The sequence below is a fragment of the Yeosuana aromativorans genome (genome assembly GCF_014646655.1).
Lineage (GTDB): Bacteria > Bacteroidota > Bacteroidia > Flavobacteriales > Flavobacteriaceae > Yeosuana > Yeosuana aromativorans.
In genome coordinates, this window is the sequence record NZ_BMNR01000001.1 from 345,382 (window position 1) to 403,052 (window position 57,671).

The 57,671-nt window shown below is 36.2% G+C and carries 39 protein-coding genes (1 of these 39 running past the window's edge); 20 read left to right on the top strand and 19 right to left on the bottom strand.

Annotated elements, in window-relative coordinates; all coding sequences use genetic code 11:
• The first annotated feature begins 27 nt into the window (after positions 1 to 27).
• Positions 28 to 387 carry a PID-CTERM protein-sorting domain-containing protein gene (locus tag IEW94_RS01380; RefSeq protein ID WP_188649474.1) on the top strand — a complete coding sequence of 120 codons (360 nt, stop codon included), beginning with the start codon at positions 28 to 30 and terminating at the stop codon, positions 385 to 387.
• A 108-nt stretch (positions 388 to 495) separates the two neighbouring features.
• On the opposite strand, the gene IEW94_RS01385 is transcribed toward IEW94_RS01380, so the two are convergent.
• Positions 496 to 3,000: a DUF5686 and carboxypeptidase-like regulatory domain-containing protein gene (locus tag IEW94_RS01385; RefSeq protein ID WP_188649952.1), complete on the bottom strand. Its 2,505-nt coding sequence runs from the start codon at positions 2,998 to 3,000 to the stop codon at positions 496 to 498.
• 140 nt (positions 3,001 to 3,140) lie between these two features.
• The gene (locus IEW94_RS01390; RefSeq protein ID WP_188649475.1) at positions 3,141 to 4,118 is read right to left on the bottom strand and encodes a pyruvate dehydrogenase complex E1 component subunit beta; all 978 of its coding nucleotides are present in this window, start codon (positions 4,116 to 4,118) and stop codon (positions 3,141 to 3,143) included.
• 213 nt (positions 4,119 to 4,331) lie between these two features.
• Between IEW94_RS01390 and IEW94_RS01395 the strand changes: the two genes are divergently transcribed.
• From IEW94_RS01395 to IEW94_RS01415, 5 genes are all read left to right on the top strand, one after another.
• Entirely contained in the window at positions 4,332 to 5,078 is a 747-nt protein-coding gene (locus IEW94_RS01395; RefSeq protein ID WP_188649476.1) for an electron transfer flavoprotein subunit beta/FixA family protein, read from the top strand.
• A gap of 89 nt (positions 5,079 to 5,167) precedes the next feature.
• The gene (locus IEW94_RS01400; RefSeq protein WP_188649477.1) at positions 5,168 to 6,127 is read left to right on the top strand and encodes an electron transfer flavoprotein subunit alpha/FixB family protein; all 960 of its coding nucleotides are present in this window, start codon (positions 5,168 to 5,170) and stop codon (positions 6,125 to 6,127) included.
• 117 nt (positions 6,128 to 6,244) lie between these two features.
• Complete coding sequence (locus tag IEW94_RS01405; protein WP_188649478.1) at positions 6,245 to 6,859, top strand: bifunctional nuclease family protein; 615 nt, start codon at positions 6,245 to 6,247, stop codon at positions 6,857 to 6,859.
• A gap of 18 nt (positions 6,860 to 6,877) precedes the next feature.
• Entirely contained in the window at positions 6,878 to 8,134 is a 1,257-nt protein-coding gene (locus IEW94_RS01410; RefSeq protein WP_188649479.1) for a nucleoside permease, read from the top strand.
• 99 nt (positions 8,135 to 8,233) lie between these two features.
• On the top strand, positions 8,234 to 9,058 hold the full coding sequence (locus IEW94_RS01415) for a thymidylate synthase (RefSeq protein WP_188649480.1): 825 nt from the start codon (positions 8,234 to 8,236) through the stop codon (positions 9,056 to 9,058).
• 52 nt (positions 9,059 to 9,110) lie between these two features.
• Here the strand turns inward: IEW94_RS01415 and IEW94_RS01420 are convergent, their stop codons facing one another.
• Positions 9,111 to 9,407, bottom strand: a complete 297-nt coding sequence (locus IEW94_RS01420; RefSeq protein ID WP_188649481.1) for an isoamylase early set domain-containing protein — start codon at positions 9,405 to 9,407, stop codon at positions 9,111 to 9,113.
• A gap of 304 nt (positions 9,408 to 9,711) precedes the next feature.
• Here IEW94_RS01420 and IEW94_RS01425 point away from each other — a divergent pair, with 304 nt between their 5' ends.
• From IEW94_RS01425 to lspA, 5 genes are all read left to right on the top strand, one after another.
• The gene (locus tag IEW94_RS01425; RefSeq protein ID WP_188649482.1) at positions 9,712 to 10,626 is read left to right on the top strand and encodes a dihydrofolate reductase; all 915 of its coding nucleotides are present in this window, start codon (positions 9,712 to 9,714) and stop codon (positions 10,624 to 10,626) included.
• A gap of 143 nt (positions 10,627 to 10,769) precedes the next feature.
• Complete coding sequence (locus tag IEW94_RS01430; RefSeq protein ID WP_188649483.1) at positions 10,770 to 13,439, top strand: FIDD domain-containing protein; 2,670 nt, start codon at positions 10,770 to 10,772, stop codon at positions 13,437 to 13,439.
• Positions 13,440 to 13,482: 43 nt separating this feature from the next.
• Positions 13,483 to 15,039: an NAD(P)/FAD-dependent oxidoreductase gene (locus tag IEW94_RS01435; RefSeq protein ID WP_188649484.1), complete on the top strand. Its 1,557-nt coding sequence runs from the start codon at positions 13,483 to 13,485 to the stop codon at positions 15,037 to 15,039.
• A gap of 45 nt (positions 15,040 to 15,084) precedes the next feature.
• Complete coding sequence (gene fabD / locus IEW94_RS01440) at positions 15,085 to 15,972, top strand: ACP S-malonyltransferase (RefSeq protein WP_188649485.1); 888 nt, start codon at positions 15,085 to 15,087, stop codon at positions 15,970 to 15,972.
• A 3-nt stretch (positions 15,973 to 15,975) separates the two neighbouring features.
• A complete protein-coding gene (gene lspA, locus IEW94_RS01445; protein ID WP_188649486.1) occupies positions 15,976 to 16,473 on the top strand; it encodes a signal peptidase II in 498 nt (165 codons plus the stop codon).
• A gap of 75 nt (positions 16,474 to 16,548) precedes the next feature.
• On the opposite strand, the gene IEW94_RS01450 is transcribed toward lspA, so the two are convergent.
• The 7 genes from IEW94_RS01450 to IEW94_RS01480 all read right to left on the bottom strand — a co-directional run bounded on the left by IEW94_RS01450 (position 16,549) and on the right by IEW94_RS01480 (position 26,577).
• Entirely contained in the window at positions 16,549 to 17,058 is a 510-nt protein-coding gene (locus tag IEW94_RS01450; protein WP_188649487.1) for a lipid-binding protein, read from the bottom strand.
• Between the two features lie 23 nt (positions 17,059 to 17,081).
• Positions 17,082 to 17,717, bottom strand: a complete 636-nt coding sequence (locus IEW94_RS01455) for an immunoglobulin-like domain-containing protein (RefSeq protein ID WP_188649488.1) — start codon at positions 17,715 to 17,717, stop codon at positions 17,082 to 17,084.
• A 19-nt stretch (positions 17,718 to 17,736) separates the two neighbouring features.
• Entirely contained in the window at positions 17,737 to 19,182 is a 1,446-nt protein-coding gene (locus IEW94_RS01460) for a SusD/RagB family nutrient-binding outer membrane lipoprotein (RefSeq protein ID WP_188649489.1), read from the bottom strand.
• Positions 19,183 to 19,199: 17 nt separating this feature from the next.
• Positions 19,200 to 22,406 carry a SusC/RagA family TonB-linked outer membrane protein gene (locus tag IEW94_RS01465; RefSeq protein ID WP_188649490.1) on the bottom strand — a complete coding sequence of 1,069 codons (3,207 nt, stop codon included), beginning with the start codon at positions 22,404 to 22,406 and terminating at the stop codon, positions 19,200 to 19,202.
• Positions 22,407 to 22,646: 240 nt separating this feature from the next.
• Positions 22,647 to 24,143: a helix-turn-helix domain-containing protein gene (locus IEW94_RS01470; protein WP_188649491.1), complete on the bottom strand. Its 1,497-nt coding sequence runs from the start codon at positions 24,141 to 24,143 to the stop codon at positions 22,647 to 22,649.
• Between the two features lie 261 nt (positions 24,144 to 24,404).
• The gene (gene galE / locus IEW94_RS01475; RefSeq protein WP_188649492.1) at positions 24,405 to 25,430 is read right to left on the bottom strand and encodes a UDP-glucose 4-epimerase GalE; all 1,026 of its coding nucleotides are present in this window, start codon (positions 25,428 to 25,430) and stop codon (positions 24,405 to 24,407) included.
• A complete protein-coding gene (locus IEW94_RS01480; protein WP_188649493.1) occupies positions 25,423 to 26,577 on the bottom strand; it encodes a DegT/DnrJ/EryC1/StrS family aminotransferase in 1,155 nt (384 codons plus the stop codon). The genes galE and IEW94_RS01480 overlap by 8 nt, the downstream gene beginning before the upstream one ends.
• A 189-nt stretch (positions 26,578 to 26,766) precedes the next feature.
• On the opposite strand from IEW94_RS01480, the gene IEW94_RS01485 reads away from it, so the two are divergent.
• Positions 26,767 to 27,972, top strand: coding sequence for a 3-deoxy-D-manno-octulosonic acid transferase (locus IEW94_RS01485; RefSeq protein ID WP_188649494.1), 1,206 nt, complete (start codon positions 26,767 to 26,769; stop codon positions 27,970 to 27,972).
• 64 nt (positions 27,973 to 28,036) lie between these two features.
• Complete coding sequence (locus IEW94_RS01490) at positions 28,037 to 29,035, top strand: GntR family transcriptional regulator (protein ID WP_188649495.1); 999 nt, start codon at positions 28,037 to 28,039, stop codon at positions 29,033 to 29,035.
• A gap of 80 nt (positions 29,036 to 29,115) precedes the next feature.
• Here IEW94_RS01490 and IEW94_RS01495 read toward each other — a convergent pair whose 3' ends face one another.
• Positions 29,116 to 30,768: a sodium/sugar symporter gene (locus IEW94_RS01495; RefSeq protein ID WP_188649496.1), complete on the bottom strand. Its 1,653-nt coding sequence runs from the start codon at positions 30,766 to 30,768 to the stop codon at positions 29,116 to 29,118.
• A gap of 222 nt (positions 30,769 to 30,990) precedes the next feature.
• Here IEW94_RS01495 and IEW94_RS01500 point away from each other — a divergent pair, with 222 nt between their 5' ends.
• The 3 genes from IEW94_RS01500 to IEW94_RS01510 are packed head-to-tail and all read left to right on the top strand — an operon-like array spanning position 30,991 to position 34,100.
• Positions 30,991 to 31,887 (top strand): aldose 1-epimerase, encoded by an 897-nt coding sequence (locus IEW94_RS01500; RefSeq protein WP_188649497.1) that lies wholly within the window; start codon positions 30,991 to 30,993, stop codon positions 31,885 to 31,887.
• A gap of 21 nt (positions 31,888 to 31,908) precedes the next feature.
• On the top strand, positions 31,909 to 33,057 hold the full coding sequence (gene galK / locus IEW94_RS01505; RefSeq protein ID WP_188649498.1) for a galactokinase: 1,149 nt from the start codon (positions 31,909 to 31,911) through the stop codon (positions 33,055 to 33,057).
• 23 nt (positions 33,058 to 33,080) lie between these two features.
• Positions 33,081 to 34,100 carry a UDP-glucose--hexose-1-phosphate uridylyltransferase gene (locus IEW94_RS01510; protein ID WP_188649499.1) on the top strand — a complete coding sequence of 340 codons (1,020 nt, stop codon included), beginning with the start codon at positions 33,081 to 33,083 and terminating at the stop codon, positions 34,098 to 34,100.
• A 29-nt stretch (positions 34,101 to 34,129) separates the two neighbouring features.
• Here the strand turns inward: IEW94_RS01510 and IEW94_RS01515 are convergent, their stop codons facing one another.
• The 8 genes from IEW94_RS01515 to IEW94_RS01550 are packed head-to-tail and all read right to left on the bottom strand — an operon-like array spanning position 34,130 to position 47,663.
• Positions 34,130 to 35,257: a glycoside hydrolase family 43 protein gene (locus IEW94_RS01515; protein WP_188649500.1), complete on the bottom strand. Its 1,128-nt coding sequence runs from the start codon at positions 35,255 to 35,257 to the stop codon at positions 34,130 to 34,132.
• Positions 35,258 to 35,274: 17 nt separating this feature from the next.
• Positions 35,275 to 38,457 carry a beta-galactosidase, LacZ type gene (lacZ, locus tag IEW94_RS01520; protein WP_188649501.1) on the bottom strand — a complete coding sequence of 1,061 codons (3,183 nt, stop codon included), beginning with the start codon at positions 38,455 to 38,457 and terminating at the stop codon, positions 35,275 to 35,277.
• Between the two features lie 43 nt (positions 38,458 to 38,500).
• Positions 38,501 to 40,972 carry a beta-galactosidase GalB gene (gene galB / locus IEW94_RS01525; protein ID WP_188649502.1) on the bottom strand — a complete coding sequence of 824 codons (2,472 nt, stop codon included), beginning with the start codon at positions 40,970 to 40,972 and terminating at the stop codon, positions 38,501 to 38,503.
• Positions 40,973 to 40,983: 11 nt separating this feature from the next.
• Complete coding sequence (locus tag IEW94_RS01530; RefSeq protein WP_188649503.1) at positions 40,984 to 42,579, bottom strand: sulfatase; 1,596 nt, start codon at positions 42,577 to 42,579, stop codon at positions 40,984 to 40,986.
• Between the two features lie 6 nt (positions 42,580 to 42,585).
• A complete protein-coding gene (locus tag IEW94_RS01535; protein ID WP_188649504.1) occupies positions 42,586 to 44,013 on the bottom strand; it encodes an arylsulfatase in 1,428 nt (475 codons plus the stop codon).
• Positions 44,010 to 44,669: an SGNH/GDSL hydrolase family protein gene (locus IEW94_RS01540; protein ID WP_188649505.1), complete on the bottom strand. Its 660-nt coding sequence runs from the start codon at positions 44,667 to 44,669 to the stop codon at positions 44,010 to 44,012. Before IEW94_RS01540 ends, IEW94_RS01535 begins: the two co-directional genes overlap by 4 nt.
• Before the next feature lie 14 nt (positions 44,670 to 44,683).
• Positions 44,684 to 46,240: a sulfatase family protein gene (locus IEW94_RS01545; RefSeq protein ID WP_188649506.1), complete on the bottom strand. Its 1,557-nt coding sequence runs from the start codon at positions 46,238 to 46,240 to the stop codon at positions 44,684 to 44,686.
• Between the two features lie 10 nt (positions 46,241 to 46,250).
• Positions 46,251 to 47,663 carry a sulfatase-like hydrolase/transferase gene (locus IEW94_RS01550; protein ID WP_229669414.1) on the bottom strand — a complete coding sequence of 471 codons (1,413 nt, stop codon included), beginning with the start codon at positions 47,661 to 47,663 and terminating at the stop codon, positions 46,251 to 46,253.
• 318 nt (positions 47,664 to 47,981) lie between these two features.
• On the opposite strand from IEW94_RS01550, the gene IEW94_RS01555 reads away from it, so the two are divergent.
• The 4 genes from IEW94_RS01555 to IEW94_RS01570 form a co-directional block, all read left to right on the top strand.
• On the top strand, positions 47,982 to 51,986 hold the full coding sequence (locus IEW94_RS01555) for a hybrid sensor histidine kinase/response regulator transcription factor (protein ID WP_188649507.1): 4,005 nt from the start codon (positions 47,982 to 47,984) through the stop codon (positions 51,984 to 51,986).
• A 138-nt stretch (positions 51,987 to 52,124) separates the two neighbouring features.
• Positions 52,125 to 55,205, top strand: a complete 3,081-nt coding sequence (locus IEW94_RS01560) for a SusC/RagA family TonB-linked outer membrane protein (protein WP_188649508.1) — start codon at positions 52,125 to 52,127, stop codon at positions 55,203 to 55,205.
• Between the two features lie 4 nt (positions 55,206 to 55,209).
• Positions 55,210 to 56,757 (top strand): RagB/SusD family nutrient uptake outer membrane protein, encoded by a 1,548-nt coding sequence (locus IEW94_RS01565; RefSeq protein WP_188649509.1) that lies wholly within the window; start codon positions 55,210 to 55,212, stop codon positions 56,755 to 56,757.
• A 16-nt stretch (positions 56,758 to 56,773) separates the two neighbouring features.
• Positions 56,774 to 57,671, top strand: partial view of a glycosyl hydrolase gene (locus tag IEW94_RS01570; protein ID WP_188649510.1) — the 5' portion only. Its footprint extends 464 nt past the window's final position; 898 of the gene's 1,362 nt are visible here — the first part of the coding sequence; the start codon lies at positions 56,774 to 56,776; the stop codon falls past the right edge of the window.

A 57,671-nucleotide genomic window follows, 5' to 3' on the forward strand; every position in this document is an offset into this window, starting at 1 on the left:
ATTAGCTATCAATCTAACAATTAAAACATGAAAACACAAAGCTATACAATGAATAGAAAATTGAGTATCTTCTTGTCTATTTTACTTTTTACTTTTGCCACTCCCTCAAAAGCTTTCCAAAATAATGGCAAAGGCATTGGAGGTAATAATGGAGCTACTATTGAGCATTCGGCTTACGTAAATAATAATGGTAATAATGGTCATGCTGGTGAGGGCAACCATGGTAATGGAGTTGGAAATTTACCTTATGGAAATCAAGGAAGCAATAACAATCCTAACGGAAGAACTGGCACTAGAGATTCAATACCATTAGATGGTGGTTTAAGCATTCTATTGTTAGGCGCCGCTGCTTTTGGCGTTAAAAAATTACGTGACAAAAAGAATTAAATCATTTTTTAAACTATAAATTAAAAAGGAGAAACTTTAAAGTTTCTCCTTTTTTACTATTTAAAATCTATTAGAATTATTTAGTATCAACTACCCTTTCTTTAAACCTTAAAAATAAAACCCAAACGTTCCTGTAACACCAAATTTACGGGCATTTGGATTTTTTATCTTATCCAAATAATTACCTCTAAAGTTAAAGTCTATCCTAAAGACTTTAAAGATATTGCCAACACCAAAACCGTATTCATAATACACCTTATCATTTGGAGCCACTAACGGAATGGTATTAGGATTATTAGTTTTATTCAAGGTTATATTTGCCTCTGAAATATCTCCCCAAGCACCTCTTAAACTCACAATCTCTCGAAGGTTGAACTTCCTTAAAAAAGGAATTCTTGAAAATAAACGTCCGTTAAAATTATGTTCAAAATGAAATGATGCATAGGTGTCAGACACAAATTCATAGTAGTCCAGTTGTGAAAACGTATTGTAAATAGAGAAATAAGATTGGTTTCCAGGAATAACACTTAAAAGCCCTAGAGGCACTTCACCAAAGGTTTTACCCACTTCAATTGAAGTGTCTAACCTACCGAGCCCTCCTAATTGCCAAGGTTGTAAGTATGACAATTGAACTTTTGTATAGTCAAAATCACTGTTAAACAAACTTTTATCACCCCGACTTACTTGCGCAAAAAGTTTTGCATAATTATCATTGGCTTCTAAACGCTCTACTCCAAAACCGGTCATTTTTCGCTTGGGAAAATACGATACTGAAAAAGTCGATTCAAATTGTTTAATTTCTGATTCTACACCAGTTGGCGTATTATAATCAAGGCTAAATGTAGGTGAAGCTGACCGTAATGTGCGATAATTTCCGCCCAACCTAAACACCAGATTTCGCCAAGGTTCTAATTCAACAGCAAGGCTTGTTAAGTTTATGGAAGTTAATTTATCATTAGCACCCGTACCGATAACCGAAGATGATGCCAAACTTCTACCTAACACATCAGTTGATGTGGTTAAACTGGCGCCAATTTGCTCCACATCACGCCTGTTTCCTCCTGAGATAATGAATCTACTTTTTTTGTCCAATAACCATTTTCCTGAAATGCCGTATTTAAATTTATCATCTTTAAATCCGTAGGCTAAAAACCCTTCCAATCGCCAAAGGTCGTTTCTTCCAAAATAGGTTCTTGCTCCTGTCCGTAAGCGAGTACCTTCAACTTCATTAAATCCAAACGTTGAAAAGATGGGGCCATAATCCAATGGCAGGCTATTAAACTCAATATACCCGGATGCCAGAATACTTCCGAGATTATATAGGCGCTTAAATTTTTTAACGGTTTTAAGCGTATCCAACATTTTGTAAATGCCTTTCTCGTCTCGGTTTAAATCTTCTAGCCTGTTTTCTTTCCAAAACTCATCATCCCTATCATAAACATCCTTGTCATAGTTATAAACTTCCTTATCATAAAACTTTTTGTCCAAGGGTTTGTCAAACTCATAATTGTTGTACAATGTGGTTCGCTTCCCATAAATGCCTCTTGATTTTTCCTTTTTGTTAAACGCAAAATCAGACATCATATAGTCACGCTTTACCAAAAATAAGGAGTCATTCAGCACTTCAAATTCCTGTTCAATATAAATATCCTTGACCCAGTTGATGTTGGCACTTTTTGATGCTTGTAAATTGATTTCCTTGATAGCATAGGTGGTGTCGGCCACCCAAAAATCACCCTTAAACGTCAGTTCGTTTTTTCGCCTTGGATAATAAATAATATTGTAACACCATTTGTTGTCAATATAGGTGCTATCAGACAACACATAATTATAGGTGTTAATACCGGTACGTGACAACGGACTTACAAAACTTTTATCAAAAAACTTCAAATAATTGTCATATACATTAAAATCTGAATACAGATCATTTACAAAATCTATGATGATTTGATTATTACTAAATCCCGAGTTTTTATTACCTTTTAAAACATTTTTTTCTTTGTTAATCAGATTGTCGCCATACACTTTTGAAGAGGCTTCATTGATAAAAATGGGTAAATAGGTTTTTCCAGTAACTTTTGAGGTGTCTACTTGTTCAAACATAAACTCCATGCCTCTGAACAATTTACTTTTTATTAAAGCACTATCAATGGTATTGATATCAAACTCAATTTTTTCATACTTGTCATATTGATACTGGTTGAATTGTTTGAGGCCGTTTTTTCGTTTGTGTGCCCATATTTTACGCAACAAGTCTATGGCCGGATTGTTTTTTTTGGGTTGTTTACCGGAAACAATATAAACTTGATCTAGTTGGGATGCTTCTTCCTTTAGAATGAACTTTAAATCATAATTAACTTTTTTGGTCAATGGAATATCAAGCGTTTCATACCCAATAAAGGAGACTATCAACCCATTCCAGGTTTCACTGGACTCTAGATAAAATTTCCCGTTTTCATCAGTAATGGTGCCTTCTGTAGAGCCTTTAAAAATAACATTGGCAAAAGACACAGGTTGGTTGTCTTCATCAAATACATAACCACTCACTTTGGTTTGTGCAAATAGTGAGATGATTCCGAAGAAAAAAAATGTTATTGTAAGTCTTATGCGCATCTGGTAAAATTCATTCTTTTGTAAACACTTTAATGTGTCTATGGTAGCATCATTGGGATACAATCTTGGTTCATCCATAAACCAAAAAACTTCATCAACAAGCATGCTAATGAAGTTTCTATAACGTTAATTTTTGTAATTTATTTGTATAAAACTTTTTTAACCGCTTTTATAACATCATCACTATTTGGCAACCATTCTGCCAATAAAACAGGTGAATATGGTGCTGGTGTATCAGCGGTATTGATTTTTACAATCGGAGCATCTAAATAATCAAATGCTTTTGATTGCACGATGTATGTGATTTCGGTAGACACATTTCCAAAAGGCCATGCTTCTTCAAGAACAACCAGTCTGTTTGTTTTTTTAACGGACTTTAAAATAGTTTCTTGATCCATCGGGCGAACGGTGCGCAAGTCAATGATTTCACAAGAAATACCTTCTTTGGCCAATTCATCGGCTGCTGTGTAAGCTTCTTTGATTATTTTACCAAATGATACAATAGTCACATCGGTTCCTTCTCGTTTTACTTCTGCAACTCCTAATGGAATCGTATATTCGCCTTCTGGCACTTCGCCTTTATCACCGTACATTTGCTCACTTTCCATAAAAATAACTGGGTCATCATCACGAATAGCTGACTTTAATAATCCTTTGGCATCATATGGATTTGATGGCACAACCACTTTTAATCCAGGTGTATTGGCAAACCAACTTTCAAAAGCTTGCGAGTGTGTTGCACCTAGTTGTCCTGCGGATGCAGTAGGACCTCTAAAGACAATAGGACATTTAAATTGGCCACCGGACATTTGTCTGATTTTAGCAGCATTATTTATAATTTGGTCAATTCCAACCAATGAAAAGTTAAAAGTCATATACTCGACAATGGGTCTATTCCCTGTCATGGTTGAACCGACGGCAATACCTGCAAAACCAAGTTCTGCAATGGGTGTGTCAATAACACGCTTAGGACCAAATTCATCTAACATCCCTTTAGATGCTTTATAGGCTCCATTATATTCTGCTACTTCCTCTCCCATTAGGTAAATGCTTTCATCTCTGCGCATTTCCTCGCTCATTGCTTCACAAACAGCTTCTCTAAATTGAATTGTCTTCATTAAATTATTTTTTTACCGAGTTGCAAAAATAACAATAAATGAGATACTATACTCAAAAGAATTATCTAAAATTTATTATGCGTGCATAGTAAATATTCAGAATAAAATAATTAACTTCGTGGCAACTAATTTTAAGTTTTAGTTTTCTTTTAAATCATTCTACGCTTACTGAAGCTTATTTAAATAAATTTAAGAACACATAAATCATTCAAAATGAAAATATTAGTATGTATCAGTCACGTTCCCGACACTACATCAAAAATTAATTTTACGGCAGACAACACCAAATTTGACACCTCAGGTGTACAACATGTTATCAACCCAAATGACGAATTTGGTTTAACGCGTGCCATGTGGTTTAAAGAAAAACAAGGTGCGAACGTTACGGTTGCCAATGTAGGCGGCCCTGAAACTGAGCCCACGTTGCGCAAAGCTTTGGCCATTGGTGCCGATGCTGCCATTAGGGTTAACACACCAGCCAATGATGGCTTTTCCGTTGCTAAACAATTAGCAAAAGTAGTGCAGGATGGTGGTTATGACTTGGTAATAGCCGGACGTGAATCCATTGATTACAACGGCGGTATGGTACCTGGTATGATTGCTGGTTTAACCAATTCAAATTTTGTAAATAACTGCATAGGTCTTGAGGTTGATGGGACTTCGGCCAAAGTTATTCGGGAAATTGACGGTGGCAAGGAAACCGTATCTACAACACTCCCATTAATTATAGGTGGACAAAAAGGTATTGTTGAGGAAAGTGATCTTCGTATCCCAAACATGAGAGGTATTATGATGGCGCGCCAAAAACCTCTCACAGTAGTGGAACCCATAAATATTGAACCAGAAACAGCATCGGTTTCTTTTGACAAGCCAGCACCAAAAGGCGCTGTTAAGTTGGTTTCACCAGATAATTTAGACGAATTGATCAATCTGCTTCATAACGAAGCAAAAGTAATTTAGTCTGTCATTCCTGCGAAGGCAGGAATCTAAAAAAAAGAAAAAAATAATGAGATCCTGAACCAAGTTCAGGATGACAAAAAAATAAATTTATGTCAGTTTTAGTATATACAGAATCAGAAAACGGAACCTTTAAAAAGATAGCATTGGAAGTAGCTTCTTATGGAAAAGCGGTTGCCGACCAATTAGGCACAACCGTTACAGCTATTACCATAAATGTTGATGATGCTTCAGAACTTGGCAACTATGGTGTTGACAAGGTTTTAAATGTTACCAATAAAGACTTAGAAACTTTTAATGCAAAAGCTTATGCCGCTGCCATTCAACAAGCAGCAGAAAAGGAAGGCACCAAGGTTGTAGTTGTAAGCTCTAGTGTAAACAGCAAGTATTTAGCGCCACTGTTGGCCATAAACTTAAATGCGGGTTATGCCTCTAATGTATTGGAAGTTCCTTCAAGCACATCGCCATTTATTGTAAAACGGAATGCGTTTACCAATAAGGCCTTTGAAATGTTTCAAATAAATACAGAAGTTAAGCTTTTGGGCGTTTCAAAAAACACTTTTGGTTTGCGCGAAAATAAAGCCAGTGCCAAATCAGAAGCGTTTTCGGTCACTATTCCAGAACTTGGTGTTCATGTGGATTCAGTCGATAAAGCAACCAACAAAGTAAGCATTGCCGATGCTGAAATTGTGGTGTCTGCCGGACGTGGATTAAAAGGACCTGAAAATTGGGGCATGATAGAAGAATTAGCCGATGTTTTAGGTGCTGCCACAGCCTGTTCAAAGCCAGTATCCGATTTAGGTTGGAGACCACATAGCGAACATGTTGGACAAACCGGAAAGCCAGTAGCTGCCAATTTGTATTTGGCCGTGGGTATCTCTGGAGCTATTCAGCATTTAGCCGGTATTAACGCTTCAAAGGTAAAAGTGGTTATTAATATTGACCCCGAAGCTCCTTTCTTTAAAGCAGCAGATTATGGTGTTGTGGGTGATGCTTTTGTTGTGGTGCCAGAGCTTATTAAAAAATTAAAAACATTTAAAGCGCAACAATAAATTATTTTTTCTAACTTGTATTATCAAATAAACTGTTTAATTTGGTAGTTTAGCTTAAACTGCTTTGGGTAGTTGGTAAAGTCCAAATTTAAGCAGTTCTTTGCGTTTTATAAATTTATGAGTTTAGTTAGACTTAACATCAAAGGAATCTCCTATAGCCAAACCCAAAATGGTGCGTATGCGCTGATATTAAACGAAGTTGATGGCGACCGAAAATTACCTATTGTTATAGGTGCTTTTGAAGCACAATCCATTGCCATTGCTTTAGAAAAAGAGATCAGGCCACCACGCCCATTAACGCATGATTTATTCAAGAATTTTGCCGATAGATTTGATATTGTGGTCAAGCAAGTGATTATTCATAAATTGGTTGATGGTGTTTTTTATTCCAGTTTGATTTGTGAACGTGATAAAATTGAAGAAATCATTGACGCCAGAACCAGTGATGCCATAGCCTTGGCATTACGTTTTCAAGCCCCTATCTTCACTTACAAAAACATCTTGGACAAAGCAGGCATATATCTAAAAGTCAATCCAAAAAAAGAAGAAGAGGACGAACAAGACAGCGTTTTGATGGATGATTTAATTGCTGATGAACTTGAACTAAATAAACCAAGGGAAAACTACAAAACCAAAACCCTTGAAGAGCTTCATAACCTACTGGATGAAGCCGTGGCCAACGAAGATTACGAAAAGGCCGCCCATATAAGGGACGAAATTTCAAAACGTTAATTTCTAACAATATAAAGCATGAGCATAAAATTTAGATTAACCATCATGAGCTTTCTACAATTTTTTGTTTGGGGTTCTTGGTTAATAACAGTTGCTAACTACTGGTTTGGCACAAAAGGTTGGGATGGTTCTGAATTTGGAGCCATTTTTTCTACCATGGGAATTGCGTCTTTATTCATGCCAACAATATGTGGAATCATTGCCGACCGATGGGTCAATGCAGAAAAACTATATGGCATGTTGCACATTCTTGGCGGTCTAACATTATGTTATGTACCAATGATTGACAATCCAGTCACATTCTTTTGGGTCATTTTATTGGCCATGGCGTTTTACATGCCTACCATAGCCTTATCAAATTCGGTTGCTTACAATGCCCTTAAGAAAAGCAATTTAGATGTTGTAAAAGATTTTCCGCCTATCCGGGTTTGGGGAACCATCGGTTTTATTGTTGCCATGTGGATAACCAACCTTACCGGAAATAAGGCTTCTGCAAATCAATTTTATATAGCAGCAACAGCTGCCATAATTTTAGGGATTTACTCCTTTACGCTACCAAAATGTGAACCTCAAAATGAAACTGCCGGAAGTAAATCCTTGGTTGAAATATTAGGCTTGGACGCTTTTAAGTTGTTTGCCAATTACAAAATGGCACTGTTCTTTATTTTCAGTATGTTCTTAGGGGCAGCCTTACAATTAACCAATGCTTATGGCGATGTGTATTTAGACGACTTTAAAGTCATCCCTCAATATGCGGACTCGTTTGTGGTTAAATATTCAACCATTATCATGTCCATTTCACAAATATCAGAAACCTTGTTCATTTTAACCATACCGTTTTTCTTAAAACGTTTTGGAATCAAAAAAGTTATGCTCATGAGTATGTTTGCATGGGTGTTAAGGTTTGGTTTTTTCGCTTACGGTTATCCCGAAGGTTTTGGTTTAGGATTAATCATTCTTTCCTGTATTGTTTACGGAATGGCATTTGACTTTTTTAACATTTCCGGGTCTCTGTTTGTTGAAACATCAACCGATTCCAAAATCCGTTCTTCTGCACAGGGGCTTTTTATGATGATGACCAACGGTGTTGGAGCCATTTTTGGCAGTGTGGTAAGTGGTTATTTAATTGATCGCTTTTTTACAACCACAAGCGGTAAAGACTGGCATGGTATATGGCTAACATTTGCCATTTATTCGCTGGTTATAGCCATTGCTTTTGCTGTACTGTTTAAACACAAACACAACCCTGAAGTTATAAAGAAGATTACCCATTAAACACTAAAAAACGTTAATAACTTTTAATATTATTAGAGGGTTGAGTCTTTTTGATTTAACCCTTTTTTCTATTTTTATTTCCTGAAAAACGATAAGACAATGAAGCAATATTTAGACCTTGTAAGGCACGTTCTAGAAAACGGAAACCAAAAGGGAGATAGAACAGGTACGGGTACAAAAAGTGTTTTTGGCTACCAAATGCGATTTGATTTAAGTGAAGGCTTCCCTATGGTTACCACCAAAAAATTACATTTAAAATCTATTGTTTACGAACTCCTTTGGTTTTTGAAAGGCGATACCAATATCAACTATTTGACTGAAAACGGTGTACGTATTTGGAACGAATGGGCCGATGAAAATGGCGATTTAGGCCCCGTTTATGGTCATCAATGGCGCAATTGGAATAATGATGGGATTGACCAGATCAAAGAAATTGTTGATACTTTAAAAAATAATCCCAACAGCCGCCGCATGCTGGTATCGGCTTGGAATCCATCAGTATTGCCAGATACCTCAAAATCATTCAGTGAAAATGTGGCCAACGGAAAAGCAGCCTTACCGCCTTGCCATGCGTTTTTTCAGTTTTATGTGGCCAATGGCAAACTATCTTGTCAATTGTATCAACGTAGTGCCGACATTTTTTTAGGAGTTCCTTTTAACATAGCATCCTATGCATTGTTTACCATGATGATGGCACAAGTTTGTGGCTATGAGGCAGGCGAGTTTATACATACATTTGGTGACGCCCATATTTACAGTAATCATTTTGAGCAATTGCAACTGCAATTGTCCAGGGAGCCAAGACCATTACCAAAAATGATTTTAAACCCAGACATTAAAGATATTTTTGATTTCAAGTTTGAAGACTTCACCTTGGTAGATTACAATCCGCATCCCCATATAAAAGGTGTGGTAGCTATATAAAAAAAGCGCTTTCAAGTTTGAAAGCGCTTTTCTTTTGGATTTAACAATATAATTAAAGGTTTAACACTCCATTTTCTGCCGCTGCAAAATCATTCCACAAATAAGCATCAGCTTCAGAATCATTTACATATTTACCATCAATGATGTATTTAAACTCATAAGAGTTTCCGGTTTCCAAATCAACAGTTCCTTTAAAAATGCCGCTTTTTAATTTTTTAAGTCCCTTGGTTTTTGTGTCCCAATTATTAAATGTTCCAACAACTTTAACTTCTTTTGCGTCTTCAGCTGGCACAGAAAAAGTAACTTTGCAAACTGGTTTGGTTTTCAAATATTGTTTTGTAATAGCCATAATTTCGTTTTTTTTGAGTTAATTAACAAGGCAAATTTAGAAAACAATTAGGTATGTGATGTTAATTAATGTCCTTTTAATGAAAGAATTATCAATTTGTTAATATGGGCGTTAAAAAACAAAAGGACTCAAAAATAAATTAGTTTTAATTATGAGATTGCTAATGCATTATTTGATGTTTTTGTGCTGATTTTCAGTGGTTTTAGAACGAAATCGATTGCGCAAAGACACCTATTTTCAATCTAAACATGTTATCTGCTATATGATTAAAAATAGTTAACTTTACAAGAATGATTTATATACTATGTTCGGAACAAAAAAAGATAATCCAAAAATAGATAAAGACCAGTTAGAGCTTATTGAATATGCCCAAAAACGCATCAAACAAAAAAAACGATTGTATGTGCATTTTGTATTATTCTTAATTGGCTCATTATTTTTAATCCTTCTTAATGTGGTGCTTGGTTTTGGAAAAACCTTCAGACCCTTTGATACCGATTGGTTTGTATATGCTATTTTAGCATGGTTATTCTTATTATTGTATCACACCTTTAACGTATTTGTAACCCATCACTTTATGGGAAAGGAATGGGAACAATTGCAATTGGAAAAATTGGTGGCCAAACAGAAGCAGCGTATAGAAGCGCTCAAAAAAAACATATCAGAAACAAATCAAGACCTATCTCCAACATCCTCTGAAACAGACACTAAAAAAAAAACTGAGTTAACTTCTTGTCTTACCATTATTGTGGCCGCCGCTGAAAACAATGCTATTGGAAAGGATAATCAACTTATTTGGCATTTAAGTGATGACTTAAAACGGTTCAAAACATTAACCAACCATCACCATATCATCATGGGGCGCAAAACCTTTGAGAGCTTTTCTAAACCCTTGCCAAATAGAACTCATGTTGTTATAACCAGGCAACAAGATTACAAAGTCCCTGCTGGCGTGATTGTGGCAAACACGCTTGAAGAAGCCATAGAAATTTCAAAAAAAGACAATCAGCCATTTATTATAGGAGGTGGCGAAATATACAAACAAGCCATGAATATTGCTGATAAAATAGAAATAACCCGTGTTCATGAAACGTTTGAAGCTGATACCTTTTTCCCTGAAATTGACACCTCTGTTTGGAAAGAAACCTCCAGAAATTTCCATAAAAAAGACAGTAAAAACGAATATGATTTTTCATATATAACTTATGAGCAAAGGTGATTTTTTATCTGTATCTAGATAAGGATCAAAATCAATAATTAATCATTTATGTTGATTTGTTTATATTTTACCTATTTTAAAAGCTTGTATTTAAAAATCTTGAACGTTTGACAATTAATTTTTTTAAAATAATAATAACCCTATTGTTTTTAATTTTATTTTCAGACCATTTAGTGTCTCAAAATGAAACCAATAATTGGTATTTTGGCAATGAGGCCGGACTTAGCTTTAACAATGGGAGACAAACAGTTCTTACAGATGGAAAAATGAACACTGTCGCTGGGTGCTCAAGCATTTCTGACAGATTTGGCAATTTACTTTTTTATACCAACGGAAAAGATGTCTGGAATAAAGACCATGTTTTAATGGAAAATGGCTCCAATTTAGCAGGAGATCCAAACAACACCCAATCTTCAATTATCATTCCTAAACCTAATGACGACAATGTTTATTATATATTTACCACAAGGGAAGTACCATCAAAGACTCCCTTACTAACACCAGGTTTGTTTTATTCAGAAGTTGAATTTTCTTCCCAATTCCCTTTGGGTAAAGTTGTAATTAAAAATATTAGACTGACTTCTTCAATTACTGAACGTATTACGGCTATTCATCACGCTGCAAGCAATACCATTAGAGTAATTACCTTTGGAAGTCGATCATCACAGGCAGGAACTCCAAAAGACACTTTTTATATTTTTAACGTTACCGAAAATGGGGTGGATAGAATTCCGTTGATTGACAAACAAAATGTGAACTTATCATCGGCAGGAGCCATGAAAATTTCGCCTAACGGAAAGATTTTAGGACTAGCAGATTATGACGGCCGGTTAATTTATTTATACAATTTCAATAATGACACAGCAACACTGAGCTTTGACAAAACACTATTGGCCGATTTACTGTTTACCCCAATAAACCCCTATGGTTTGGAGTTTTCTCAAGATTCTGAAGTCATCTTTTATTCTGGTAAAAACCAATCCAATAACAACAGTTATCTCATTAGGTTCAGATTGGTAGACCGTTCGGATGTTGAAGGCAAAACAGTAGTGGATGTCTCTTCTGGTTATGATTTTGGATCGTTACAGCTTGCCAGCAATGGTAAAATTTACATGGCCATTTTTGTACAAAATAATCCTTTGGCTTCAGTAGGACAAATAAGTGTTATTAATGCGCCTAGTGACAACAGCGATATTGGCTACCAACCGCTTGGAATTGATTTGCAAACAGGTGAGTCACTTAAGGGATTGCCTATTTTTGTTCAATCATTTTTTAGGAACAGAATCCTTACCGAAAATCAGTGCGTTAGCGATACCTTTAATTTTTCATTTGATACTTACGCCCCAGCAACATCTGCTCTTTGGGATTTTGATGATGGAACCACATCATCACTTGTAAATCCTAACCATAAATACTCAAAACCAGGACTTTATTTTGTCAAGGCAACGCTAACGATCAATAATCAACCCGTTGAAATTTACAAACAAGTCATGGTATATGCTTTGCCACAAATTGATGACAATCAAGTCTTATCACAATGTGATACAGACAACGATGGGCACGGTATTTTTAACCTATACAACATTGAAGAAAAAATGAGTAAAAGATCAAATACAGACTATGAATTCTATTTTTACAACACTCATGATGATGCCATTAACGACACAAATGAAATAGCAAACCCAGATGAGTATGAAAACAAAAGTAATCCCGAAGAACTGTTTGTGAAAATTATTAATCCTGAAGGCTGCATAACCATTACCAATTTTTTTATAGAAACAACCTACACAGTTCTAGACCCTATAGACCCTATGTTTAGTTGTGAATTATCTGATGATGTTTATAATAATGGGGTGGGTGCTTTTGATCTTAAGAGCAAACTGTTGGAAATAAGGAGCCAATTCAACATTCCAGAAACTTCAAGAATTTCATTTTATGAATCGTTTCAGGAAGCACAAAAAAAGACAAATTCTCTTCCCTTTCATTTTGAATCGACAACCACTACTGTTTGGGTTAGAATTGAAGATAGCAATTTTGGTTGTTATGGAATTCAATCTATAGACTTGGAAGTAAACTCTGCCATTGAAATAAATATTAATGACTCTTATACTATTTGTGATCCTAGTATTTATTCAAACATTGTTCTTGATGGTGGTAATTCAAATGATAGTTGGGCCTGGAAAGACAACAATGGCAATATTATTTCCACAAAAAAAGATTTTGAAATCACACAAGCTGGTTCATTTTCCTTAACTATTTCTAAAACAGAAAACCAAGTAACTTGTAGTACAACTAAAAATTTTATAGTATATGAATCTGGTTTTGCCAAATTTGATACAGTAACAGCTGAAGATTATCAAATAAAAGTAACCATTACCGGTGAAAGTGATTATGAATACTCTTTGGACAATACATCGTTTTCAGGGCAAGGGCTTGAGCATAAATTCTTAAATGTAAGTGCCGGAATATATACCGTTTATGTTAGAGATAAAAACAATTGTGAACCTACAATAAGTACCAAGGTTTCTATAATAGGCTTCCCAAAATATTTTACTCCAAATAACGATGGAAATAATGATGTTTGGAAAGTAGAAGGCATTTCGGATGATCTTTATATTTCTGCGGATATCAGCATTTTTGACAGATATGGAAAACCTTTATATAATATGGATTTAACCAAAAACCAAAATGGATGGGACGGCACCTACAATGGCTCTATAGTTACCTCTACAGACTATTGGTTTAAAGCTACTTTGGTTGACAAAAACAACGATAGATTTGTGAAATTAGGGCACTTCAGTCTCAAACAATAAAAAATATACAGTTCCATATTTACTATTTGCTTAATTTCGCACTATGGTAAAAGAATTACAGCTTCGGGTTACGCTCAAAGAGGAAGAACGCAGCGATATTTTAACAGTAAAATCAGCTCATGCTTTAGATATTGTCAAAGAAGATATTACAGGCGTCAAAGTCCTTCGTAAATCCATTGATGCCCGTAAGCCTAAAATCATCTTCAATTATAAAGTTGCCGTTTATATTAAAGAACCATTACCAAAAACTTCACAATACACCTTTGATTACAAGGATGTTTCAAAAGCCAAGCCCATTCACATTATTGGATTTGGCCCCGCAGGTATGTATGCCGCTTTGCGTTGTATTGAATTAGGATTTAAACCTATTGTTTTAGAACGTGGTAAAAATGTTCAGGACAGAAGACGGGATTTAAAAGTCATTAACCAAGACCATATTGTCAATGAAGATTCCAACTACTGTTTTGGCGAAGGCGGTGCCGGCACGTATAGTGATGGCAAACTCTATACCCGAAGTTTAAAGCGTGGTGACGTGCGCAGGATTTTTGAAAACCTAGTGTATCATGGAGCTACCGAGCAAATTTTAGTAGATGCCCACCCTCATATTGGCACCAATAAATTGCCCAAAGTGGTTCAAAACATTCGGGAAACCATTTTAAAATATGGTGGAGACATTCATTTTGAAACCCGTGTTGTTGACTTCACCGTTAAGAACCATAAAATTCAATCCATCATCCTTCAAAATGGCGAAGAAATGACCGTTAACCGAGTCATTTTAGCTACTGGCCATTCGGCACGAGATATCTTTTATCTACTTTATAAAAAGAAAATAGCTTTAGAAGCCAAATCCTTTGCCATGGGTGTTCGGGTGGAACATCCACAACATATTATTGATTCCATTCAGTATCATTGTAAAGGTGAGCGTAATGAATTATTACCAGCTGCATCTTACTCACTGGTCCAACAAGTCAATGACCGCGGCGTGTATTCTTTTTGTATGTGCCCGGGCGGATTTATTGTGCCTGCTGCTACAGCCAATGGTGAGGTGGTTGTTAATGGTATGTCACCCTCTAAACGAAATAATTTATTTGCCAATTCTGGCATTGTGGTAGAAATTAATGCCGACAAAGATTTGCATAAATATGAACAATTCGGTCCTTTAAAAGCTTTGGAATACCAGAAATCTTTAGAAAAAATGGCTTTTACCGCTGGAGGCCGAAACCAGACTGCTCCAGCACAACGCTTAACAGACTTTGTGGAAGGTAGGCTCTCAAATGATTTGAACCCAGCCTCCTATCAACCCGGACTAAAATCCGCACCATTACATTCCTTACTTCCTAAATTAATTGGAAGTCGATTACGAAAAGGGTTTGAGGCTTTTGGTCAAAAAATGAAAGGCTATTATACGGCTGAAGCCAATGTGGTTGGTGTAGAATCCAGAACCTCATCACCGGTTTGTATCCCCAGAAATGAACATTTAGAACACCCTGAAGTTTCGGGATTGTTTCCTTGTGGCGAAGGTGGTGGTTACGCTGGTGGTATTGTATCTGCCGCCATGGATGGCGAACGCTGTGCCGAAGCAGCTGTTAAAGGATTATAGATATTAATTTTATTCCTATTTTTGCACAACAAAAAACTAGACATCATGAACGCATATATATTTCCAGGACAAGGTGCTCAATTCACTGGAATGGGCTTAAACCTATACGAAACCTCCCCTTTTGCTCAAGATTTATTTGAGCAAGCCAATCATATCTTAGGTTTTCAAATAACAGATATTATGTTTGAAGGAACTGCCGAGGCTCTAAAAGAAACCAAAGTGACCCAACCAGCTATTTTTTTACATTCGGTCATTCTTGCGAAAGCCTTAGGTAATCGTTTTAAACCAGATATGGTTGCAGGACATTCTCTAGGTGAATTTTCAGCCTTGGTTGCTAATGGCGCCTTAACTTTTGAGGACGGCTTGAAATTGGTATCGCAACGTGCATTAGCCATGCAAAAAGCCTGCGAAATTAAACCAAGCACTATGGCAGCTGTATTAGGATTGGAAGATGCTCTTGTTGAAAAAATATGTTCTGAAACTGAAGGCATCGTGGTGGCCGCAAACTACAATTGCCCAGGACAGTTGGTAATTTCGGGAGAAGTGGAAGCGGTAAACAATGCCTGTGAGGCTTTAAAAGAAGCTGGCGCCAAGCGTGCTTTAGTATTGCCTGTTGGCGGGGCTTTCCATTCACCTTTAATGGAACCTGCTCGTGAGGAATTGGCAGCTGCCATTGAAAACACCAAATTCAGCAAACCTATTTGTGCTATATATCAAAATGTAACAGCCAATGCCGTTCTTGATCAAGCGGCAATCAAATCCAATTTAATTTCACAATTGACAGCACCTGTTCGTTGGACGCAATCTGTACAGCAAATGATAGCGGATGGTGCCACTTTATTTACTGAAGTTGGCCCTGGTAACGTCTTGCAAGGTCTTGTTAAAAAAATAAGCAGAGAGGCACAAACGGCTTCTGCTACATTAGAAAAATAAAACATGAAGCTATCTAAACGTTCGGTTACAATTATAGCAATCATTATAGCCACTATTGCCATTGATCAAATTTCAAAAGTGTTGGTTAGAGCTTATGTAGAACCAGGCTCTCAAACAAAGATTATCGGCAATTATTTTACGCTTCACAATGTAGAAAATATTGGGGCATTTTTAGGAATGGGGAGCAGTTTAAACCCTACCCTTAAACTTATTCTATTACTTATTTTACCTATAGTTGTATTAGGTTTTGTGCTTATTCATATTTTAAAAAACAAAGATTTAGACCGTTTATCGCTTATTGCGTTTTCTATTATTGTTGGTGGTGGTATTGCCAATGTTTATGATAGAATTGTTTATGGCTCTGTTACTGATTTTTTCTACATGAAATTAACGGACACACTGCACACTGGTATTTTTAATGTGGCAGACCTTTTTGTAACCACGGGCATGATTATGTTATTGGTGGTCAGTTTTAAGAAGAAAAGGAATACCCCTGAATAATATTTCAAAAGACATATATACATAAAAAACCCACCTCATTAATGAGGTGGGTTTTAGTTTGGTAGTTAGACTTTATTAATAGTGAGGATTCTCATCTTCTAAAAATCCAGTTCGTTTATGCCCCACAAACTTATAGACAGTACCGGGATCCCAACTGAATTCAGCTTCAAATGAAATTTCATCTACAACTGTATTGCTAGTTGTTGTGTAGGATTTTTTTGTAATCGTTCCATTGGTTACTGTTACGGTTTCATCTGTATATAATTCTGGAGTATTAGGCTCGCTTGAAAACGTCATGCCATCTGCATTTAATGATGCTTTAGCTTTTATTTCCATCCAATTATCATTATCATCAAGCCAAAAACCATTATCATTGGCAGCAGTGTTATATGTACTAAATTGCACATAATCTCCACCGTATGCTGGAGTAACACCATCTGGTTCTAAAGCAATAACCCACCAATCGCCAGCAATAGCTTCAACTTTAGTTCCTCCTGGATTTGGATCACCCCCTTCATCGCAAGAGACAAATAAACTAACTGTGCACAACAGTATAAAGACTTTAATTATATTTATATTTTTCATATTTATTTGATTTAATTTTTTAATTATTGTCTTGAAAATGTTCTTTCAAAAGTTCCATAAAATGCACTGGCTTGTAATTGCCATCTAAAATTATCATTGTCATCAATATGACCAGGCAAAAAGCTTTTTATGGATATCCCACTAGGTGATGTATTTTCTTGATATGGAATATAAATTTCATCATCATTGACATTAATAAACGTCACCGTAGCTTGATTGGCTCCTGTTACGCCACCTGCATTATCGTAAGTATAATATCTGTCTGATATCTTAGTACAAGTTCCAGGACTACCGTTTGATCTAGCCCAACTACCTTCTAAATTGTAAATACTTGGTGCCGTTGAAACAACTACAACTGTTCTTGTTGCCGATGCCGCAAAACCTAAATCATTTACGGCTTCATAAGTTATATAATACACTCCTGGCACATTGGTATCTACAACAGTACTAGTGGTAAACGGATAAGGTTCGCCTGATAAAGTTACATTTGCACTTGGGTCGGTCCAAGCATCACCTTGGTTTATAATCACTTCGTCACTACCATTTAATTCGATAACTGCATAATTAGTAACTTCACTTACATCTGCTGTTGATTCTGTATCGCATGAACTTAATATTAGCAACGCCACACAAATCATTATTTTAAATATGTTTTTCATCTTCTTTCTTTTTTTAAAATTATTGATTCCACCAAATTGGAGTAGTAATTGGCACTACAGCAGGCGCATTTAAGTTTCTGGACGTCTCATTTGTTGGATACAGCAATCTTTGTGGAAAGCCCGTGCCCAAAACACCATTAAGTGATACAGCAAACTCTCCCGGAACATATGCTGGGTCACTTTGAGCTACCGAAGATGTTGCTGGAATTCCTGTACGTTGCCATTCAAAAAACGATTCAGCTCCATTTCCAGGGTAACTTGCAATCCATTTTTGAGTTATAATGGCTTTCAATTTATCATTAAAAGTTCCTGAACTAGGATATTCATATGGGGCTGAAGCGGCTATATAGGAAGTTCCATCCAATGACCATTTATTGAAATTTTCCAATACGGCTGCATCATATAATGCTTTGGCTCCTGAAGCTCCAATATTGTATCGCTCTCTTGCTTCAGCCTGCATAAATAAGCTTTCTTCATGACTAATAAAGTACACAGGTGTCTCTGGGTGCAATATGGAAACAGCAAACGTGTTAGGTCCCGCTGGATTGTTATAATCACCTTGATCAACTGGATTTCCTGTTGTATAAAACAATGCTAAACGTGAATCAAGATTATCTGTTAAATACGAATGCATGGTTGTACTGGCCCTTAAATTCAAAGAGGTATTTAATTGACGCTTATCAGATTCATATAATGGATTACTAATATTAGGAGCATCAGTAAATCCTGTTAAAGCAGCATCTACATCAAGAAAAGAAACGCCAGAATTTAGCAAAGCTGTAATACCAGCCTGTGCAACAGACGGTCTGGCTTCTGTTTGGCGTAAAAAGATCTTTAACTTTAAGGTATTTGCGAACTTAACCCAGTTATCCATGTTTCCTCCAAATATTAAATCATCTGTTCCTGGTTCTCTCCCTTGAGAAGCACTCAGGTTTCTCCCCAAGGCATCATCTAAAGCCACAATTAAGTCATCATAAATATCTTGACCTGAATCAAAATGGGGGTTAAAAATCAAAGGATTATTAGCTTCAGAATATGGAATATCACCATACCAATCAGTTAGCATGTGGAATGTATAGGTTTCTAAAACGGTAGCTATTAAATAATAGTTCCAGTTTTCTGCTTCTAACGCCTTTCTCTTTATGTTTCTAACATCTAAAAGTGCATCATAAGCATTTCTCCAACCTGTTGTTGAAATACCATCGGTTGTTCCAAGTGTGTAATTATCCACTACACGGTACTGACTTGAACCCGGACTTTGAGACCACATTTGTGACCAAATTCCACCAATAATTGCCCAACTTGCTCCTTGAACACCAGCAATTCCGGTAATGCTTCCAGGAAGTTCTACTTCAAATGCTAAATCATCTGGTGTTAAATCGTCTGGATCTCTGTTAATATCTAGTTGCGAATCGCAAGACAATAACAATCCAAATCCTATTAATATTAATATTATTTTTTTCATTGTATTTTTTTTATTTATTAAAATGACATTTTTAGAGAAACCCCATAGGTTCTTTGTGCTGGATTAGCACCAAATTCTCCAAACTCAGTGACTAAATCATTTCCTCCAAAAGATGTAACTTCTGGATCTACATATGGGTTTTCGGCAGGTGTCCATAACATTAAATTTTTGCCATAAACACTTAATACCATACTGTTAAATCCTGTTTTTCCAATGATACTTTGAGGAAAATTATAGGATAGGGACAAATCCCTTAACCTTACAAATGTTTTGTCTATTACATGGTCTGTAGCCTCAACAGTTGGGTTATTACTTGAACTGTAAAAACCTGAAATGTTGCCATAAGATATTGGTGTTGTGTTTTCTGAATAGGTTCCGTCTCCATTGTCATTTACTGAATTTGGTATTATAAAAGGGTTCCTATCATTATAGGTTGTAGCTATTGAATTTCCAGTAAAGCCAAGTAATCGAGCGGTATAGGAATACATTAAACCACCTTGCTTCCAATCAAAATTAAAGGCCAACCTGAAATTTTTATATTTAAATGTATTTTGAAGTCCCATAACAAAATCTCTTTGTGAATTACCAAGCGGTTCTTCTTCAAGTGTCTGCAATGGAATTCCTGTATTTGGATCAACAACCGTTTGGCCGGCATCATTAACCAAAGGTTTACGCCCATAGAAAACACCTAAAGGTTGTCCTTCAATAGCATAAAAATTAATGTTGTAAGAGTTGTTAATCAAAAGTTTATCTAGACCTTCTGGTAATGATGTTACTTTATTCTTGTTTTTGGTAAATGTCCAATCCACATTCCAACTGAAATCATCGGTTCTGACTGGCACCAATCCAAGTGCTATTTCCACACCTTTATTTTCAAGATCTAAATAGTTTCCAACAATGGATCCATAACCTGTTGATTCAGGCAATAAAAGAGAAATAATGGACCCATTTGTTTTTTTACTGTAATAAGCAACATCTGCCGTTATTCTACTATTAAAAAAACGCCCTTCCGCCCCTACTTCATATTCATCTGTAAATTCCGGCTCAATATTTATGTTTCCTAATGCTCGTGCAATCTCAAATGAATTCAATCCGTTAAAAGGGAATGTTATCTGTCCAAAATAAGCTGTTGCAACGGCTTGTAAAGCTGAACTCTCAGTGTTGTACAACCCTGCATCATTTGCAAGTGACGCATAGCCTCCTCTTATTTTTAGGAAATGTTTACCATTATCAATTGCAATGGCGCTTAAATTGACCGATGGATAGAAAAATGAATTTTTACCAATAGCTAAGGTAGAAGTCCACTCATTTCTACCTGTTACGTTTAAATAAACTCTTTCCTTATATGACAATGTTGCAGATCCAAAAGCAGAATATCCTTTTCTTTGACTGTCTTGCTGTGCCGTAATTGGTTGCACTGCCGAGTTTGAGATTTCATAAAAATAAGGAATATCCAAATTGGTTACATTAACGCTCAAACTGCTGGTAATACTATTGTTAATAGAACCTCCTAATGAAGCTTGCAAACTAAAATTATCATTTAACACAGTATCATAATCAAAGGTTATAAATGATTCATAACGCTTTGCTTGGTTTGTAGCCTCTGTGACACCTCCTGCATTATTAGTAGCCCCTAATAATGCATTTGGTGAGCCAGGTGTATAATTGATAACAGCACCATGACTATGACGTTTGCCGTTAAGAATATCTGCGCCTATTTGAATGGTTCCCACTAATTCTGGAGTTATATCATAAGCAAAGTTTATGTTTCCATAAAAACGCTCTCTGCTTAAGTTTGTAGCGTTCTCATTTATAACCCAATAAGGGTTTCTGGAGTAGGATGTATAAAAATTATCATTATTATTAAATGGATTGTTTTTATAGTCTGCCAAATCCAAAACGCTAATATCTCTTGGTATTTGTAATAACTCCTGCATAAAGGTTTCACCTTCTCCTGCGTTGTCTCCCTGGCCCGTATTTACTGCATTCTGTCTAGTTTGAGCATAATTACCATTGACCCGTAACCTAAATTTTTTACCTGAGATACCAGAGTTTAAACTTATTGTGTTTCTGTTTAAAGCATCAGCATCCGTTGGGATCACACCATCTGTATCAATTTTAGTGAAGATTAATGAAAAATCTGAATTGTCTCCACCACCACTTAAACGCAGTGAATTGGTGTACGTAGCGCCTATATCATAAAAGTCCTTAATGTTATCTTTTAAATTTGAATAGGGCTTAATTTGTTGGGAATTATCTACAATCTGTCCCCAAACACGAAGCTGGTCGTTAAACCTAGGGCCCCAAGAACCATTTTCGTTACTGGCTCCAGTGCCGCCTGCTGGAAGTCCAGAATATCCTACACCGTTCCAACCTTGACCAAATTTTTGTTGTAAATGAGGAATTCTAGATACTTCTGAAAAGTCTAATGAACTGTTTAATTCAACTTTTACTTTACCAGACCGCCCTCTTTTAGTGGTTATAATTATAGCACCGCTTGATGCTCTAGATCCATACAGAGCGGTTGCCGCACCTCCTTTAAGAATGTTAATGCTCGCAATAGCATTAGCATCTAAATCATTAATATTAGTCCCTCCATCAAATGATCTATTAACATCTGTTGAAAGTCCTGTACCTGTATTTCCGCTATTGGAAGCTGAGGAAATAGGTGTTCCATCTATTACATATAAAGGACCGTTGATAGCTCTTACAGAACTAAACCCTCTTAAAATAATTTTTGTTGAAGCGCCAGGTTGATTGGGAGACGTAATATCTAAACCAGCAACCTTACCCGATAAACTCTCAAAAGGGTTCAGCGTTGCCACTTCGGTTAACTTTTCTCCAGAAACCGCTGTAGCAGCATAACCAAGTGATCTTTTTTGTTTTGTTTTACCAAAAGCAGTTACCACAACTTCCTCAAGTGCGGTAGCATCTTCTTGTAATTTTACATCTATTGTATTGGATGCTCCAATAACAACTTCCTTATTAGCATATCCTACAAAGCTAAAAACAAGGGTCTGTCCTTGATTTGCCTCAATAGCATATTTTCCATCAAAATCTGTTGAGGCACCTGTTGTGGTACCTTTAACTAAAACTGTTGCTCCTGGCAAGGGTAGCCCTTTGCTATCTGTAACAGTCCCAGATAATGATTTTTCTTGTGCAAAAGCCATGGTTGAACCAAACAGCAAAAGCACTAGCATAAAATAGTAGTTTCTTACTTTCATGAATAAAAATTTTTATGAGTTAGTCTATGCAGATTGTAATAAGGAAGGTGACAAAGACATTTTTTTAAAGGACTAATTCAAAAAATTACTTCACGAAATAAACTAAAGTTTAGTGGAACTATAATTAGAAGCAAAGCTCTTTAGCCACCTAACCTTACACAATTGCGGAAGTAAAAGAAGATATTATGAAAGTATTAATGGGTAAACCTTATAATAGTTTACCTTGCCGATAAAGGTTTACTAACAATTTACCGATTTTGAACTATTGCAAATGGATGCTATAAATTCTGAAGGAGTCTGGGATGTCTGCTTTTTAAAAGCTTTATTGAAAGTTACTTTATTATTAAACCCAACCTCATAAGCGACATCAATGATATGAAGATTTCCGTAAAGATCAGATTGCAATATGTTTATTGCTTCGTCAATTCTGAATTTATTGATGAGTTCAAAAAAATTCATATTAAAAGATTCATTGATTATCTGCGACGTATTATGTCTGGTGGTACCCAGTTTATCTGATAAAGATTCCAACGAAATACCATTATCCTTATAAATCTTATCGTCAATAAATAACTTAAATAAATTCTCACTTAATTCTTTTGATAAGGACTCTGTCAATCCAGACTTTTCGTATTTACTTATTTTATTCAAAATGAATCCTTCTGAAAATATTTTAGGCTGTGCATAAGCCATATAGGCCACATAAAGAATCATAACAGACATGGCTGCCACATGTGAATTATAAATTATACTTGCCGATTCACCAAGTAAACTTATTGACAATCCATAAATTAAGTATGAAAACACATATACAAGATGTATCCTAAAGATGTTTTTCTCCCAAGTAATAGTTGCCTTTTCAGTATTCTCTTTTCCTGAATTTTTAATCTTGGCATAATGCAATTTTCCAATTAGTAAACCATAAATAATCAACGACAATACTTTTGGTATAAACACAAACAGCCAAAAATACTTGTGGGAAGTACTTGTTCCAAGCATCATTTTAATTTTTTCAGTCGCATTCAAAGAATAAATTGGCCATAAAACAAATGCAATTAAAATAGCTGTCGGAAAAAAATGCAATATATCTGATTTTTTAAAGATATATCCTTGTGTGACCCTTTTAAAATATAAAAACAATAAGGGACCATACATTAATGCTAATGAAGAGGAAAATAAATAGGTATGCGGATATTGATATTGGATATTTGTTAGGTAAAGTACATACTCTATAACAAATAATACGTGAACCAACACAAAACTACTAATGAGAATATTGGCAGCTTTATCAACTCGCTTTTTTAGATTCAACACAATCACTAAAAAAAAGCCAATTAAAGCTATGTATAAGTACAAAAACGAAAAAAAATCAAACTTTATAAGATATTTCTCAATCAATTGTTTAAACTCATTTGAATCTTGAATGTTATCAAATGAGTCATTGTGCAATATTGAAAAATCAAACGTATTATTAATGTATTTATTTGCATATTGAAAAGCTTGCTCTGGATTTTTTAACTCGGCATTTATAATTGCAAGCTTCTTAAAAACTGGCACAGAATCTACATTTTGTTTTAATGCATTTTTATTAAACTCCAACAAATCTTGTAATCCTTCTTCCTTATAATTCTCCAGCGCTTTTGCTTTATAGTCAACTTGATTAACATAATTTATCGCCTCTTGGACATTACTGCCAAAACACGTAATGGGACTCAGAATATTTGAAAAAAGGAACATGCATTGCACAATGCGTGTTATTCGAGACAGGTTAGACATTTGTTGATTGATTTTAGTTTGATTGATTTGATTGATATAGTCTTTATATAAAATAAAGACGATTAAAAATAGCTATTATTACAGTTTAAACTTGTTAAAAAAGTCTTAAAAGCATTGCGTAAAGTAAAGCCCGATAAGATTTTACCATTGATTTAAAGGTACATAGCAAAAAAAAAGTCTCAAAGATTGAGACTTTTTTTAAAATTATATTTATGCCTTTTTTTAGTTTGTGTCTCTTACAACCTGCTCCCATTTCCAAGCAGATCGCATGGCATCATCTAATGTTAATTGGGCTTTCCAACCTAGTTCTTTATTAGCTTTATTGGTGTCAGCATAGGCCGAAATGATATCACCTTCACGTCTACCAACTATTTTATAATTCAGTTTTTTACCAGATACACGTTCAAAAGACTGAACGACTTCCAAAACCGAACTACCTTTACCTGTTCCCAAATTAAAGGTCTCATAATTAGATGTATTCTTGTTTTCCAATAAACGTTTAAGGGCAACCACATGAGCCTTAGCCAAATCTACAACATGAATATAATCTCTGATACAAGTACCATCTGGTGTTGGATAATCGTCACCAAAAACAGATAGTTCTTCTCTCAACCCAATGCCTGTTTGTGTGATAAATGGCACTAGGTTTTGCGGAACACCAATAGGCAATTCTCCTATTTTAGCCGATTCATGCGCACCTACCGGGTTGAAATAGCGCAAGGCAATCGCTTTTAAATTTGGTGTTACCTTACAAGTATCACTTATAATTTCTTCACCTATTTGTTTGGTATTTCCATAAGGAGATTCCGCCTGTTTAACAGGGGCGCTTTCTGTAATCGGTAACTCGTCGGCCTGTCCATAAACCGTACAAGATGAACTGAATATAAAACTAGCTTCAGGTAGTTTTTTCAGTTCTTTTAGAAGATAAACCAACGTACTGATGTTATTCTCATAATACAACAATGGCTCTTTGACACTTTCTCCAACAGCCTTACTAGCGGCAAAATGAATAACGCCTTTAACATCATTATGTTTTTTAAAGAAGGCTTCCACAAGTGATTTGTCTTTAAGATCCATTTTTTCAAAAATGGGTGCTTTACCTGTAATTGAAGTAATGCCATCCAGCACTTTTATGGAAGAATTTGATAAATCGTCAATAATTACAACCTCAAAACCTTCATTTTGTAACTCAACAACGGTATGCGACCCTATAAAGCCTAAACCTCCTGTAACTAATATTTTATCCATTTATAAATGATTTTACTTTTGATGTAATATAATCTATTTGCTCGTCATCTAATTCTGTGTGCATGGGTAACGAAATAACGTCTTGCACCAATTGATTGGTGACTTTAAAATCAGCTTCATTATACCTATCATCTGCATACGCTTTTTGTTTGTGCAGCGGAATAGGATAATATACCCCACATGGAATATTGTTCTCATTTAAATAGACAACCAAAGCGTCTCTATCAACACCTTTTAACCTTAATGTGTATTGGTGAAAGACATGGCAATCACAAGTATCACAGATACCTTGACAAATTGCTTTTCCAGAAGGCGTTATAATCTTATCACAATCTTTGAACGCTTGGTTGTATTTTCTTGCTGCCAGTTGTCTTGCCCTGTTATAGCTATCAAGATGTGGCAATTTGGCGTCTAAAACACCTGCTTGAATACTGTCCAAACGCGAATTAACACCAACTACATCATGATGATATCGTACATACATACCGTGATTTACAATTCCTCTAATGGTGTGCGCCAAGGCATCGTCATTAGTAAAAATAGCACCACCATCACCATAACACCCTAAATTCTTTGAAGGAAAAAAAGAAGTTGATGCTACATGGCCAATGGTTCCCGCTTTTGCTTTTCTGCCATCTTTAAATGTATAGTTAGCACCAATGGCTTGCGCATTATCCTCTATAACAAACAAATTATGCTCATTGGCTATTTCCAAAATGGCTTCCATATCAGCACATTGCCCAAATAAATGAACCGGAACAATAGCTTTGGTTTTAGGTGTAATGGCTTTTTTTATGGCTTCAATATTGATATTGAAATCATCAGGATTGACATCAACCAAAACTGGGGTTAAATTTAACAACGCTATCACTTCTACGGTTGCCGCAAAAGTAAAATCGGCCGTGACAACCTCATCACCTGGTTTTAAACCAAGTCCCATCATGGCAATCTGCAACGCATCGGTGCCATTGGCACAGGGGATGACATGTTTTACACCAAGATATTGCTCTAAATTATGTTGAAATTGATGAACCTTAGGACCGTTTATAAATGCTGTGGTTTCTAAAACGTCTTGAATAGACGTATCGACTTCCTTCTTAATCTTATCTAGCTGACCTTTAAGATCAACCATTTGAATTTTTTTCATCTAAAAAAAGTTACAATTCGCTTACGGTTGCATAAAAGCAATCATTCATTTGAACGTACAATTAGCGCGAATTAATACATTACGAAATTACAAAAATACTACAGCTTAACAATGTTTTTCTTTTAAAGAAATGTATTTTTGTTGCAAAGCATTACTTTGAATCTTATCTACAACATAACCATTAATCTGATGCAATTTGTATTGAATTGCATAGCGCCTTTAAACCATAAAATTAAACTAGGCGTAAAAGGCAGATCAGAGACTTTTGACATATTGAAAAACAACTTGTCGACACAAGACAAAACGCTGTGGTTTCATTGTGCTTCTTTGGGTGAATATGAGCAAGGTCTTCCCGTGTTTAAAGAACTAAAAAAGAAATACACAAATCATAAAGTGGTATTGACCTTTTTTTCGCCTTCAGGTTATGAAATCAGGAAAAATTCACCCATTGCTGATGTCGTGGCTTATTTACCAATGGACACTAAAAAGAATGCCAAGCGCTTTTTAAATTTGGTCCATCCAGAATTGACCGTTTTTGTAAAATATGATATTTGGCCCAATTATTTAAATGAATTAAACAAACGCCAATTAAGAGCCCTATTGATTTCGGCTTCCTTTAGGCCCTACCAACCTTATTTTAAATGGCATGGTTTGCTATTAAGAAAAGCACTGTTTGCTTTTGAACATATTTTTACACAAAATGACAGTTCAAAAACATTACTTGAATCCATCAATTACCTGAATGCAACCATTTCTGGAGACACCCGATTTGATAGGGTTTCAGATCAATTAAACCAAAACAACTCTCTTGATTTTATAGAAAACTTTAAACAAAACAAATTATGTGTGGTAGCCGGAAGCACGTGGCCTGAAGATGAAGCGCTCTTTATCAACTTTATAAATTCTGAAGCATCAAAGGGCACAAAATTTATCATTGCACCACATAATATTAAAACTTCCCAAATAGCGAGTCTTCAAGAAAAATTAACAGCAGACACTGTTTTGTATTCCCAAAAAGAAGGTCATGATTGCTCCAAAGCCCAAGTGTTTATTATTGATACCATTGGATTGCTTTCAAAAATCTATAGCTATGCTGATATTGCTTATGTTGGTGGAGCCATGGGACAAACAGGGCTACATAACACCTTGGAACCTGCTGTTTTTGGAGTTCCTATCATTATTGGAAGCCACCATTCAAAATTTCCTGAAGCTAAAGCCATGATTGATAATTCTGGGATGTTCTCCATTTCAAACCAACAAGAATTCAACAGTATTTTAAATGATTTGATTACCAACAAACAAAAAAGGAAAACATCAGGTAATCATAATTCGGAGTATATTTTGAAAAATAAAGGCGCCGTGGAGCATGTTTTAAATTATTTGCATCTTCAATAGGAGGATAGGTTATTAACTCAAACCGGTACCTACTGGTATTTGATTATTTCATATATTTGGTTTTATGAGTGACTTTTCCATAAAAAACAAATCGGGCACACCAAAATACAAGCAAATCATTGCTGCCATAGAAAATGCCATAACAAGTGGTCGTTTGAAAAAGGGAGATCCATTGCCATCAATCAACAGCATAAAAGATTCAAATTCCATTTCAAGAGATACTGTTTTAACAGCATTTAATGAATTAAAAACAAGAGGAATTGTTCAATCAGTCCCAGGTAAGGGCTACTATGTTGCAAGTGAAAGTGTTAATGTTGCCCAAAAGGTCTTTTTGCTGTTTGATGAACTCAATGGATTTAAAGAAGATTTATATAATTCCTTTTTAAACAATATTGGTGATAACGTTCAGGTTGATATCTTCTTCCATCATTTTAATCATGATTTATTCAGTAAGTTAATCTACGATAATATTGGCAACTACAACTATTATGTCATCATGCCAGCCAATCTAAAAAACACCAATCAGGTCATAGAAAAGTTGCCAGCTGACAAAGTCTATATTTTGGATCAAATGCATGAAGATTTATGGTCGTATTCCGCAATCTATCAAAATTTTCAAACCGATATTTATAATAATCTTACTAAAGGGCTGTCGCTTATCAATAAATATAAAAAGCTGATTTTGCTTTTTATATCAGACAAACAGCCGCAAGGTATGCTTAATGGTTTCAAACAATTTTGTAAACATTACAAAATCAAGCATGGAATCATTGATTCTTTAAAAGACCAGGTTGTGACTCCTGGGGATGTTTATGTAATTCCAGATGATAGAAACTTAATTAGAATCATAAAAAAAATAAAAGAACAGCAACTTATCCTTGGAAAAGACATTGGCATCATATCCTACAATGACACCATGCTCAAGGAAATTGTAGAAGGCGGTATTACGACCATTTCAACAGATTTTAATAAAATGGGGGCTCGTTTGGCACACATGATTACCAACAAAGAGCAATTACAAATTGAGAATGACAATGATTTGATTTTAAGAAAATCACTGTAAAATTTAAAGTCAATAACACCATAAAAAAAACGACCCTTGAAATAAATATTTCAAGGGTCGTTTTTTAAACTAAATTAGTATTAATTCCAAAAAATACTGTAAAGTGCCGTCAATATAATCATGACTGCAAAAGCACCTATATTAAATAATGGACTTGTCTTAAACATTTGTTTTGTTATTGGTATACCTTTTTCATCATCAGCTCCTCTATGTTGAGCATAGCTAACAAGAGCAATAACAACCATCGTCAATAAGGCCGTGTAACCCATTTGGTCCATAAACGGAACGTTCACAAACAATGGTGATGTAGACCAACCGTTTGGTGCCACCTTAAAGTACATGGCTATTGGAATAGATGTCAAAGCTCCAACAATAGCGCCTTTATTTGTGGTCTTTTTCCAGAACAGACCCAATAAGAAGACGGCCAAAATACCAGGGCTTACCATACCCGTATATTCTTGTATAAATTGAAAAGCTTGATCAAGATTTCCTAGTAACGGTGCTATAACACAAGCTATTATAAGAGCTACAGCTGCAGAAATTCTTCCCACATTAACCGTTGTCTTATCACCTGCATTTTTATTAATATACTGTTTGTAAATATCCATGGTAAAAATAGTGGATGTTGAATTAAGCATAGACGCCAAAGACGACACAATGGCCGCAGCCAATGCTGCAAATGCAACACCTTTCAAGCCTGTTGGCAAAAACTGCAACAACCAAGGATAAGCTTTATCGGCCTGTTCTAATGATGGCAAGTTATGTAAGCCTTCCAGACCAAGTCTGGCCATAATTTCAGGATCGTTGACCATAACATAGGCTGCTATTCCAGGAATCACAACTAATAAAGGTATTATCAATTTTAAGAAAGCCGCTAACAAAATTCCTTTTTGGGATTCCCGCAATGATTTGGCTGCCAATGTTCTTTGAATGATATATTGGTTGAATCCCCAATAATATAAATTAGCTACCCACATACCTCCAACTAAAACACCTATTCCTGGGAGGTTATTATATTCAGGATTTGATTTATCCAATATCATGGCAAATCTATCGGGAACCGCTTCATAAATTTTGTGCAGTCCAGCAAACACTCCTGTACCGTCAGATACCATATTTAGTGCCAAATAGGTTGTGACCAATCCTCCTAGCACTAAAAACACAACTTGAATAACATCAGTCCAAGCCACTGCCGATAGACCTCCATATAATGAATAAGCAGCAGAAAATAACGCCAAACCTATAACACCATAAATTAGGGGAATTCCCATAATAGTCTCTAAGGCCAAAGAACCCAAATATAGTACTGTTGTCAAATTAACAAAAACGTATAGCGCAATCCAAAATACGGCAAGAATGGTCTTTAAATTGGTTGAGTAACGCTTTTCAACAAACTCCGGTATGGTGTACAATCCCTTCTCTATAAAAATGGGCAAAAAGTATTTTCCAACAATAATTAATGTAAGTGCCGCCATCCATTCATACGATGCGATTGCCAATCCTGACGCAAATCCAGAACCAGACATCCCTATGAACTGTTCAGCAGAAATGTTTGCGGCAATTAATGATGTACCAATAGCCCACCACGGCAAGGACTTGCTCGCCAAAAAATAATCCTCTGCGTTCTTTTGATGCCCTTTCTTGTCTCTAGAAACCCAAAGACCCACACCTAATATCAAGACGGCATACGCAACAAATACAGCGTAGTCCCAAAATTCAAAACCTGATTTCATATTGCTTATTGTTTAGTTTGTTAGTAGAAATTTATGTTTTAAAGTCGAAATATATGACTTTCTTAACAATTATTCGTTAAAAGTTATTAACAACTAGTAGCTACTAGTCTGATTTTTTACTATTTTTGATACAATTAAAACAATTATCAATGCTATTTAGACGATTTTTAAACCTAATTAATCGCCTGTTCATTGAGTTATTAAAGCCAAAAAGACACAACATTGTATAAAATCAATCAAACACAGGGTTTAGACAAAAGCAGTCATTATTTAGAGATTGAGAACTCTAAACATAATAGTTATGCCAAAATCCATCTAAACTTAGGAGCCAGTTTACAAGAGCTTATTCTTGATGGACACCATATCATTAAAGACTTAAGCCCTTTGACCTATAACAATACTTATGCCTCATCCATTTTGTTTCCGTTTGCAAACAGGATAAAAGATGGGCTTTACACTTTTAATGGAAAGCCTTACCAATTAGAAATCAATCAAAAAGAGGAAAACAATGCATTGCATGGACTGGTTTACAATAAGACTTTTAAGCTTGTTGAACAAAAAACCACAGAAGAAAATGCTATTGTTAAACTTTTGTACAATGAAACCAAACATTCAGTTGGGTTTCCATATACCTATTCCATTCAATTAATCTATACATTGACAAAAAACACCATAGACTTAAATGTCTCCATAGAAAATACAGGTACAGATGGCTTTCCATTTACCATCGGATGGCATCCGTATTTTTTAAGCCATAATTTAAACAATAGCTATTTAAAATTTGATAGTAACGACACACTGGTTTTTGATGACAGAAACATCACAGTCGATAAAAAGCCATTTAACATAGATGGTGAATTTAGACTTAAAAACAAAAATCTTGATGATTGCTTTCTACTAAACTCAAATGAAATACGCTTTTTCACTCCCAAATACAGCTTTGTGATGACCTCATCAGAAACCGATAATTTTTTACAATTATACACACCACCTCATCCCAATACCATTGCCATTGAACCTACAACAGGTGTGTCTGACAGTTTTAATAACGGCATCGGACTAAAAACTTTGGATCCACAAACGTTCTATGAAATCAATTGGAACATCACTATAAATTAAAAATGAAACAACAAACTAATCATGAATACACAGCTAATAAACAAAGTCTCCAAAGCTTTCTCTACCGAATTCAATGCGGAACCGCTACTTATTTTTTCACCTGGCAGAATTAATATAATTGGTGAACATACCGATTATAATGATGGATTCGTTTTTCCAGCAGCAGTAAACAAAGGCATTGTAGCAGCTATTCAAAAAAGTGATTCCAACACTTCCGTGGCTTATGCCGTGGATAAAGATGAACGCATAGCGTTTTCACTGGACACACTGAAACCATCAGCAGAAGGCCGTTGGGAAAATTATGTGCTTGGAGTTGTGGCAGAAATACAGAATAGGAGCAAAACCATTGGCAATTTTAATATTGCTTTTGGCGGTGATATTCCCGGTGGCGCCGGCATGTCATCATCTGCAGCACTTGAGAACAGTGTGGTTTATGGTTTGAATGAACTTTTTAATTTAGGCTTGTCCAAACATGACATGATTTTAATATCACAAAAGGCAGAGCACAATTATGTGGGCGTTAAATGTGGCATCATGGATCAATATGCCAGTATGTTTGGAATAGAAAACAATGCCTTACTGCTTGATTGCAGAACCGTGACTTCAAAACCGTATGAGATCAATTTTGAAGGCCATCAGTTAATCCTTATCAATACCAATGTAAAACATAGTTTGTCTGATAGTGCATATAATGACCGGCGTTCTGTTTGCGAATCGATTTCAGAAATGCTCAAGGTCAAAGCATTGCGTGATACCACAGAATATGATCTGGAATCCATTAAAGATAAAGTTACTCCAGAGAATTATCAGAAAGCCTTATATGTCATCCAAGAAAACAATAGGGCCATACAAGCCTCTAAAGCTATTGAAAAAGGCGATTTAAAAACACTAGGAGAACTTATCTATGCATCACATTATGGCCTTCAAAACCAATATAAAGTGAGTTGTGAGGAATTGGATTTTCTTGTAGAGCAAGCAAAATTAAATGGCCATGTTTTAGGAGCAAGAATGATGGGTGGTGGCTTTGGTGGCTGCACCATAAACTTGATTGCCAAATCTGAAACGGACTCATTTAAATCTTTTATAACAGAAGCCTATAAAAATAGATTTAACAAAGACTGTTCGATATACACTGTTGAGCTTTCAAACGGCACTGGAATCATAGAATAACAAAACAAATAAACTGAATACTAATGAATACCGATTTACAAGACTATTCGCATAAACGCCTCAATATACTAACTGGAGAATGGGTTTTAGTATCGCCCCATCGTGCTAAAAGACCATGGCAAGGACAAAATGAATCCATTTCAACCAATGTCAGGCCAGCCTACGATGAAACCTGTTATTTATGTGCTGGAAACACTAGGGTAAACGGGGAGAAAAACCCTAAATACCAAGATGTATTTGTGTTTACAAATGACTTTGCCGCACTTCAAACCGATTCAAAATCATTTAAAATTGAAGACGATTTATTGGTGGCCCATAGCGAGCAAGGTATCTGCAAAGTGATTTGTTTTAGCCCGGACCACTCTAAAAGTTTAGCTGAAATGGCCGTTAACGATATTCAAAAAGTCGTGCTAGCTTGGCAAGAAGAATATACCACGCTTGGAGAAAACCCTAATATCAATTATGTTCAGATTTTTGAAAACAAAGGTGCTGTGATGGGTTGCAGCAATCCACATCCTCATGGTCAGATTTGGAGCCAATCCACATTACCCAACGAGGTTTACAAAAAAGATGTTCACCAATACGAGTACTTTTCAAAAAACAAGAGCAGTCTTTTGGGCAATTACCTTAAACAAGAATTAGATAAACAAGAACGTATTATTTTTGAAAATGATGCCTTTGTTGTCCTTGTGCCTTTTTGGGCTGTTTGGCCTTTTGAAGCCATGATTGTTCCAAAAAAACATCAAAAGAACATCAACGAAATGTCAGATATTGAGACTCTGTTGTTTGCTGAGGCCATATCGGTACTTACCAAAGCGTATGACAAACTGTTTAATTGTTCATTCCCTTATTCCAGCGGCATTCACCAAGCACCTACAAATGAAAAAGACAATGACCATTGGCATTGGCACATGAGTTTTTACCCACCGCTATTGAGAAGCGCAACCGTGAAAAAATTTATGGTGGGTTATGAAATGTTTGGTTCTCCGCAACGCGATATAACAGCCGAAATAGCAACACAACGTTTGAAGGAACTTTTATGACAAGAAAACATTTCTGTTCTTGAAAAAAACTAGTTTTTAAATACTGACAAGCCCCAACTGCTCACCCATTTTAAAACAGGTATATTGTTTTCAAATTGAATGGGTAACCAGATATAACGTCCATCAATTGCATTTTCAGGACGCCAACGGTCTGCTATAAAAATAAAACTGTTGTTACGGCCTTCAACAGGAAGCACATAGGTGCTTTGCGACCAAAAAGTCACTGCTTTTTCTTCATCGGTTCCTATACATGGATTACCTAATGATTTCCAGTTGCCCAGCATGCTGTCAGAAACTGATAATTTTGCCGGGTTTGGCTTCCATCCAGTGAGTCCTGAGGTAAACATGTAATACTTATCATCCTTTTTAAATACGGCAGGTGCTTCATTTCGGCCTCCCGGAAACGCTCTTATATAGTCATCTGTTACGGAAAGATAGTCATCGGATAATTTTGAAATCAGTAATGTTTGATTTTCTTCTGAAGCGGTAATATGATAGGCTGTACCATCTTCATCAACAAACAGTGTCATGTCCCTAGACATTTGACCTGTTTCAAAATCACGCTTAAAATAAGCGCCATCTATCACTTTTTGTTTTTTGTTGGGATCAGAATCGTTTTCTATTATTTCTGCCTTATCAAATTGTTGCTTTGTAAAGTTGAGTGGTAGTATCCCTCCATGAAGTCTAAAACTATCCTGATAGATATATGGCCCTGTTACATTATCGGAAACAGCAACACCAGTTAACGCAGCGCTATAGCCTTGATCTTTCAGCTCATGGTGAAACCACATCACAAATTTTTTGATCTTTTTATTATATATGACTTTTGGACGTTCTAAAATGCAACCTTTTATTAACTTACTTTTTGGGTCATTTGACATGCTCAGGGCAATACCCTCGTCCTTCCAATTATATAAATCTTTTGAACTGTATGCATGAACACCAACCATAGCCTTATTTCCAAGCTTACCTGATATTTTATGTTCTCCAAACCAATAATACGTTCCATCATGAAACAAAAAACCACCACCATGCGCATTGATATGGACTCCATTGTTATCAAGCCATAATTGTCCTGGTTCAAATTTGGTATAATTAGTTTGAGCCATTATAAAAACGCTGCAAAAACAGAAAAATGCTTGTGGTAGATGTTTCATTAATTGTCTTTTGGAAATCATTTAATTGGGATGATTTTATATGTGTATTTTAAATTTGCTGGATGAATTCTATACTTTTCATGAGCCCATGCACTTGGACTCCAACTGTTATCACCTCCAACGCCCGTTTGGCCATAATCAATATTAATGTTCACCAAATCACGTTGTTTAATATCTGTGGTATGTCGTTGCTTTTTGGTCATGCCTGCATCAAAATCATCGTTATATTGATGATGGGCACTAAAACTTAATAATTGCGGCCCTTCTATTTTAATGCCTTTTCCTTCATTATTTGTAAAAGTAATCCAACGCACATCGGTTTTGTAACCGTTTTCCTGTGGGCGAATGTACGGAACGTATAAATCTTCAACTTTTGCCTTGTATAATCCAACCAAAGCAGCCGTTTTTCTGTCACAGTAATTTTCTTGTGGGCCTCTGCCAAACCAATTCACTTGGTCAAATTCATTCTTTATTATAAAATTATTTCCAAATCTTGGCAAGTGCGGTAAATCACTTTTAATATTTTCCAATTGATTGGTTACAGTGATTCCGCCAGACGCATCAATATTGTAGACCATGACGATTTGTCCATTGACTGACGGTAAATCAAAAGTTGTTTCAATATTTACAACATCAGTAACCGAACCTGTATTGCCACTGATTTCATTCCCGCTACTTGTTATTGTAACATTGGTTAGTTTTTGTTCTTGTGTGGCTTCTTTCCATTGTACCAATTTTTTTGGTGAGCCGGCCCCAAAATCATTATCTGTAACGGCACGCCAAAAATTTGGGGTCATGCCTTCAAGTAATATGTTACCATCGCCATAATCAAGGCTTGTCAATGTTCCTTTATTGTTATCAAACTGTAATTTGAAATTGTTGTTGAAAATAGTAGTTATGGAAGCTGTTTTATTAATCGAAATGTCACCATGAATCACTGGTGTTTTTAAAACCGGTTGTCCTTTTGTTAGTTGAAATTGTTCAAAAGCTACTACATGATTTAATGGCATTAAATCGGTTTTGTACTTGTTAAGTGCATAGATGTTTAAATGATATTCAGCATCTTTGTTTTTAAGTTCAGGCAAATCAATCTTGACGGTTTTTGTGCCGTAAGAAGGAATGTCTAAGGTTGGCAAGGAGCCCGATACTACAGCATGACCATTTTCCAATACTTCCCAAGTAAATTCAAATTCGTTTAGATTAGTGAAGTCATAGATGTTTTTAATGGATATGTCGCCTGCTTTTAAATTGGTTGGCATGAATTTGATATACTGATACACTTTTTTCACCTCATTTAGAGCAGGATGAGCTGTTCTATCAGGGTTTACAATACCATTGATACAGAAATTTTTGTCGTTTTGCAGATCAAACCCTCCCAAATCTCCACCATAGGCCCAATAGGATTGTCCAGCTTCATTTGTGGTCAAAATCCCTTGATCTACCCAGTCCCAAATAAAACCACCCTGCATGATATCATAGGCTTCAATAACATCCCAATAGTCCTGAAAATTGCCAGTGCTATTGCCCATGGCATGTGCATACTCACACTGTATTAACGGACGTGTATTATTCTGTTTGGTGTATTCTATCATCTTTTCAATTGGCCAATACATGGGCGGTTGAATATCGGTGTTGCTGTACGATGTTGCACCTTCGTATTGCGTGGGTCGTGTTGTGTCGTGTTGTTTGAGCCAGTCATAAGTTGCAAAGAAATTTGACCCGTTTCCGGCTTCATTACCCAACGACCAAATAACAATACAAGGATGATTTTTATCGCGTTCAAACATGCGAATGGTTCTATCTAAGTGCATGCCTTTCCATTGCGGTAAATAAGCAGGATGAACCGCCTGTTTTGCCAAATCATTGTCCAACCCTTGATTGCTGGCACCCATACCATGGGTTTCAATATTGGCTTCATCTATCACATAAAATCCGTATTGATCACATAATCTGTAGAAGAAAGGATTTTTTGGATAATGGCAACAACGAATAGCGTTAATATTGTTCTGTTTCATGATTTCCAGGTCCTTCTTTGTTAAATCTTCAGAAACCACATGCCCCTCTGTTTCGCTATGATCGTGCAAATTAACGCCCTTTATTAGAACAGGCTTCCCGTTGACCAAAAACTGGCTGTTTTCTATTTTGATATTTCTAAACCCAACTTTTACTGCAGTTGATTCTCCGTTGCAATTAATCAAGAGTTTATATAGTTTGGGTTGCTCGGCATTCCATGACTTTACATGAGGAATGATTCTGCTGAAATCAATATCGTTTTTTCCTGTCTTTAAATTGACTTGTTTAGCTTCAGAATAGACCTCGGTATTGCCATCCATGAGTGAAATCTCAATTGTTTTTTTTGCCTTGGATTTAGAATTGTTTTCTACTTCTAAAGCCATTTTAAAAACCCCATCTTGATAATCGTTTTGTAAATCAGAAGTGACCCTAAAATCCCGAATAGTGACTTTGTTTGTTGCATAGAGGTAAACATCACGCTCAATACCGCTCAACCTCCAAAAATCCTGGTCTTCCATATAACTGGCGTCTGACCAGCGCAACACTTGAACAGATATGGTGTTTTTCCCTTTTTTAAGGTGGTCCGTGATTTTAAATTCAGCTGGTGTTTTGCTGCCCTCATTGTAGCCTACAAAAGCGCCATTGATCCAAACATACATGGCACCACTCACTCCTGCAAAATGCAAATAGATATCTTTGCCGTCCCAATCTTGTGGGATTTCAAAATCTCTTTTATAGCTGCCATTATTGTTTATGTTATGTGGAATGTAAGGTGGATTGGCAGGAAACATGTATTTTATGTTGGTATACACTGGAATCCCAAAACCTTTCATTTCCCAATTAGAAGGCACTTCAATTGTGTTCCAGCCTTTTAAACTAAAATCATCTTTATAAAAATCAACTGGTCTTGCCTGCACACTATCGGCATAATAAAAATGCCAGGTGCCATTTAAGGATTTGTATAATGGTGAGGCTTCCCAACTGTCGTTTTTTAATGCTGATCCTTTATCAGTATATCTATAAAAAGTAGCTGTGGGTTCTTCCCTGTTTATTTGAAATATCTCAGGATTTTCCCATTCTGGATTTTTCCATGTTTCTGCTTTATAAACTGGTTTTTGTGCCTGTGCCTTTTGAGACGAAAAAACTGAAACTAACAACACTGAAACGATTAGGTGTTTTATATTCATACCTGTGATTCTTTTTTAATTCTAAAGTGAATAAGTTTATTGATTATTCAGATTTTACTGTTATTGTTTTTGATTTCAAACCATTTGAAGACGCCTCAATCGTTATGTCTCCCGTTTCTCCTTTTTTGCTTTTTATCACCAACAGACACAACCCATTAAAGGCCTTTCTGTAGTTTGCTTGAAATGGTTCAATGGAAGCGGCATTTCCGTTTCCAACGGCTGCAATAGTGGCAGGTCCTGAAACTTTAAAATTAACCAAATTATCTGCTAAAGGACAAAAAACCGAATTCCCATCTTCAATTTTAACCGTGATAAAGGACAAATCCTCCCCATCGGCATAAATGATGCTCCTATCTGGAATCAATTCAATTTTATTGGGTTCAGAGGCTGTTTTTATAGATTCCCTGGCAACTTCCTTTCCGCTTTTAAAACCAACTGCTATCAATTCGCCTGGTTTATAGTCAACATTCCAACTTAATCTGTAGGGCGAATCAAAATAGTTTGGTCTTCCATTCCAAGCCCCAAAAGAAACGGGAATTTGTGTTTTGTCAACCCCTTTTATCTTTTTTCCTAATGATTTTCCATTTAAAAACAATTCAACTTCATCACAATTGGTGTAGCAATAAACAGGTATTATTTTATTTCCGTAGCCTTCCCAATTCCAGTGCGGCAATATGTGCACCATAGGCTCTGTAGTCCATTGGCTTTGGTAGAGATAAAAACGGTCTTTTGGAAAACCAGCCAAATCCACAGCTCCAAAATAAGAACTTCTTGAAGGCCAGTCCGTGTTCCAATTGCCATGTGTTAAATTGTCCTTACCGCCATACGGGGTTGGCTCGCCCAAATAATCAAATCCTGTCCATACAAACTCGCCCAAAACTCCGGGAATGGAGTCCTGAAAATGAAACTCCACATCGGGTGGATAAGCCCAATTGGGACTATCTATATCATAACTGTTTACTTGCAATGATTTGAGTTTGTCATATTTTTTTACTGGAAGCACATAATACCCTCTTGACGACACACAGGATGCTGTTTCAGACCCATACACAATCCAATTGGGATGCTCTTCCCTGGTTTTTGCATAGAGTGTTGGCTTATAATTGGCTCCAACCAAATCAACCTCATCAGCCAATCCGTTTTTAATGGCTGCGTTTAGATTGTTAAAACCAGCTGTTGTGGGCCTTGAAACATCTTCCTCATGACAGATTCCAACCAAACTTTTGGCGATTTCATAGCCTTTTTTGCTTCCTTGTTCTCTCACTTCATTTCCAATACTCCACATAATAATGGACGGGTGGTTTCTATCACGTCTTAACATATCCCGTAAATCTTTCTCATGCCAGTCTTCCCAGTATTTATGGTAATCATTTTCGGTTTTTCCTTCGTGCCAACAGTCAAAAGCTTCAGCCATTACCAAAAGCCCCATCTTATCGCATAGCTCTAATTGCTCTGGAGATGTTGGATTATGGGACGTTCTAATAGCATTAACACCCATTTTTTTCATGATTTCCAACTGCCGTTGTGTGGCTCTGTAATTAACAGCCGCTCCCAAAGGCCCTAAATCATTATGCAGACAAACGCCTTTTATTTTTTCTTTTCTACCATTTAAAAAGAAGCCATCCCTAGTAAATTCAATGGTTCTGATTCCAAAACTGGTACTGTAATTATCAATTGCTACATCGTCTTTATAAATCGTAGAAACCGCTTTGTACAAGTAGGGCGTCTTAAAATCCCATAACTGGGGTTTTTCTACAATTAAATTCTGTTGGACTAAAGATTCTTGGTCTGAGTTAAATTTAAAATCATTTATTTTTGAAGCCACTTCCTTGCCTTGCTTATCATAAATGATTGTTTGTAACCGATAGTTTCCTTTTTGGTCATTCTGAACATTTTCAATCTTTGTCTCAATGGCTAAATCCGCTTTTTGTTCGGTAATGTTGGGAGTTGTGATTTGAGTTCCCCAATGTCTTATATGAATTGGATTTTTAATTTCCAACCACACATTTCTGTAAATACCGGCACCGGGATACCATCTGGCTGACAATACCTCTGGACTCACTTCAACAGCTATTAAATTGTCTTTTCCAAAATTGATGTAAGGCGTTATGTCAATTTCAAAACCAATAAAACCATATGGTCTGTGATAGACTTTTTGGCCATTTATATAAACAGTTGAATTATTCATAACACCATCAAATTCAAGCGTTACAATACTTCCTTTTTTTGATGCATCCACTACAAAATGTTTACGATACCAAGCGGTTCCAAAAATTGGTAAACCACCAGTCCTAAGATTGTATTCTGGCTTAAAAGGCCCTTCAATGGCCCAATCATGTGGTAGGTTAAGTTGTCTCCAACCGGAATCGTCAAATTCTACTGCAGAAGCTAATGAATCTTTGGTTTTTTTAAACAACCAATTGTCATTGAATGAATCCCGTTCTCTTACTTGTGTCTCTGTGGTTTTGCAAGAAAACAAAAGGATTATCAGTAATAGGCCAAATAATTTATTCATAAGCGTGTTCTCTAATCTTTGGTTAGCTTACTGCCCCACCAATCTTTATTAGGTTTGAAATCTTTTGACAACATCTCCATGCGCTCTTTTTCAAGTTTTGGCCATAGTTTTTCAACAATATTTTTGTCATGTACAGCCCGTTTTTTAGGATCAAACTCTGGATCGGGTTCTGGGTATTTTGCGCCCACTTCTTGAAGCCAGTTTTTTAGATTATCGTATAAACTGGCAGCTATTGTAGGATTTATTTCAGCAACGTTACTTTTTTCGTAAGGATCTGTCTTAAGATTGTACAGTTCATTCGAATCATTTTCATAATAATGAATGAGCTTCCAATCCCCTTTTCTGATGATGGATGCAGGGTCGCCACCTTGGTTTCCGTAATGCGGATAGTGCCAATATAAGGGTCTATCAGAAAGTTGTGCACCATTTTCTATGATAGGCTTTAAACTAACACCGTCTTTATGTTGATTGGGCATTAAGCTGATATTAGCGTAATCTAATATAGTAGGATAAAAATCAGCCCCTGTTACAGGATAATCAAAGGTTTTCTGTTTGGTATGGTTCCAAGGAATATAGATAAAATAAGGCTCTCTTATACCACCTTCCCACTGATATCCTTTGCCGCCTCTATAAGGCAAGTTTGATGTAGAAAAGGAATCACCGGATGCCACACCACCATTATCAGACGTAAAAATCACGATGGTATTTTTGTCCAATCCTTGTTCTTTCAGCGCGTTTAGAACTACGCCTACAGCATCATCCATGGTCTCCACCAAACCACCATAAACAGGATTGTCTTGAACTTGACGTATTGGCAGTTTTCGCTCCATTGCAAAACCACTGTCCGCTATGCCTTGTTTTTCTGCTTTATCACGGTATTTATTCCATTTGGGCTCTGAGGTTTCAATACGGCCATGAACCGCATAAAAAGCCAAGTAAGCAAAAAACGGTGCTTTATTGTCTTGTTTTTTTATGAATGAAGCAGTTTCATTGGCCAAGCGCATAGAGAGATTTTCTCCATCTTGTTTGTTTTCCAATTTTGGATTGTCATAAGGTGAAAAATAACCACCCCGTGGGCCACCTCCTTCATAGCCTCCAATATTGATGTCAAAACCATTGTCTTCTGGATAATCCCCTTTATCACCCAAATGCCATTTACCAGCAAAAAAAGTTCTATAACCATTGGCCTTTAAGGCTTCCGCTAAAGTGGTATCCTGTTTGGGTAAATTATGTAGATATTCCGCAGGCAACATTTTATCCTGCCTGTTCATACTTCTCCAATCAGCACCAGATTTTTCTCCTATCCAATCCGTAATGCCGTGGCGAGCCGTAAACTTACCGGTCATGATACTAGCCCTTGATGGACTGCAAACGCGACTGCAAGCATAACCCTGAGTAAAAATTTTCCCTTCGCTTGCTATACGATCAATATTGGGGGTTTCGTAATAGGAACTACCCGTACAACTTAAATCATTTATACCTAAATCATCAACAAGAATAAACAGAATATTTGGCTTGTCTGGCACTAAAGATGCTTTTTCCTTTGTTTTTTGTTGACATGAGATTAAGAATATGGTCAATACGAAAAAAATGGATTTGTAATACATCTTGTTTTAAAATTTAAAGTCTTTAGATTCAGTTCTTGCGGTCTTTAACAATGCTTCAAGCTCCTTCGCAATATGAGGTTTTTCATTGTACAGATTTTTGGTTTCTTCTGGGTCTGATTTTAAATCAAAAAGCAGATAGTTGCCCCCATCTTTGATATTATTTTCAATAAGCTTCCAGTCGCCCTTTCTAATGGCTTTTCTTCCACCCAACTCATGAAACTCCCAATACAAATAGTCATGTTCTTTTTGTTTTGAAGATTCGTCAACCAATGTTGGCAAAAAAGAAACACCCTCTGTTGTTAACCGTTTATTGCTTTTTACAATATCTGAAAACGTAGGAAGTACGTCCCAAAATGAAGAAATGTGATCAGTGGTTGTTCCTGGTTTAATTTTTCCTTTCCACTTAGCAATCATAGGAACTCTAATACCTCCTTCAAACAAATCTCGCTTATAACCTCTCAATATGCCATTGCTATCAAAATAATCGGGATCGGCTCCACCTTCTTTATGGGGACCATTATCAGACGTAAAAATGATTATGGTATTATCTTCCAAACCTAAATCCTTTATTTTCTTCATAATCTCTCCTACCTGATCATCCAACAAAGTTATCATGGCTGCAAAAGCGGCATGCGGATTGTCTTGTGAGCCATATCGTCCCTTTTTATAGCCTTCACCTTCATCAACACCTTTAAATGGTTTTTCAGGATCAAACTTTCCTAAAAACTTATTCATATATTTATCTGGAGCAAACAACTCAGCATGTGGAATGGTGGTTGGATAATATAAAAAAAACGACTCATTTTTGTGTTTGTCTATGAAAGAGAGCGCTCGTTCATGAATTAAATTAGGAGCATACTGCTCTTTTTTTAAACCTGAATTGCCATTTAAGGTAAAAATTTTGTCGTTGTCCCAAAGATAATACGGGTAATAATGATGTGCCAATTTTTGGTCATGATATCCAAAAAAGGTGTCAAATCCTTGATTTAAAGGATCACCTTCAGAACCTGAAGTTCCCAATCCCCATTTGCCAAAAGCACCCGTTGCATAGCCGTTATCCTTCAACAATTCGGCTACCGTGTAACTATCTTTAGGCAAAGGAAATTGCCCCATTTCGGTTTGTTTGTTACCACGTATTGGAGTATGACCAGTATCCATTCCAGTCATTAAAGATGACCGAGACGGTGCACAAACCGTTGAACCTGCATAATGCTGCGTGAACAACATGCCTTCTTGCGCTAACTTATCAATGTTTGGTGTAGAGAAATGTGTTTGACCATAGCAACTTAAATCGCCATAACCTAAATCATCAGCTAAAATATAGATGATATTAGGTTTACTGTGTTGAATGGCCTTCTTGTTTTTAATACCATGACAGGATGTTGAAAACAATACAATCCAAAAAGAAAAAAAGAAAAAAAATTTGTCGCTCATTCTATTTGTGCTTTAAGAAACCCAACTATTAACTTACCAAGTTTTTTGTAGCCTTCCTCTTTGTAGTGAACGTTATTTGAACCTAAACCATATGTATTATGAATAGGGATAGAAGCATCATATATATCATTTACTATAACAGCGTGTTTTTTCATAACTTGTTTTGCAGCGTTATTGTACTTTTGCACTTCACTTTCATATCTGCCCGGCTCGTTTTTAGGAACATAGGTGGTTGTTACAAAAATTAATTTTGCATGGGTTTTCTGTTTTATCAAGGTTGCAATTGAATCTAGGTTTGAAGCATATTCTTCGACTGTATAAGTAACCTTTCCGTTTATTTTATCTCGATGCCCATATTCCTTTGAATCTGGATGACGATAACATAAATCCCACAATCCCCAATTAAATTGAATAATATCCCAATCTTCATCACCTAACCATTCCTTGATATGTTGCAATCCGTTTCCAGTATGCTGTGCGTTTCCAACATTATGTTCAATGATTGCACTATCAGCTAGAGCTGCTTTTACATAAGGTGTATATCCTATTGAAATAGAATCACCAATAATCAATATTTTAGGTTTTTTATCAACAAACGATATGGTTAGCCAAGTAACTAGAAGCACTAAAGCTAAATAAGTTTTATTTTTTCTCATTTAATTGATTGGTTCTATTTCAACTCCAATTTTTGTGTGTTTTTATAATCTTTACCTCTTATGGCTTCAAAAGCCGTAATCATTTCCTGCAATTTTTCTGGATTGGATTCTGCCAAGTTTTTTTGTTCACCTATATCTTGGTTAAGATTATACAATTGAAATTTCTTTGAATTACCTGTTTCAATATTGACTTCCTTGTTTAAAGGGCTTCCTTTATAAGGTGGAATCAATACCCAATCACCTTGTTTAAAAGCGGTTCGTGAGGTGGCTTCAACAACCAAGTTTTTTCTGCCCTCATTACTTTTGCCCAAGAAAACATCCAGCAAGTCTTGACTGTCTGGAACCGTTTCATCACTACCTACCAAATCTGCTAATGATGAGAATAAATCGATTTGAGATACCAAGGCATTAGAAATCGCGGGCTGGATTTTTCCTTTCCAATAGGTCATAAAGGGCACTCTGGTTCCAGCTTCAAACAAACTGTATTTGCCTCCGCGTAATGGCCCTGCCGGCTTATGGTCTCCTAATTTTTCAACGGCATCGTCATAATAACCGTCATTTAAAACCGGCCCATTGTCACTTGAATATACAATCAATGTATTATCCAATAATCCTTCATCCTCTAAGGTCTTTAAAAACTGACCAACACACCAGTCTGCTTCTAAAATAACATCTCCTCTTGGACCCATTCCAGATTTACCAACAAATTCAGGACTTGGTGTACGCGGAACGTGTGGTTGACGCATGGCATAATACAAAAAGAACGGATGGTCCTTTTCTCGTTTTACAAAGTTCTGTGCTTCAGTTAAAAACGTTTGGGCCATGGTTTCATCTTTCCATTTTGCAGATTCCCCACCTTTCATGAAACCAATTCTAGGAATGCCATTTACTATGGTATTATTATGGCCATGGTGCCATTTCATTCGTATCAACTCTGGATTGTCTAATCCTGTTGGTTGATGATCAAAATTATGGTCATAGTCTACTTCAAGAGGATCATTTGGATCCAGATTTACAACATTCCCATTTTTAATATAAACCGTTGGCACCCTGTCTTGTGTGGCCGCCATGATAAAACTGTAATCAAAACCGACTTCATTAGGCCCTGGGGTAATGCGCTCATTCCAATTAACATGTCCGCTTCCAAGTCCTAAATGCCATTTTCCTACAATTCCTGTATGGTAGCCTTTTGATTTCAACATTTTTGGTATGGTAGCCTGTGTTGTATCAATAAGCAGCGGTGCGGTGCCAGGTAAGATTTTAGCATCTTTGTTTCGCCATGGATATGTTCCAGTTAACAGCGCATATCTGCTGGGCGTACAGGTTGCTGAAGACGCATATCCTCTTGTAAACCTAATGCCACCATTTGCCAACTTATCAATATTAGGTGTTTCCAATCCAATACCACCATAGGCACTGGTATCTCCATACCCTAAATCATCAGCATAGATGAAGATAATATTAGGAAGACGATCTTGCTTTTCAACCTGTGTCACCACCTCTTTTTCTTTGTTTTTACAGGCACTGAAAAGAATGATTAATGCATAGAATATTACTTTTAAATGTTTCATTGATAAAAATTTAATGTTGTTTAATATATCGGTTTGGATGATTCTCATCGTAAGCTTTATCAGAACCTAAACCTAAGAAAATAGGATCTTTCATTTTTGAGTTCCAATTGTTGTAATACGCTTTTAAGGTATCAGCTTTTGGCGCATTGCTTTCCAATAGATCATGATTCTCACTGATATCTTGATTAAGATTAAAAAAATTGACTGTGTTGTCTTTCACAAAAATTTTATCGCCATTCGCGCTGCGGCTAGCATAATTATGTTGATCAAATTTTCTCCAAAACAAATAGTCATGTGGCACTCCAGTGTTCTGCCCGGCCAAATATGGCATTAGGTTTACTCCGTCCAAAATGTTTTTTGTTTTAATTGGAATAGTTGATTGTGCTATAATGGTTGCAAAAATATCCAAGGATATAACCGGCTTCTCATAAACCATCCCTTCTGGTATTTTTTTTGGCCATTTCATGGCAAATGGCACATGAATGCCTCCTTCAAAAAGCTCTCCTTTGCCACCTCTTAAAATACCGTTATTTGACGCATTGTGTTTTTCAGGCCCTCCATTATCAGATAAAAAACAAATAATGGTATTATCTGTAAGACCTAACTGATCCAGTTTGTTAAGAATATCTCCAACACCATCATCAATGGCGCTAACCATGGCTGCATAAATCTTTCGTTTGGGGTCTTCAACGGACTTAAATCGGTCCAAATATTTCTGTGTGGCCTGTAATGGCCCATGTGGCGCATTGTATGCCAAATAGATAAAAAACGGTTCATCTTTGTACTTATCAATGTAATTAACAACTTCACGAGACAAAGCATCAGTTAAATACTCCGTTTCTTCAACGCGCGAATTGTTTCGCAACAATTTTGTTTTGTAAGCATCAAATTGGGACTTGACTTCATACTCATCTTTTAATGTCCACAATTCTGGAAAATATTGATGGCCACCTGTTAAAAACCCATAAAAATCATCAAAGCCTCGTTTTAATGGGCGCAGGCTTTCATGGGCTCCAAGATGCCATTTTCCCAAAGCGACCGATTTGTAGTTTCCTTTTTTGAGTGCTGCTGCTAAAGTTTCTTCACTTAAAGGCAAACCCATTTCAGGGTCATTGGGTGCAAACAAGGGGTTTCTACCAAAACCAAATCGATCTTGATAACGCCCGGTCATAAGCCCTGCCCTGCTAGGTCCACAAACGGCATAACTTACGTAAGCATTTGTGAATTTTACACCCTGTGCCGCTATTTTGTCTATGTTTGGCGTTGGGATATCCTGGCAACCATTGAAGCCAACATCGGCATATCCCAAATCATCTGCCAAAATAATAATTAAGTTTGGTGATTTATGAGATGACACATTCTGCCCTGATGCGGTCAATAATGACATAAACAGGGAAGCACATAAAACAAAATTTTTATTCATACACTTTTTGTAAGTAATCATAACTCAAATATATCAATGTAATAAATAAACTTGGGGGGCTATACGCTCAATTTAGGGGAACAAAGCGGTCATTCAAATTTATTAAAACCCTGGCAACAAAAAACATAGCAAATTTTACACCTGTTGAGTCTTGCTTTTTTTCCTTATGAAATCTTATGGTTTTTTTATCTTCACCAAAATATCCAATTAAATTTGCCTAATTTTAATAGGTACTCAACCATTAAATTATTACCTTAAAAGGTTACAATCAATTTGCGATAAATTGCTATTTTTAATTAGGTTTACTTTGTAATTTATATGGGACGAGCCATTCTGATTATTAACTTTCTTCTCTCTTTGACCATTTTTGCGCAAGAGAATGACATTAACTATGTCATTGATTTTATAACCACAAAACAAGGATTATCCCATAATTATGTTTCAAGCATAGTTAGTGATGATCTGAACATCAAATGGATAGGGACTGAAAATGGCATCACAAAATTCAATGGGTATGATTATGAATATATTAAACCCAGTGATGAATACAAAGGCTTATTAAATGAAAATATTGAGACGCTTTTTGTTGACAAAGACTCCAATTTATGGATTGGAACAAAAAGTGGGGGCCTTTCCTTTTTAGACATTAAAAATAATACCATAAAAAATTACAATTATTTAATTGATCTTGCTCAAGAAGGTGTTTTGAGAATTACCTCAATTTCTCAGGATGACGAGGGCAATATTTGGGTTGGAACCTGGAAAGATGGTGTTTTTGTAATGGATTTTAAAAATGACGTTCTTGTAAAACATTTCCCCTTCAACCAACAGGTATACAGTATAGCAAAGGATTTTAATAACAATATGTGGTTTTGCAGTGGCTATAATTTGCATTTCTACAACAGCACAGATAAAAAAATCACCAATTTTAATTTACATTTTGGAATTACTGATATTCTGCCAGATGCTTCAAGAAACAAAGTTTGGATTTCAACCTCAGGTATTATTGATACCAAATTATATGGTTTTAATTATGACACCCAATCTATTGAGAGTATTGAAACGGGCGTAATTAGTAACTTTTCAAAAAAACTCTCATTAGATAAATACCACAGAATTTGGATAGGAACATGGGGGAAAGGCGTTTACAGAAGCAATGAAGATCTTTCAAAATTCAGTAAAATCGACTTGGTTTCAAGTAGTTTGGATAGAATTAGTGGAAACTACAATACTATTTTAAGCATCCATCATGATAAAAACAATGTTACCTGGTTGGCTACTGCCAATGGGGGCGTTGTAAAGCTACTGGAAGGAAATGGCTTTAAAAATGCTGATAAACTCATTAATAATCCTGAACTAAAAGGCTATTTAAATTGCACAACCATCTATAAAGACATTCAAAACATTTTTCTGGGCACCTTGTTTAAAGGCGTTTATCACGGAAAAGGTTTTTCTTCTTTATCACAAATAAAACAAATTGGTAACACCAAAGTAAATGCCCTGTATGAACATGACAAAAAGCTGTACATAGGGGCCCAAAACGGATTCTACATTTATGACCTTAACTTGGAAAAAATTGTTTTTTCCTCTAAAAGAAACTTTAAGGTCACAGCTTTTCTTGTTGATAAGGACACCCTATATCTTGGAACGCAGCAATTAGGTATTGCTGTTTTCCCTTTGGAAACAATACATGATGAAGATTCTTATGTTTTTTATTCTGAAGATGAAAAGGACAAACAAAAAATAGAAAGTAATCGGATTACTTCTATTCAAAAAGACGATGATGACAATATTTGGGTGAGCACGTATAACGGATTGCATTTATTTGACAAGAACACTAAATCCTTTATTCATCAATCAACTCTATTACAAGAAAAATTGCCCAGTGTTATTATTAATTCAATGGCTATAAAAGACGGCTTTTTATGGCTGGCAACACCCAGTGGTTTAATTAAGCTCAATTACAAAAACAACCAATTAACAATTGATAATGTTGTCTCAAAAAAAGACGGCCTAAACAGTGACTTTATTTGTGCCGTAACTTTTGATGATCAATCCAATGTATGGCTTAGTACCCACACAGAAATTGTAAAGTATAATGTTATTAATAAATCCATTATCAGCTACGGTGACATCAATGGCATTAAATCAACATCGTTTAATAACAACAGCTTTTACAATTACAATCATGATCTCCTTTTTTTTGGGGGCATAGATAATTTAACGTTTTTCAATCCTTCAAAGCTCAAGGATTTTAACACCATTCCTGAAATTATTTTTACAAACTTAAGAGTAAACAATGAACTGATCCAATATGGGCCAGGCAATTCTATTTTAGACAAAAACTTTAACTATGCCGATAAAATTAAGTTAACCTACAAAGACGGCTTTTTTTCAACACGGTTTGTAGCCAATGACTTTTTAGGGAAACTAAACATCAAATATCGATATTCGTTGGAAGGCTATCAAGACCAATGGATTGATTTACAAAACAGAAACGAAATAAACTTTGCAGGTCTTTCTCCAGGTAATTACACACTTAAAGTAGAAGCCTCCAGAGACAACCAAAACTGGAGCGCCCCAAAATCAATAGATATCATATTACTGGGGTCTCCTTGGAAAAGTCCGCTTGCAATACTGATTTATTCACTGATTCTTTTAGCCATTATCTGGTATTTCATAAGATCAAACAAATATAAGTTAATGCTCAAAAACAATTTAGAGATTGCAAGAATTGATAAGGAGAAAGAAATCGAACTCACAGAAGCCAAATTAAATTTCTTCACCAATATTTCCCACGAATTCAGAACACCTTTAACATTGATTATCAGTCCATTGAAAGAACTTCTGGAAACAGAAAACCTGTCTCCAAAAATGTCCAAAAACCTTAACTATATTGACAGAAACACCAATAGACTCTTAAACCTGATTAATCAACTATTGGATTTTAGAAAAGCCGACCATGGCTTGCTAAAACTAAATGTCTCACAGGGTAACTTTGTTAGGTTTGCCAAAGAAGTCCATCTGTATTTCAAGGAAGCAGCCAAAGCAAAACACATAAAATACAAATTCAAGACATCAAAAGAAGAAATCCTGTTTCCTTTTGATAGAAATAAAATGGAAATTGTGCTTTGTAATATTTTGTCCAATGCTGTTAAATATACCAATTCTGGTGACAAAATAGTCATGAAGATAGATAGTGATTCTAAATACTGTATTATATCAATTAAAGACACCGGTATTGGAATGAACCCCTCAGACCAAAACAAGATATTTGACAGGTTTTTCCAAATTAAATCAGCAAAAACAGCCCGTTTGATTGGTAGTGGCATTGGTTTGTCTTTTTCAAAAAAAATCATTGAATTACACTACGGAAATATTACTGTAAACAGCGAACTTAATGTTGGAACTGAATTTATCATTAAACTTTCCATGAACCCAAAACTTTACGAGGGAGAAATCAATGAAGATTTTATAACAACAGACAATATTAAAGGCTACAACACCAATGAGATATCAAGACCTATAGAAAACCTGAGTATTGAAGCCAAAGAACATTCGGTACTTATTATAGATGATAATTTAGAAATACTCAGTTATCTAAAAGACATCCTTTCTGATACGTATTCTGTAATTGAGGCTGACAACGGTGATTTAGGTTTTGAAAAAGCTTCCACTGAAATTCCAGACCTAATTATAAGTGACGTCATGATGCCAGGTAAAGATGGTATAACCTTGTGCAAGGAATTAAAATCACAAATTACAACCTCACATATTCCTATCATATTATTGACTGCCAGAACATCTACGGTTTTTGAAATTGAAGGTCTAAAAACGGGAGCTGACGATTACGTTACCAAACCGTTTAATTCAAAAGTTATAAAAGCCAGAATTTCCAGCTTATTGGAAAACAGGGAAAAACTCAGAGCCCATTTACTCAATAAAGTACGTTTTGAACCTACAGCAAATGAAATAGAAAGCGATGCCGATACTGAAAACGCTTTCATACACAAAGCCATTTTGTTGGTTGAAAACAATTTGCACAATCCTAATTTTGGCATTGAGAATATGGTTGATGAATTGAACATGAGCCAATCTACCTTGTACCGAAAAATCAAATCATTAACCGGACTCTCATTAACAGCCTTTATCAGATCGGTGCGTTTAAAGAAAGCGGCACACCTCATCCTTGCATCAGATTTGAACCTTAATCAAATAGCTTATGAAGTTGGATTTAATGATTATAAATACTTTAAAACCTCTTTCAAAAAGCAGTTTAACTGTTTGCCTTCAAAATACAAAGACCTCATCAATAGTAAGTAATTTAGGGGGTTTTTTAGCAAATTGAATGATTTAAACCCTTAATTGCTCTATTTCACCTAGCGTTATTTTTTTATTGTTTTGATATTTGTAATAGAGTTTTCAAAGAACTTTTTACTAAACTAATCTCAAAACAAAACTATGAAAGTATTTATTTTTTATTTTCTGCTTTTAATCCCAATTGGGCAACTAGCTTTTTCACAAAATGATATTTCCGGAACAGTTACAGACAGTAGTGGTCAACCACTTCCTGGAGCAACCATCCTTGTGGAAAAAACAAACAGAGGGACAACAACAGACTTTGATGGTGGTTTCACAATTTCAGCTTCCCAAGGTGAAATTTTAAACATCTCTTACGTTGGATTTGCCACAGCCAAAATTACAGTTGGAACAGCTAAAACCTACAATGTACAACTTCAGGAAGACGCTGCTCAGTTAGACGAAGTGGTCGTAGTAGGATACGGTTCGCAAAAAAAGGTGAACTTAACAGGATCGGTTGCTACGGTATCTTTTAAAGAGGAAGTCAACCAACCTGTAACCAACTCGGGCCAATTATTATATGGTCGGTTTTCCGGGGTACAATTAACACAAACCTCTGGTAACCCAGGTGCTGATGGCTCCTCTATAGTTATTAGGGGCATTGGAACCTTTGGTAATAGTACACCTTTAGTAGTAATAGACAATATTCAATATGATGATTTAGCTGCTTTTAACAGTTTAGCACCATCTGATATTGAAAGTGTAACGGTTTTAAAAGATGCTTCTGCAAGTGCCATTTATGGGGCTAGAGGTGCCAATGGCGTTATTTTGGTAACTACCAGAAAAGGTACTGAAGATAAATTTGAAATCAGTTTCAATACTTATTATGGTGTTCAGGATGCTACCGTGAAACCTGGTTTTCTGGGATCGTACGATTATGCAACCTTAATGAATGAAAAATTCAGAAACGAAGATGGGCCAGGCTTTTTGCCAAGATATACACCTGATCAAATAGACGCTATTAGAACAGGGTCCTTACCAGACCAATTTGCAAACACCTCTTGGGCTGATGAAGTTCTTAGAATGGCATCCATTCAAAATCACAACTTTTCCTTCTCTGGCGGTAATTCAAAAACCACCTACAGACTCTCCTTAGGGTATTTAGGTCAAGACGCCATTGTAAGAAGTAAATTTAAAAGTGAACGTTACAACTTAAGTTTTAATATCAACTCAAAATTAAAAGATTGGTTTACGTTGAGCAGTGTGAGTAATGCGTTTTGGAAACGCAATGAAGGTCCTACAGGAGGTCAAGGTGCTTTTGATGGTGATAATGGCATTATTTACATGTTGCAACGAACCGCACCTACCATTCCGGCCTATTATAGCAATGGTGAATATGGTATTGTAGATGGTGCCTATGAAAATAGCAACTATTCATTTGGAACAGCTAACCCATTGAGAAGAGGTTATCTTGGAAATTATAATCAAGATATTATTAACATAAGCCAGCGGATTGGGTTAACGTTTAAATTATCAGATAGTTTTTCATTTGAAACCAGTGGCAGTGCGAACATCATATACAATAATGCATCAGATTTTAGCCCAACAGCAACCATAAGGGATTGGGCCGGTAATATTGTTGGACAAGATCAGTTAAATACACTAAAAAATTCTACGAATCTTGAGTACAGACTATTAAACGAAAATATTTTAAGATATAATAAAACCTTCAATAAAGTTCATGATTTAGGAATCTTGGTAGGCCATTCCATTTCCTATCTAAGAAACGATGGCTTTAATGGCCAATTAAGTGGGTTTCCTACAGATAATTTAGAAGAATTTAATGCAGGAGGTCTTACTAATCCCGCAGTTAATGGTGGTGCCTATGAAGAAGTGACCCAGTCATTTTTTGGTAGAATCAATTACAACTATGCTGGTAAATATCTGGCTGAATTTAATTTAAGACGTGATGGTTCCTCAAAATTTGGACCTCGATACTTATATGGTAATTTTCCTTCTGCATCTGTTGGTTGGAATATCTCCAAAGAAAAGTTTTTGGAAAATGCAGACTATATAACCAATTTAAAAATTAGAGCCAGTTGGGGTATCAGCGGAAATGACAGAATAGGAAACTATATTCCTTATCAAGGTTATAATGCAGACCAAGATTATGTGTTGGGTAACGACACAGATGTTGTTGGGGTAGCTGTTACATCTTTGGCAAATCCATTTATCAGATGGGAACAAACTGAGCAATATGACTTAGGTTTGGACTTAAGTCTATTTAAAAATAAAGTAGAGCTAGTAGCAGATTACTTTAACCGAAATAGTACCGATATTTTATATACAAATTTCCCAATACCAAACACCTTAGGAGTAACCAACTTAGCGGCGCAAAATGCGGCCTCTATGATAAACAGAGGTCTTGAGCTTGGTTTAAACTACAGAGGCAATCTTGGTAATGCCAAGTTCTCACTGGGAGCAAACCTTACCAAAATGATCAAAAATGAAGTAACTGGTTTAGGTGACGGTGGTGAGGAGACTATCAGCAATATTGATATCATCAGGATAGGAGCCCCGTTTAAATCGTATTATGGTCTCAAAGCTATTGGTATCTTTCAAAACTTAGAAGAAATTGCCAATGCGCCAACTCAATTTGGGAATGCTAACACAGCACCCGGAGATATTAGGTATGCTGATATATCTGGACCAGATGGTGTACCTGATGGCGTTGTAAATGATGACGACCGTACAATTATTGGAAATCCAAACCCAAAATTATTAGTAAACTTTAATGGCTCTATAGAATACAAAGGGTTTGATCTTAATTTTATGTTCCAAGGCGTGAGCGGGGTTGACCGATTATTAATGGGTAACGGTAATCTACCAATGGCTGATGACCGAAGTAATGTGTTGAGCTATTGGATTAACCGATGGACACCAGACAACCCAAGTGCGCATTTGCCACGTGTAGGTGGACAAAACAACACCAGAGTATCGTCTTTTTATGTACAGGATGCTTCTTACTTAAGACTTAAATCACTAGAGCTAGGCTATTCATTGCCAAATGATGTTTTGAAAAAAATCAACATTAGCAAGCTAAGAGTTTTTGTAGGTGCTCAAAACCTATTCACCTTTACAGGCCTGGAATACTTTGATCCAGAAGGCGGTTCAGGAAGTCAAAGTAACAGAAATGCACCACTTTACAAAACCATTACCCTAGGGTTAAACTTAAAAATATAACAAGATGAAAAAGATACTATTCGCACTATGCATCATACTTACAGTTACTAACTGTAACGATGATTTTATAAAACGTTCGTCGCTAACACAAATAGCAGAGAATAACTTCTGGCAAAGTGAACAAGATGCCTTTTTGGCACTCAACGGCGTGTACTCAACACTACAAAGTAAATCTTTGTATGGTGGTAATCTTAATGGTTGGCAAGGTTTTCCTGGTTTTGATGGATTGGGTGACAATGCCTTTAACCAATATAAGTGGGAAGGACTTGGGTTGTTTATGGAAGGCACCATAGACCCTTCAAGTGGTCAGTTAGGAGCCATTTGGAACGATCTTTACAGAGGTATTGCCCGTGCCAATGCAGTCATTAAAAATGTGCAAACCATCTCAGAGGATTTAGTGTCTGCCGATACCAAAAAAGAATTATTAGGTCAAGGTTATTTTTTAAGAGCTTTGTTCTACTTTAACTTGGCAGTGTACTATGAAGATGCACCTTTAATCACTGAACCTCAAACTTTAGAGAACGCCTATGTGCCTAAAAACACCTATGCTGAAATTACAGCACAAATTGTTGAGGATTTAAAATTGGCCGTTGATTACTTACCAACCAGCCAACCTGATAATTTATATGGTTACGCTACCAAAGGCGCTGCCCTTGGACTGTTTGCCAGGGTACAATTATACAACCATCAGTATGATGGTGATTATGGTGTTTTAAAATTAACCGAACAAGCCATGGGATTGGGTTATTCACTAGATCCAAATTATGCAGCACTGTTCACCCCTGAAAAAGAGCAGTCACCAGAAATTGTGTTTTCAATCCGCTTTTTAAGAGGCGCTGCCACAAACAATGGCGAAACGTTTTCTGGCACCTATCAAGGGACTCCAAAAGTAGACCAAAGACCCATGCCAAATTTGGTAAATGATTATTATTGTATTGATGGATTACCGGTGACCAGTTCACCATTGTTCAATCCAGCTGACCAAAGACAAAACAGAGACCCAAGAGCCACTGCAACCATTTATTTTAAAGGAGATCAATACTATGACGATCCTGTTAAAGTATTTCCAGGTAATGGTCCTACAAGCTATGGCATGCGTAAATATATTAGACGAGGCCCAGATGCCGAAGGCAATGCCTCTTATGGTGAGGGTTCGCAAGATTTTTACCTCATAAGATATGCCGATATTCTACTAATGCGAGCCGAAGCTATGGCTGAAACCGGAGATTTATCGGGTGCAACTGGTTTGGTCAATCAAATCAGGGATCGCGTGGGTATGCCACATGTAGAAGCTGTTGAAGGTGCTGTAAACCAAACACAAATGATAGACATCGTACGTCATGAAAGACGCGTAGAACTAGCCTTGGAAGGCTTGCGTTTTATGGATTTAAAACGTTGGGGTGAGGTAGAAGACGGATTTAATAGAGCTGCTGCTGACCCTGTTGGTTCATACAATCCCCAATATTTGGGAGGTAGATCAGAAGTCTTCCCAATACCGCAAAACGAAATTGATGTGAATTCTAATTTGGTTCAAAATCCAGTATGGCAATAATCAAAAAAAAATTATTATGAAAAAACAGATTTTATTTTTATTTACCATTCTAACTTTAATAAGTTGTGAAAAGAATGTTATAGGAGATTTTGGGACGACACTGTCCCCAACCTCTGACGGTATAACTCCTGAGGCAATAGCAAAAAAAGGAGTAGCGTTTACTAATAAAACCAAAGCATGGTCCCATAAAACCAGTGATTTAAAAGCACATTGGATGTACAGCTGGGGCAATGTGCTGGCAGACGAAATTCCTGAAAACGTAGAATTTGTCCCCATGTTTTGGGGCAAAGGCTCTGTAACGGATGATAACATAAACCGAATCAAACAGTTAGTTGCAGATGGTAAAGTTAAATACGTATTAGGTTTTAATGAGCCCGATAATGCAACTCAAGCCAATATGACCGTAGACGAAGCCATAGCGTTATGGCCACGATTGGAAGAAATTGGAGTTCCTCTAGGGTCTCCTGCTGCAACAGGTTTTAATAATGCATGGATGACCGAATTTATGCAAAAAGCAAGTGATGCTGGTCTCAGAATTGATTTTTTAACGGTTCACAGTTATGGCGGTGCTAATGTTTTAGGTTTCATCAATAATTTAAAAACAGCGCACGAATTATACAACTTGCCAATTTGGGTTACTGAATTTGCTGTGGCTGATTGGAATGCTTCAACACCAGAGTCTAACAAGTATAGTGAATCGCAAGTTATTTCATTTATGCAAGACGCTACTACAGCTATGAACACTATAGACTGGATTGAACGCTATGCCTGGTTTGATGGCGGTAATGCCGCTTTGGCAACCTCGTCCTTATTTGACAACGATGCTAACATTACTACTTTAGGACAAGTATATGCTGCTATTAATCCAAATGAGAACATAGGCCCTGGCGTAGATACTGAATATACACCACCTT

Coding starts and splice junctions, on each gene's coding strand:
- IEW94_RS01380 (WP_188649474.1), top strand. CDS start 28: ATGAAAACACAAAGCTATACAATGAATAGAAAATTGAGTATCTTCTTG.
- IEW94_RS01385 (WP_188649952.1), bottom strand. CDS start 3,000: ATGCGCATAAGACTTACAATAACATTTTTTTTCTTCGGAATCATCTCA.
- IEW94_RS01390 (WP_188649475.1), bottom strand. CDS start 4,118: ATGAAGACAATTCAATTTAGAGAAGCTGTTTGTGAAGCAATGAGCGAG.
- IEW94_RS01395 (WP_188649476.1), top strand. CDS start 4,332: ATGAAAATATTAGTATGTATCAGTCACGTTCCCGACACTACATCAAAA.
- IEW94_RS01400 (WP_188649477.1), top strand. CDS start 5,168: ATGTCAGTTTTAGTATATACAGAATCAGAAAACGGAACCTTTAAAAAG.
- IEW94_RS01405 (WP_188649478.1), top strand. CDS start 6,245: ATGAGTTTAGTTAGACTTAACATCAAAGGAATCTCCTATAGCCAAACC.
- IEW94_RS01410 (WP_188649479.1), top strand. CDS start 6,878: ATGAGCATAAAATTTAGATTAACCATCATGAGCTTTCTACAATTTTTT.
- IEW94_RS01415 (WP_188649480.1), top strand. CDS start 8,234: ATGAAGCAATATTTAGACCTTGTAAGGCACGTTCTAGAAAACGGAAAC.
- IEW94_RS01420 (WP_188649481.1), bottom strand. CDS start 9,407: ATGGCTATTACAAAACAATATTTGAAAACCAAACCAGTTTGCAAAGTT.
- IEW94_RS01425 (WP_188649482.1), top strand. CDS start 9,712: ATGTTCGGAACAAAAAAAGATAATCCAAAAATAGATAAAGACCAGTTA.
- IEW94_RS01435 (WP_188649484.1), top strand. CDS start 13,483: ATGGTAAAAGAATTACAGCTTCGGGTTACGCTCAAAGAGGAAGAACGC.
- fabD (WP_188649485.1), top strand. CDS start 15,085: ATGAACGCATATATATTTCCAGGACAAGGTGCTCAATTCACTGGAATG.
- lspA (WP_188649486.1), top strand. CDS start 15,976: ATGAAGCTATCTAAACGTTCGGTTACAATTATAGCAATCATTATAGCC.
- IEW94_RS01450 (WP_188649487.1), bottom strand. CDS start 17,058: ATGAAAAATATAAATATAATTAAAGTCTTTATACTGTTGTGCACAGTT.
- IEW94_RS01455 (WP_188649488.1), bottom strand. CDS start 17,717: ATGAAAAACATATTTAAAATAATGATTTGTGTGGCGTTGCTAATATTA.
- IEW94_RS01460 (WP_188649489.1), bottom strand. CDS start 19,182: ATGAAAAAAATAATATTAATATTAATAGGATTTGGATTGTTATTGTCT.
- IEW94_RS01465 (WP_188649490.1), bottom strand. CDS start 22,406: ATGAAAGTAAGAAACTACTATTTTATGCTAGTGCTTTTGCTGTTTGGT.
- IEW94_RS01470 (WP_188649491.1), bottom strand. CDS start 24,143: ATGTTCCTTTTTTCAAATATTCTGAGTCCCATTACGTGTTTTGGCAGT.
- galE (WP_188649492.1), bottom strand. CDS start 25,430: ATGGATAAAATATTAGTTACAGGAGGTTTAGGCTTTATAGGGTCGCAT.
- IEW94_RS01480 (WP_188649493.1), bottom strand. CDS start 26,577: ATGAAAAAAATTCAAATGGTTGATCTTAAAGGTCAGCTAGATAAGATT.
- IEW94_RS01485 (WP_188649494.1), top strand. CDS start 26,767: ATGCAATTTGTATTGAATTGCATAGCGCCTTTAAACCATAAAATTAAA.
- IEW94_RS01490 (WP_188649495.1), top strand. CDS start 28,037: ATGAGTGACTTTTCCATAAAAAACAAATCGGGCACACCAAAATACAAG.
- IEW94_RS01495 (WP_188649496.1), bottom strand. CDS start 30,768: ATGAAATCAGGTTTTGAATTTTGGGACTACGCTGTATTTGTTGCGTAT.
- galK (WP_188649498.1), top strand. CDS start 31,909: ATGAATACACAGCTAATAAACAAAGTCTCCAAAGCTTTCTCTACCGAA.
- IEW94_RS01510 (WP_188649499.1), top strand. CDS start 33,081: ATGAATACCGATTTACAAGACTATTCGCATAAACGCCTCAATATACTA.
- IEW94_RS01515 (WP_188649500.1), bottom strand. CDS start 35,257: ATGAAACATCTACCACAAGCATTTTTCTGTTTTTGCAGCGTTTTTATA.
- lacZ (WP_188649501.1), bottom strand. CDS start 38,457: ATGAATATAAAACACCTAATCGTTTCAGTGTTGTTAGTTTCAGTTTTT.
- galB (WP_188649502.1), bottom strand. CDS start 40,972: ATGAATAAATTATTTGGCCTATTACTGATAATCCTTTTGTTTTCTTGC.
- IEW94_RS01530 (WP_188649503.1), bottom strand. CDS start 42,579: ATGTATTACAAATCCATTTTTTTCGTATTGACCATATTCTTAATCTCA.
- IEW94_RS01535 (WP_188649504.1), bottom strand. CDS start 44,013: ATGAGCGACAAATTTTTTTTCTTTTTTTCTTTTTGGATTGTATTGTTT.
- IEW94_RS01540 (WP_188649505.1), bottom strand. CDS start 44,669: ATGAGAAAAAATAAAACTTATTTAGCTTTAGTGCTTCTAGTTACTTGG.
- IEW94_RS01545 (WP_188649506.1), bottom strand. CDS start 46,240: ATGAAACATTTAAAAGTAATATTCTATGCATTAATCATTCTTTTCAGT.
- IEW94_RS01550 (WP_229669414.1), bottom strand. CDS start 47,663: ATGAATAAAAATTTTGTTTTATGTGCTTCCCTGTTTATGTCATTATTG.
- IEW94_RS01555 (WP_188649507.1), top strand. CDS start 47,982: ATGGGACGAGCCATTCTGATTATTAACTTTCTTCTCTCTTTGACCATT.
- IEW94_RS01560 (WP_188649508.1), top strand. CDS start 52,125: ATGAAAGTATTTATTTTTTATTTTCTGCTTTTAATCCCAATTGGGCAA.
- IEW94_RS01565 (WP_188649509.1), top strand. CDS start 55,210: ATGAAAAAGATACTATTCGCACTATGCATCATACTTACAGTTACTAAC.